Source organism: Polaribacter sp. Hel1_85 (assembly GCF_000766795.1).
Taxonomy (GTDB): Bacteria; Bacteroidota; Bacteroidia; order Flavobacteriales; family Flavobacteriaceae; genus Polaribacter.
Genome location: NZ_JPDS01000001.1, coordinates 1,216,099 through 1,273,769, shown reverse-complemented (window position 1 = coordinate 1,273,769; position 57,671 = coordinate 1,216,099). Strand labels below are relative to the sequence as shown.

38 protein-coding genes and 1 riboswitch (2 of these 39 only partly in view) are annotated in these 57,671 nt (G+C 29.8%); of the genes, 16 read left to right on the top strand and 22 right to left on the bottom strand.

Translation table 11 applies throughout. The features are described from left to right. Both PHEL85_RS05440 and PHEL85_RS05435 read left to right on the top strand, forming a co-directional pair. Positions 1–366: the final stretch of an ABC transporter permease gene (locus tag PHEL85_RS05440; RefSeq protein ID WP_036822084.1), read on the top strand. 2,055 nt of this gene lie to the left of the window's left edge; 366 of the gene's 2,421 nt are visible here — the last part of the coding sequence; the start codon falls outside the window, past its left edge; it ends in the stop codon at positions 364–366. Between the two features lie 2 nt (positions 367–368). Beyond that, positions 369–2,783 carry an ABC transporter permease gene (locus tag PHEL85_RS05435; protein ID WP_036822081.1) on the top strand — a complete coding sequence of 805 codons (2,415 nt, stop codon included), beginning with the start codon at positions 369–371 and terminating at the stop codon, positions 2,781–2,783. Positions 2,784–2,928: 145 nt separating this feature from the next. On the opposite strand, the gene PHEL85_RS05430 is transcribed toward PHEL85_RS05435, so the two are convergent. From PHEL85_RS05430 to PHEL85_RS05400, 7 genes are all read right to left on the bottom strand, one after another. Then, a complete protein-coding gene (locus PHEL85_RS05430; protein WP_036822078.1) occupies positions 2,929–4,158 on the bottom strand; it encodes a threonine/serine exporter ThrE family protein in 1,230 nt (409 codons plus the stop codon). 95 nt (positions 4,159–4,253) lie between these two features. After that, on the bottom strand, positions 4,254–7,958 hold the full coding sequence (purL, locus tag PHEL85_RS05425) for a phosphoribosylformylglycinamidine synthase (protein WP_036822075.1): 3,705 nt from the start codon (positions 7,956–7,958) through the stop codon (positions 4,254–4,256). Positions 7,959–8,123: 165 nt separating this feature from the next. Continuing rightward, the gene (locus PHEL85_RS17270) at positions 8,124–10,190 is read right to left on the bottom strand and encodes an endonuclease (protein WP_052108459.1); all 2,067 of its coding nucleotides are present in this window, start codon (positions 10,188–10,190) and stop codon (positions 8,124–8,126) included. Positions 10,191–10,249: 59 nt separating this feature from the next. Further along, entirely contained in the window at positions 10,250–12,457 is a 2,208-nt protein-coding gene (locus PHEL85_RS17265; RefSeq protein WP_052108458.1) for an endonuclease, read from the bottom strand. A 77-nt stretch (positions 12,458–12,534) separates the two neighbouring features. Further along, positions 12,535–13,746: an RsmB/NOP family class I SAM-dependent RNA methyltransferase gene (locus tag PHEL85_RS05405; protein WP_036822072.1), complete on the bottom strand. Its 1,212-nt coding sequence runs from the start codon at positions 13,744–13,746 to the stop codon at positions 12,535–12,537. A 219-nt stretch (positions 13,747–13,965) separates the two neighbouring features. Next, positions 13,966–14,118 carry a hypothetical protein gene (locus PHEL85_RS17745; protein WP_156109109.1) on the bottom strand — a complete coding sequence of 51 codons (153 nt, stop codon included), beginning with the start codon at positions 14,116–14,118 and terminating at the stop codon, positions 13,966–13,968. A 178-nt stretch (positions 14,119–14,296) separates the two neighbouring features. Next, positions 14,297–24,112, bottom strand: a complete 9,816-nt coding sequence (locus PHEL85_RS05400) for an Ig-like domain-containing protein (RefSeq protein WP_162179429.1) — start codon at positions 24,110–24,112, stop codon at positions 14,297–14,299. A gap of 725 nt (positions 24,113–24,837) precedes the next feature. Between PHEL85_RS05400 and PHEL85_RS05395 the strand changes: the two genes are divergently transcribed. Together PHEL85_RS05395 and PHEL85_RS05390 are read left to right on the top strand one after the other, a co-directional pair. Beyond that, complete coding sequence (locus tag PHEL85_RS05395) at positions 24,838–27,384, top strand: DUF559 domain-containing protein (protein WP_036822067.1); 2,547 nt, start codon at positions 24,838–24,840, stop codon at positions 27,382–27,384. Positions 27,385–27,620: 236 nt separating this feature from the next. Next, on the top strand, positions 27,621–28,508 hold the full coding sequence (locus PHEL85_RS05390; protein WP_036822064.1) for a hypothetical protein: 888 nt from the start codon (positions 27,621–27,623) through the stop codon (positions 28,506–28,508). Positions 28,509–28,560: 52 nt separating this feature from the next. Here the strand turns inward: PHEL85_RS05390 and PHEL85_RS05385 are convergent, their stop codons facing one another. From PHEL85_RS05385 to nrdG, 5 genes are all read right to left on the bottom strand, one after another. Further along, positions 28,561–29,991: a bifunctional metallophosphatase/5'-nucleotidase gene (locus PHEL85_RS05385; RefSeq protein ID WP_052108457.1), complete on the bottom strand. Its 1,431-nt coding sequence runs from the start codon at positions 29,989–29,991 to the stop codon at positions 28,561–28,563. Positions 29,992–29,994: 3 nt separating this feature from the next. Continuing rightward, a complete protein-coding gene (gene meaB / locus PHEL85_RS05380; RefSeq protein ID WP_036822061.1) occupies positions 29,995–31,062 on the bottom strand; it encodes a methylmalonyl Co-A mutase-associated GTPase MeaB in 1,068 nt (355 codons plus the stop codon). 34 nt (positions 31,063–31,096) lie between these two features. Beyond that, positions 31,097–31,711, bottom strand: a complete 615-nt coding sequence (locus PHEL85_RS05375; RefSeq protein ID WP_156109107.1) for a hypothetical protein — start codon at positions 31,709–31,711, stop codon at positions 31,097–31,099. A 106-nt stretch (positions 31,712–31,817) separates the two neighbouring features. Continuing rightward, the gene (nrdD, locus tag PHEL85_RS05370; RefSeq protein WP_036822057.1) at positions 31,818–33,608 is read right to left on the bottom strand and encodes an anaerobic ribonucleoside-triphosphate reductase; all 1,791 of its coding nucleotides are present in this window, start codon (positions 33,606–33,608) and stop codon (positions 31,818–31,820) included. A gap of 3 nt (positions 33,609–33,611) precedes the next feature. Then, complete coding sequence (gene nrdG / locus PHEL85_RS05365) at positions 33,612–34,064, bottom strand: anaerobic ribonucleoside-triphosphate reductase activating protein (RefSeq protein WP_036822054.1); 453 nt, start codon at positions 34,062–34,064, stop codon at positions 33,612–33,614. 118 nt (positions 34,065–34,182) lie between these two features. Beyond that, a riboswitch (cobalamin riboswitch) is annotated at positions 34,183–34,383 on the bottom strand. Positions 34,384–34,585: 202 nt separating this feature from the next. On the opposite strand from nrdG, the gene PHEL85_RS05360 reads away from it, so the two are divergent. From PHEL85_RS05360 to PHEL85_RS05320, 9 genes are all read left to right on the top strand, one after another. Further along, positions 34,586–35,143 carry an RNA polymerase sigma factor gene (locus PHEL85_RS05360; protein WP_036822051.1) on the top strand — a complete coding sequence of 186 codons (558 nt, stop codon included), beginning with the start codon at positions 34,586–34,588 and terminating at the stop codon, positions 35,141–35,143. Continuing rightward, a complete protein-coding gene (locus PHEL85_RS05355) occupies positions 35,127–35,699 on the top strand; it encodes a hypothetical protein (protein ID WP_036822049.1) in 573 nt (190 codons plus the stop codon). The genes PHEL85_RS05360 and PHEL85_RS05355 overlap by 17 nt, the downstream gene beginning before the upstream one ends. Further along, positions 35,680–37,044: a hypothetical protein gene (locus PHEL85_RS05350; protein WP_036822044.1), complete on the top strand. Its 1,365-nt coding sequence runs from the start codon at positions 35,680–35,682 to the stop codon at positions 37,042–37,044. The genes PHEL85_RS05355 and PHEL85_RS05350 overlap by 20 nt, the downstream gene beginning before the upstream one ends. A gap of 4 nt (positions 37,045–37,048) precedes the next feature. Further along, positions 37,049–37,474, top strand: coding sequence for a hypothetical protein (locus PHEL85_RS05345; RefSeq protein ID WP_036822039.1), 426 nt, complete (start codon positions 37,049–37,051; stop codon positions 37,472–37,474). A gap of 86 nt (positions 37,475–37,560) precedes the next feature. Next, positions 37,561–39,039 carry a cysteine--tRNA ligase gene (gene cysS, locus PHEL85_RS05340; protein WP_036822036.1) on the top strand — a complete coding sequence of 493 codons (1,479 nt, stop codon included), beginning with the start codon at positions 37,561–37,563 and terminating at the stop codon, positions 39,037–39,039. Between the two features lies 1 nt (position 39,040). Beyond that, positions 39,041–39,274, top strand: coding sequence for a membrane protein insertion efficiency factor YidD (yidD, locus tag PHEL85_RS05335; protein ID WP_036822031.1), 234 nt, complete (start codon positions 39,041–39,043; stop codon positions 39,272–39,274). 142 nt (positions 39,275–39,416) lie between these two features. Next, entirely contained in the window at positions 39,417–40,259 is an 843-nt protein-coding gene (lgt, locus tag PHEL85_RS05330) for a prolipoprotein diacylglyceryl transferase (RefSeq protein ID WP_036822026.1), read from the top strand. Between the two features lie 95 nt (positions 40,260–40,354). Then, on the top strand, positions 40,355–44,104 hold the full coding sequence (locus PHEL85_RS05325; protein ID WP_081965077.1) for a T9SS type A sorting domain-containing protein: 3,750 nt from the start codon (positions 40,355–40,357) through the stop codon (positions 44,102–44,104). Positions 44,105–44,144: 40 nt separating this feature from the next. Then, the gene (locus PHEL85_RS05320) at positions 44,145–44,456 is read left to right on the top strand and encodes a DUF6787 family protein (RefSeq protein ID WP_036822019.1); all 312 of its coding nucleotides are present in this window, start codon (positions 44,145–44,147) and stop codon (positions 44,454–44,456) included. Here the strand turns inward: PHEL85_RS05320 and PHEL85_RS05315 are convergent. Then, positions 44,453–44,716 (bottom strand): hypothetical protein, encoded by a 264-nt coding sequence (locus PHEL85_RS05315; protein ID WP_036822015.1) that lies wholly within the window; start codon positions 44,714–44,716, stop codon positions 44,453–44,455. The genes PHEL85_RS05320 and PHEL85_RS05315 overlap by 4 nt on opposite strands. Positions 44,717–44,815: 99 nt before the next feature. On the opposite strand from PHEL85_RS05315, the gene PHEL85_RS05310 reads away from it, so the two are divergent. Both PHEL85_RS05310 and PHEL85_RS05305 read left to right on the top strand, forming a co-directional pair. After that, positions 44,816–45,442, top strand: coding sequence for an NUDIX hydrolase (locus tag PHEL85_RS05310; protein WP_036822013.1), 627 nt, complete (start codon positions 44,816–44,818; stop codon positions 45,440–45,442). Between the two features lie 58 nt (positions 45,443–45,500). Continuing rightward, positions 45,501–46,316 (top strand): lysophospholipid acyltransferase family protein, encoded by an 816-nt coding sequence (locus PHEL85_RS05305; protein WP_036822010.1) that lies wholly within the window; start codon positions 45,501–45,503, stop codon positions 46,314–46,316. 3 nt (positions 46,317–46,319) lie between these two features. Here the strand turns inward: PHEL85_RS05305 and PHEL85_RS05300 are convergent, their stop codons facing one another. The 7 genes from PHEL85_RS05300 to PHEL85_RS05270 all read right to left on the bottom strand — a co-directional run bounded on the left by PHEL85_RS05300 (position 46,320) and on the right by PHEL85_RS05270 (position 54,281). Next, positions 46,320–46,748 carry a hypothetical protein gene (locus PHEL85_RS05300; RefSeq protein ID WP_036822007.1) on the bottom strand — a complete coding sequence of 143 codons (429 nt, stop codon included), beginning with the start codon at positions 46,746–46,748 and terminating at the stop codon, positions 46,320–46,322. A gap of 237 nt (positions 46,749–46,985) precedes the next feature. After that, positions 46,986–49,187: a M1 family metallopeptidase gene (locus PHEL85_RS05295; RefSeq protein ID WP_036822004.1), complete on the bottom strand. Its 2,202-nt coding sequence runs from the start codon at positions 49,185–49,187 to the stop codon at positions 46,986–46,988. A 149-nt stretch (positions 49,188–49,336) separates the two neighbouring features. After that, complete coding sequence (locus PHEL85_RS05290) at positions 49,337–51,457, bottom strand: M1 family metallopeptidase (protein WP_036822002.1); 2,121 nt, start codon at positions 51,455–51,457, stop codon at positions 49,337–49,339. Positions 51,458–51,518: 61 nt separating this feature from the next. Next, entirely contained in the window at positions 51,519–52,016 is a 498-nt protein-coding gene (locus PHEL85_RS05285) for a DUF6702 family protein (protein WP_036822000.1), read from the bottom strand. Positions 52,017–52,045: 29 nt separating this feature from the next. Then, positions 52,046–52,840, bottom strand: a complete 795-nt coding sequence (locus tag PHEL85_RS05280) for a hypothetical protein (protein WP_052108456.1) — start codon at positions 52,838–52,840, stop codon at positions 52,046–52,048. A gap of 9 nt (positions 52,841–52,849) precedes the next feature. After that, the gene (locus tag PHEL85_RS05275; protein ID WP_235318242.1) at positions 52,850–53,707 is read right to left on the bottom strand and encodes a hypothetical protein; all 858 of its coding nucleotides are present in this window, start codon (positions 53,705–53,707) and stop codon (positions 52,850–52,852) included. A gap of 40 nt (positions 53,708–53,747) precedes the next feature. Next, positions 53,748–54,281, bottom strand: coding sequence for a hypothetical protein (locus PHEL85_RS05270; RefSeq protein WP_036821998.1), 534 nt, complete (start codon positions 54,279–54,281; stop codon positions 53,748–53,750). Between the two features lie 59 nt (positions 54,282–54,340). Here PHEL85_RS05270 and pepE point away from each other — a divergent pair, with 59 nt between their 5' ends. Then, positions 54,341–55,042 carry a dipeptidase PepE gene (gene pepE / locus PHEL85_RS05265; RefSeq protein WP_036821996.1) on the top strand — a complete coding sequence of 234 codons (702 nt, stop codon included), beginning with the start codon at positions 54,341–54,343 and terminating at the stop codon, positions 55,040–55,042. Positions 55,043–55,150: 108 nt separating this feature from the next. Here pepE and ribB read toward each other — a convergent pair whose 3' ends face one another. Both ribB and PHEL85_RS05255 read right to left on the bottom strand, forming a co-directional pair. Continuing rightward, positions 55,151–56,296, bottom strand: a complete 1,146-nt coding sequence (ribB, locus tag PHEL85_RS05260) for a 3,4-dihydroxy-2-butanone-4-phosphate synthase (RefSeq protein ID WP_036821993.1) — start codon at positions 56,294–56,296, stop codon at positions 55,151–55,153. A gap of 5 nt (positions 56,297–56,301) precedes the next feature. Further along, positions 56,302–57,671, bottom strand: partial view of an LptF/LptG family permease gene (locus tag PHEL85_RS05255; RefSeq protein WP_036821990.1) — the 3' portion only. The gene runs 76 nt beyond the window's last position; only the last 1,370 of its 1,446 coding nucleotides appear in the window; the start codon falls outside the window, past its right edge; it ends in the stop codon at positions 56,302–56,304.

The following is a 57,671-nucleotide window of genomic DNA, read 5'->3' as shown; positions in this document are numbered from 1 at the left end:
ATCTTATCAATATTGGTTATTTTAATATCTCTTTTAGGCTTATTTGCTTTGGCAACATTAACAATTCAGCAAAGATTAAAAGAAGTTGCTATAAGAAAAACTTTAGGTGCATCTGTAAAAGAAATTATGTTTCAATTGCTAAAAAGTTTCTTAAAAACAACAATTATAGCTTCTGTGATTTTAATACCTATAGCTTATTATTTTATGCAAAATTGGTTAGAAAATTTTGTGTATAGAATAGATATGCCAATACTTCCATATATACTAACACCAATTATTTTAATCATATTAGTTTTTGTAGTTGTTGGTTTAAAAGCTTATAACGCCACAAAAATAGATTTAATTAAATATTTAAAATTCGAATAGATATGATACAAACTTGGTTTAAAATATTTTTTAGAAATAGTAAAAAGAACTGGCTTAATATTTTAGTAAATATTTTCGGATTAACGCTTGGTTTTGCAGGGTTGTTAATAGTGTTATTGTATTTAAATGATGAGGAAAGTTATAATACTAGTAATACAAATGTTAATGAGATTTATAGGGTTATCCATAGAATGTCTGATGGAGATATTTGGGCAAATAGTACAAATGTTGAAGGACCAAAATATGTAGCAGACATTCCTGAAATAACGGATTACTATTTAAGTGATGGTTGGTATGCAGACTTTGTTGTGAAAATTGATGGCAAAGAACTTTATACTAGAGATATGTTAAGAGGAAATGCTGAATTTTTCGACTTTTTCCCATACAAAATTGTAGAAGGAAGTGTAAATGCGTTTAAAAAAGTAACAAGCAATGCAGCAATATCTCAAGAACAAGCAAAAATTTATTTTGGTAATAAATCAGCAATAGGTAAAACCATAACTTTTAATGGTAGAACATTTGTTATTACAACAGTTTATAAAATAGAAGGGAAGCATTATTTTATGCCAAAAGTGGTAACCCAATTTAAAAAACAACCAGAAGGACATTGGGGTAATTTTTCTAATAATTTATTTGTAAAAACGACAAAAGGTGCAGATGTAGAAACGCTTCAGAAAAAAGCATTAGATGTTTGGTATCAAAATGAAGTTTTACCATCTTCTAAAAGAGATGGAATTACACCAGAAGAGTTTTTCGAAAAATATGGAACAACTACTATTTTTGAACCTTTAAAAGATATTCGTTTAAAAACAATTACAGATGAGGCTGGACCAGAAGGAAAGGGTAATTATCAGTTAATATTAATTATGTTATCGATTTCTATTTTGTTGATCCTAATTTCTTGTGTAAACTTTATTAACCTTTCAATTGCATCTGCAACACAAAGAGCAAAAGAAGTTGGTGTTAAGAAAACATTAGGATTATCTAAAACATCTTTAACAAGGCAATATGCTTTAGAAATTGTATTGCAAGGCTTTATAGCTTTTATATTAGCATTAGTTTTAGTTGAATTGATTTTACCATCATTTAATGACTTTATGCAAAAAGATATTTCAATCTTAAATTTAAAATTATTAACAAAAGTTGGGTTAATTGCCATTATTATATCAATTATTATAGGATTTATTCCTGCTATTTATCTTTCTAAATTTAAAGCTGTAGAAGTTTTAAAAGGAAATGTTTCTAGAAGTAAGCAAGGTGTTTTTGCAAGAAATATAATGTTAGGATTGCAATTTTTAATTTCAGGATTTTTTCTTGTAGGATCATTAATAATTTATAATCAGGTAGATTATATGATGAGTAAAGATCTAGGTTTTAAAGGAGATCAAGTTGTTCTTATTTCGATGAATGATTATGAAAATAGATATAAAAAGTATGAATTAGCAAAAAAAGAACTAACCAAACACCCTAATATAGATGTTGTTACCAGTAATTCATTTGTAATTGGAGGAGGAAGTTCAAACTCAACAAATGTAGAATATAATGATATATCTGTTCAAACTAATGGAAATGCAATAGATTTTAATTATTTGCAAACAATGGATATTCAACTTCTTAAAGGTAGATTCTTACAAGAAAATAGGGCTTCAGATACAATTAAAAATGTTTTAATAAATGAAACATTAGCAAGAGCTTTCAATATTTATGAAGATCCTATTGGAAAAAAGATAAAAGCAGGTTATGGTGGCTCTGAAACCAAAGATGGTAAGTTTGAAGTCGTAGGAATGATTAAAGATTATCATATTTGGGGTCTAGATTCTAAAATTCCTCCAACAATGCTAATGCATTGGAATACTTTTAATTGGATGAAACGGAATTTTTGGATGATGCAGTTTAAAATTAAACCTAATAATGCTCAAGAAACTTTAAAGCATATAGAAAACTATTGGAAAGAAAATGTAGAACAAGGTTATCCTTTTAATGCACAATTTTTAAACAAACGTTTTGCAAGAACTTTTGTAAAATATCAAAAGCAAAAAACATTGTTCTTAATTTTAACAACAGTAGTCATAATTATTTCTTTACTAGGTTTATTTGCTCTAGCAACACTTACCATTCAACAAAGATTAAAAGAAGTTGCAATTCGTAAAACTTTAGGAGCTTCAGTAAAAGAAATTATGTTTCAGTTAATTAAAAGTTTCCTAAAAATAACGCTAATTGCTTCAGTAATATTAATGCCAATAGCTTATTATTTTATGGAAAACTGGCTAGAAGATTTTGTTTACAGAATAGATATGCCAATACTACCATTTATAATTACGCCAATATTACTTATAATTTTAGTTTTTGTAGTTGTAGGCTTAAAAGCATTTAATGCTACAAAAATAGATCTGATTAAATATTTAAAATTTGAGTAATTATTTGGGCGTTTTAACGGGCTTTTCGCACTCGCTTTTTTACAGAAAAAGTAAAAAGAGCTCAAACAAAGCTTCAATCCCTAACGCAAACAAAACCAGCTTTTAGAAGAGTCTAAAAGCTGGTTTTTTATATAAAATAAGTAGTTTATTTTTTTATTATTCCTCCAATTTTTCTAGGTTTTCTTTCTCTAAATGTACCTGCAAAAAGAAGTCCACCAATTATACCCATCAAAATAAAAGCAACTTGTTCAAATAAATTTGCAGAACCTGTAGTTGTAGATGGATTAAAAAAGGAGTTACTTAAACCCATAAAAGATTTACTTCCTGGTACCAACATTACAACACCTTGAATTAAAAATACTGTTTTTGGCGTTTTAGAAATCAAACCAAATAAACGACTCACTCCAACTACAGTCAAGGTTCCAATAAAAGTACTTACAAGTACTCCATATCCAGAGAATAAAACAGTTGTAAAAAAAGCGATAACACCTGTTATAGCACCATAAATCATATCCTTTTTTCGTACTTGAAATATTGGTAAAAGAGCAATTGAAAATATTGGAACAGCACAAAAGATAGTCCATTTTGGCATAGAAGAAACATGATATGTTAAATCGATATCAACCAAAGATGTCATCAACCCTAAACCAAGTAATACTCCAAAAAACTGCTTAAACAATAAGAGAATAGCATCGAAAAGTTTTGCGCCTCCAGAAACCAGACTTTTAGAAGTTATTTCCTCAAGAGCAGTTGTAATTGCTAATCCTGGAATAAAAACAATGATAGAAGCTAATATGGTTAAACCCAAATTAAAGGTCGGGAAAATTAAGGTTAAAGAACAACAAATAACGGTTACAACTAAAGCACTTAAAGATTCGAATACGTTTTCTATATAATTAGATTTAGATGATAAAAACACCAATAAATATATAAGAGCGCCTAATAATAAAGAGAACCCAAAAGAAAGCCAATTAGTACCAATCATTATACTAAAAGAACCTGCAGAAAAAGCATAAGCTAAAGTTAAATATAAGTGATTTATATTTTTAGTTTCTGCATGAATTATATTTAATTCTTTATTAATAGCGCTATTATCAATTTTAGAATCAATAACCTTATTTGTTAGTTCTGCAATTCTAGAGAAAGCACCTAAATTTAAAGATCCAGGAGGAATTGATTCTATATAATTATATGAGTTTTCATCTTCATAAAACACATAATTAATCCAAGTTGGTAAGTCCATAAAACTACCAGTAATACCTTGCGTTTTAGCAACCTCTGTTAGATAAGATTGAATTTTATAGGAAGGAATACCATAAATATGGAGTGCTTTTCCTAATTCAACTATAAATCTATATTTTTCTGGAATTTTCATTTTTAATAATTAAATACTGCTGTTTTATCTATTTATTAAAGCCAAAAAAAAGGCTTTACAAAAGCCCTTTTTTATATAAATTTTAGGGCGAAATATTATTTCGTTAACCAATTTTTTGCATTTACAAAAGCTTCTAACCAAGGTGTTACTTCATCTTTTCTTCCTTCAGGGTAATTTGCCCAGTTCCATTGGAAAGTAGAACGCTCAATATGAGGCATTGTTACTAAGTGTCTACCTGTTTTATCACACATCATTGCTGTGTTAAAATCTGATCCATTTGGATTGTTTGGATAGCCTTCATAACCGTATTTTGCTACGATATTATAGTTTTCTTCAGCTTCTGGTAAGTTAAATTTTCCTTCTCCATGAGAAATCCAAACACCTAATTCTGTACCTGCTAAAGAAGATAACATTACTGAATTATTTTCTTGCACTTTTACAGAAGTAAAAGAACTTTCGTGTTTTTGAGAATCATTATGACCTAATTTTCCGTGTACTTTATGCTCAGGATTAATTAAATCTAATTCCATCCATAATTGCGCTCCATTACAAATACCAACAGATAAAGTATCTTCTCTTTTAAAGAAGTTCTTTAAAGCTTTCTTCGCTTTTGAATTGTATAAAAATGCTCCAGCCCAACCTTTTGCAGAACCTAAAACATCTGAATTAGAGAAACCACCTACAGCTCCAATAAACTGAATATCTTCTAAAGTTTCACGACCAGAAATTAAATCTGTCATGTGTACGTCTTTTACATCAAAACCAGCTAAATACATTGCATTTGCCATTTCACGTTCCGAGTTAGATCCTTTTTCACGAATAATAGCAGCTTTTGGACGAGATTTCTCGACTGCGCTCGAAATGACAGGTAATTTTCCAGTAAAATTCTCTGGGAATTTATACTTTAATGGCTGATTTTTAAAATTATCAAAACGATCTTGAGCTAAATTATTAGCGGTTTGTTTTTGATCTAATAAGAAAGATGTTTTGTACCAAACATCTCTTAATTCAGCAACATCAAACGTAAAATTATCTTCGTTGTTTTTGATGTTTACAGTTCCTGAATTATTTGCAGTACCAATATTGAAAAATTCAATGTTATTTTCTGATAAAATAGTTTCTACAGAAGCATCTGCTTGAAAAACAATTCCTGAATTTTCTGCAAATAAAACTTTGATAGAATCTTCTTCATTTAAAGAAGAGATATTTAAATCTGCTCCTAAATTAATAGTTGCAAAACACATTTCTAACAACGTTGTAATCAATCCACCAGAAGCAACATCATGCCCTGCAGTAATTTTATCTCCTTTAATTAACTCTTGAATTGTATTAAAAGTATTTTTTACAAAAGCAGAATTTTTTACATCAGGAGCTTGATTTCCAATTGTATTTAAAACTTGGTGAAAAGAACTTCCTCCTAATTTAAATTCATCTTGAGAAATATTAATATAATATATATTCCCTCCATCAACTTTTAAAAGAGGTTCCACAACTTTGCTTATTTCATTACAGTTTCCTGCAGCAGAAATAATAACGGTTCCTGGAGCAATTACTTCATCATCAGCATATTTTTGTTTCATTGATAAAGAATCTTTACCAGTAGGAACATTGATTCCTAAATCTATAGAAAATTCTGAAACCGCTTTTACAGCTTTGTATAAACGAGCATCTTCACCTTCATTTTTACAAGGCCACATCCAGTTTGCTGATAAAGAAATTGAATCTAAATTATCTTTTAAAGGAGCCCAAATAATATTGGTTAAAGATTCTGTAATTGCATTTCTACTTCCTGCAGCAGGATCAATTAATCCAGAAATAGGAGAGTGCCCAATTGAAGTTGCAACTCCTTCTTTTCCTTTATAATCTAATGCCATTACACCAACGTTATTCAACGGGATTTGTAACGGACCAACACATTGCTGTTTGGCAACTTTACCACCAACACATCTGTCTACTTTATTTGTTAACCAATCTTTACAAGCAACAGCTTCTAACTGTAAAACTTGCGTTAAATAGTTTTTAAAATTCTTAACTTTATATCTAGAATTCTTGTAATTTCTTTTTACAGTTTTATCTGTTAAAACAGTTTTAGGAGAAGAACCAAACATGTCTTCTAAAGCTAAATCCATTGGTTTTTTACCTGTTGATTTAGATTCGAAAGTAAAACGATCATTACCTGTAACTTCACCAACATCATAAATAGGAGAACGTTCTCTATCTGCAATTTTATGCAAAGTTTCTAAATGTTCGTCTGCAATAACTAATCCCATTCTTTCTTGAGATTCGTTACCAATTATTTCTTTTGCTGATAAAGTAGGATCTCCAACAGGTAAAGCATCTAAATCGATTTTACCACCAGTATCTTCTACTAATTCAGATAAACAATTTAAATGTCCACCTGCACCATGATCGTGAATAGAAACAATAAAGTTTTCTTCACTTTCTACCATTCCACGTATTGCATTTGCAGCACGTTTTTGCATTTCTGGATTAGAACGTTGAACAGCATTTAATTCTATTCCTGAATCTAAAGCGCCTGTATCTGCAGAAGAAACTGCAGCTCCACCCATTCCAATTCTGTAGTTTTCACCACCAAGAATTACAATTTTATCACCTTCTTTAGGAGTATCTTTTAAAGCTTGTTCTGCTTTTCCATAACCAATTCCACCAGCTTGCATAATCACTTTATCATAACCTAACTTTCTAGCTTTAGATTCACTTGAAGAAGAATTTTCTTCATGCTCAAAAGTTAATACAGAACCTGTAATTAATGGTTGTCCGAATTTGTTTCCAAAATCTGAAGCTCCATTAGATGCTTTAATTAAAATATCCATTGGAGTTTGGTATAACCAATCTCTTGCTTCAAATTTATTTTCCCAATATCTTGTGTTTTTTACTGAATCGATAGAAGCCTCTAAACGAGAATAAGAAGTCATATAAACTGCAGTTCCTGCTAAAGGTAAAGAACCTTTTCCTCCTGCAAGTCTATCTCTAATTTCACCTCCAGAACCAGTTGCAGCACCATTAAAAGGCTCAACTGTTGTTGGGAAATTATGAGTTTCTGCTTTTAAAGAAATTACAGAATTAAAATCTTCTGTTTGATAAAAATCTGGTCTGTCTGCGGTCTTCGGAGCAAATTGTTCCACTTTAGGACCTTTTACAAAAGCAACGTTGTCTTTATATGCTGAAACAATATCGTTAGGAAATTGCTTCGACGTTTCTTTTATCAATTTAAATAATGATGTTGGCATTTCTTCCCCATCAATAACAAAAGTTCCATTAAATATTTTATGTCTACAGTGTTCAGAATTTACTTGACTAAAACCAAATACTTCAGAATCTGTTAATTTTCTTCCAATTTTTGTAGCAACACTTTCTAAGTAAGCAACTTCTTCATCACTTAAAGATAAACCTTCTTGATTGTTATATGCTGCAATGTCTTCAATATCTAAAATTGATTCTGGCTGAATATGAATTTCAAATGACTCTTGATGTAAACCATTAAATTTTTCAGAAATCATTGGGTCAAAATCAGTAAAATCTTTAGTAGAAGTAACAAATTCTTCAATTCTGATTATATCTTTAATACCCATATTCTGAGTAATTTCAACTGCATTTGTACTCCAAGGAGTAATCATTGCTGCTCTTGGCCCAACAAAAAAAGCATCAATTGATGTTTCTTTTATTTTAGGTTGATTGCCAAATAACCAAGTAAGCTTAGAAATTGTTGTTTTAGCTAAATCTTTTGTTGTTTGAACAGCGAATACTTTACTGTTTTTATTTCCAAAGAAATGAATCATTATAGTGTTGTGTTTGCGTGTTGTTGTAAAAATGCAAATTTACTTTTTTTCAATTTAATAGATAAGATTAATTTAATCGAAATTTAATAGTTATTCACTTAATTATAAACTAAAAAAGACGGCTACTTAATGTAGCCGTCTTTTTTTATCTTTAAAAAAAAGTATTTATTTTTTTATCAATTTCTTAGTAATAATTTCATTTTCAGAATTTATTTTTACTAAATAAACTCCTTTAGATAAACTAGAAATATCAATACTATTATTGTTAGTATTTACTTTTTCTGTTTTAATTAATTTACCTAAAACATTGTAGATATTTATATTTACATTCTTAATAAGGTTAAAATATAATTTATTTCCATTTATTGGGTTTGGATACATTTTAAATGAATTTAAAATGGTATTTTCTACACTTGCTGTGCTTACATTGTGTTTACCTAAATCAGAACAATCATCAGTGCCAGAACCTTGTACCCATTCATCTGCATTATAAACAGTATTTGGAGAAACTATAGTTGACTTTCTTTTTAAAGTAACATTTTCTCCAAAAGTATTTGAATTATTTTCTGTACCAATAATATCTATTAAAACATCATTTTTAAACAAACCTAAAACATCATTACCATTGAAATATGTAACATTACTATCAATATCGACTTCTGATGTACAAATAGTAATTTGAGAATTTCCAATGACAAAAACATCTCCATCTGCAATAGTTTCATTAGTAAAAGTTAAAGTTTGTGTTCCAAAGTCACTTCCGTTTGAGCCAAGTTTAATACTATAGTTTGCTAAAGAAACTGTTTGACCAGTAAAGTTTGCAATTTCAAGGGCTTTATTGTTACTAGATCCTTCAAGATATTCTGTGAAAAATAATTCATTAGAAGCTGCTGAACCATCTGTAGTTATTGCATTTACAGTAGGTGATTGGGCAGATTTATTATCTGCTTCATCTTTTGCTAAAACTGTAACACTGTAAGTTGTAGATATTGTTAAACCAGAAATAGTATAAGTTGTATCTGTAGTTGAGCCATTAATTGCACCATCAACAAAAATATCATAACCAACAACAGCTGCATTATCTGTAGAAGCTGTCCAATTAGCTTTAAAACTAGTACCCGTTTGATTTGTTATTACAACATTTGTGGGTACAGTTGGAGCTTCATTATCAATTGCTGTAGTTCCGTTTACAGCAGTAGTTTGATCAGATTTATTATTTGCAATATCTTTTGCTAAAACAGTAACAGCATATGTTGTGTTTGCGTTTAAACCTGAAATTGTATAATTTGTATCTGGTGTATTTCCATTTAAAGTACCATCAACATAAATTTCATATTTAGTTACAGCTACATTATCTGTAGAAGCAGACCAAGTAACATCTATTGATGAAGGTGTGCTATTACTTAAAACAACGTTTGTTGGTACAGTTGGTGCTTCTTTATCTGTAGAAACATACATTCCCCAAGAATCAATTGCAGGAGTTCCTCCCCAAATTCTTGTTGCTAAATATGCATTATCTATAAAAGGGTTTCTATTTCCTTGCGCATATGCATTACTTGTATTTTCATGGTATGTATTTCTTTGTCTTTCAAAATCAGAAACAGGGTCTTCTGCATTCCATTCTAAGAATAAATCTATCATATCATCTGGAGTAGCTGTAGAGTTACCGATACCAACTCCGGTTGGTTTACATTGATCACCATAATGAATATACATGTACATCATAATTCTAGCAACATCACCTTTCCATTCATCACCAGGGTACCAACCACCAGAAACACTACCAGCATTTCCGGATCCATTAACAAACTTAAGGCTACCACGATCACTATTAAAGCCAACATCTGAAGGACGTAAATGATGACCGTCTGCACCAGGACCAGAAGTACCAAGATTTGGTGTTCCTAAAGATTTAGCATAAACGTGCTCTCTATTCCAGTCAGTAGATCCACCTCCATTTTGATTTATACCTCTTGTTCTAGAAGTTTTACCAGAATCAGAATACCCATAAATCAATAAAACTTCAGAACTGTTTTCTGGATTAACATCAGTTGCTTGCAATGCTGGCCAACCATAAGATAAAATTTTGGTATGAGCAGCTATTGTTTTTGTTGCTAAATTTTCTTTTAAAGCTAAACCTTCTGCAGTTAAATCTACATCGTCATAATAAGGTTCTTGGGCAGAAGCTATAAATGTTAATAATAAAGAGGATAAAAGTACTATTTTTTTCATTTTTTTTTAAATTTAAAAACGACTCACAGTGGAGTCGTTTTTGTTAAATTATAATTTAATTAATTTTTAATTAGTTTTTTAGTAATAAACTGTTTACCAGAATTAATTTGCAATAGATAAATTCCTTTTGTGAAATCTGAAATATCAATGCTGTTTTTGCTTTTAGTAACTTCTGAAGTTTGAACCAACTTCCCTAATACATTGTAAATTTTAATAGTTGCATCTTCTGTTACACTAAAATATATTCTATTTCCATTTGTTGGGTTTGGAAACATTTTAAAAGATTCAAAAATAATATTTTGTGTACTTAAAGTAGAAGTATGACTACCAATACCGTCAAAAGTATTTTCTGGAAAAGCAGTCCATTCACCTTGTAAATCAAAAGTTGTGTTTGGTGCGCTGATATCTCCATTTCTTCTTAGCGTTACGTTTTCTGCAAAATTAGCACTACTTCCGAAAACTCCAATAATATCAATTAATACATCATCTTTAAATAAAGCTACAGCATCATCTCCATTAAAGTTAACAGGTTGCCCGTAAGCTGTATCTTGAATGTTTGGTTGTACTAAATCGACTTGACCAGTTGGGTTAGCTGCTGAGTTTGGTTGTAATTCAGGAGCAGAATTATCTCCGTTTCCAACAACAAAAACATCTCCAGGAACAATACTTTGTACAGTTCCGCTATTTAATGCTAATGGAGTTGTCCATACAGAAGCGCCATTTCTTTCTAATTTTAAAACATAACCAGATAGATTTACTGTTCTACCTGTTAAGTTAACAATTTCTATTGCTTTATTTGTTCCTCCATCTCCTTCTACATATTCTGTAATAAATAATTCTGAAGCAGCCCCTCCAGATGCTCCATCTGTTGTAGTTGCATTTACAGCAGTACTTTGTGCTGATTTATTATCATCTGCATCTTTTGCTAAAACAGTTATGCTGTAGGTAGTGGTAGTAGATAAACCAATAATAGCATAAGTTGTTGCAGTAGTACTAGCTTTAAAAGTAGCATCAACAAAAATATCATAACCTACTACTTCATTATTATCTGAAGATGCAGACCAGTGTACATTAAAAGAACTATCTGTTATATCTGTAATTGTAACGTTTGTTGGTACTGATGGCGGCGTAGTATCTGCTAAGGTTTTTCCTGTAACTATATTACTTGCTTCAGATTTATTAATTAAATCTTTTGCAATTACCTTAAAATTATAAGTAGTATTTGTTTCTAAACCTGTAATAGAAGCAGATGTTGCAGTTGTTGTTTGTTTTGTTAAAACATCATTAACATAAACTTGATATTGTGTTACACCAATATTATCAGTAGCTTCATCCCAAGATACATCTATAGATGTTAATGTAATATTACTTAGGGTAACATTTGTAGGAGTAGAAGGAGCTTCTGTGTCGCTACTTGTATAAATTCCCCAAGTATCTTCTGCATTATCTCCTCCCCAAATTCTAGTTGCTAAAAAAGGATTGTCAATAAATGGATTTCTATTTCCTTGTGCATACGTATTTGATGTGTTTTCATGGTATATATTTCTTACTTTCTCAAAATCAGAAACAGGATCTTCTCTGTTCCATTTTAAGAATAAGTCAATCATCTCATCAGGAGTAAATTGTTTGTCTCCAACACCAACATTTGTAGGTAAACATTGGTCTCCATAACGAAGATACATATACATAATAATTCTAGAGACATCTCCTTTCCATTCATCTCCAGGATACCAACCTCTTGTGTTTGCACCATCTGGTCCGTTATAAGTTATTGAAGAACGTCCAGAGTTTCCATTACCAAATGCAAATTTATAGTTATTTCTTTCTGAATTTCTATTTTTATCTGCAGGCCTTAAATTATGTGCATCTGTTCCTGCACCCGGATTATTTGTAACTAAACTAGGGTTTGCTAAAGATTTAGAAAAAACATGTTCTCTATTCCATAACATACTACTTGATGAACTACCATCTTGAAATGTATTATCACGAGTTCTGTCGTTTGTATCATCTTGATCAGTACCATTTTCCCATCCATAAATTAAGACTACTTTAGAGGTATCTGTATCTTTATCTGTAACTTTAGAAGCTTCCCAAACACCAGGAGTATAACTTAGTGGATTACTGTGTGTACCTATGATTTTGGCAGCTAATGCATCTTTTAAATCAATTCCAGTCAACTGCAAGTTAACATCATTATAATATTGCTCTTGAGAAAAAGAGATTGAAAACGAAGAAATAAAAATTATGAAAAGTAGTTTTTTTATCATGTTATTGAATTAAAATTAAATAAAAATTACTTTTCTTTTTCTAGCAATGAAAAATTTTTAATGTAAAAGTATGAATTTTATTTTTTCTCTAAAAGTGCCATATAAAATCCGTCAAAACCAGAAATATGGGCTAGTACTTTTTTATCTGAAACAAAGGTAAAATATTTTCCTGCTTCAGATGTTAAGAAACTATTAACTTGTTCTTGATTTTCTGATGGTAAAATAGAGCAAGTTGCATACACTAATTTACCTCCTGGTTTTACCATTTTAGAATATTGTTGTAAAACATCTTGTTGTACTTTTTTAATATTATCTATAAATTCTGGCTGTAATTTCCATTTAGAATCTGGGTTTCTACGTATAACACCTAATCCAGAACAAGGAGCATCAATTAAAACTCTATCTGCTTTACCGTGTAATTTTTTAATTGGTTTTGTAGAATCAATTACACGCATATCTATGTTGTGAGCTTTGTTTCTTTTAGCTCTAACTTTTAATTTACGCAATTTACTTTCGTAAATATCCATAGCAATAATTTGCCCTTTATTTTGCATTAAAGCTGCAAGATGTAATGTTTTACCTCCAGCACCTGCACAAGTATCTACTACTTTCATGCCTGGTTTTACATCACAATAAGCAGCAACTAGTTGAGAAGATGCGTCTTGTACTTCGAAATAACCATTATGGAAAGCTTCTGTTCTAAAAACATTTGCTCTTTCAGGTAATACTAAAGCATCTGGATGATGAGGTACAATTTCTGTAATAACATTTTCTGCTCTTAATTTCTTTTGAAGAATTTCTCTAGAAATATTAAGTGTATTTGTTCTTAAAATAACTTTTGCTTGTTCATTTAAAGCAGCAATTTCTTTGGTCCAAACTTCTTCACCTAATTCAGATGCACAAATTTTATCCATCCAATCTGGTATAGATTCTCTAAATTTTCTAGTTTTAGACAATTCTGCAAAACGACCTTTAATTCTTCTTTCTGGTACGTCTCCTATTTGGTTCCAATCTGGTAAAGCAATTCCTCTTAAGATACACCATACAGAGAATAATCTCCAGATATTATCTCTATCAAAAGGAGCTTTTACTTCTGCAATTTCTGCGTATAATCGGTTCCAGCGTACAATGTCGTATATGGTTTCTGCAACAAATTTACGATCTCTTGCACCCCAACGTTTATCTCGTTTTAATGCTTTTTCTACTGCTTTATCTGCGTAAACACCTTCATTAAAAATATCTCTAATGCTGTCTATAACTGCAAAAGTTAAGTTTCTGTGTAATCTCATTTTTTTCTTTGGAATGGGGCACAAATGTACGAAATCTGCTTTATGTATACTGAATTTTGGTTTATTTTTAAAAGATATTCAATATTCATTGATTAAGGTACTTATCTATTATTAATTCCCTTAGAAGGTTAAAAGGAAATTATTCTATTTACTTTGAGTTGTAGGTTTTATTATAGATAAAAACTCCATCAATTTAAATTGATAGAGTTTTTAATTATTCTATAGTATTATTTTATTTTTTTGTCTTCTAATAATTGTTAATAATGCTAATAATATTGCAACAATTAAGAGTATCGGTATTCCATTATCAATAGGAAGTCCTGGTGGAGGAGGAGGAGGAACTGGTGGTGGAACTATTTGTATTAATGCCATTGTAAAATCTATTTTTTAAGTTAAAAAATAGAAAAGGATTTCTTAAAAGCGGGGGCATTTGAAAATTATGATAAGAGTAAAATGTTCTTAATAAAATCTCTTATTAACCTTTTTCTATATAATTTTGTTTGTTATTATAAAAGTGTATTTATAAAATTTACAAATACACTTTTATTTATTATTCTATTACTATCTTTTTAGAACTTTCTCCCTTGTCTGTTTTTAATTTAACAATATAAATACCTGTAGGTAATTGCTGTTTTATTTTAAGCTCTAACTTATCTTGTTGTTCTTCAATTTTCCAAGAATTTACTTCTCTTCCTAATATAGAATATAACGCTACTTCATCAATAAGTATATCCTCTTTTTTAGAAATCACTAATTGTTTATTTTTATTATCAGCATAAACATTGGTAAACCCGTTTAGAATATCACTATTTTCTGTAGATAAAGTTGAACTTGGTTTAAAAGCTAATACAAAACGATCTGTATATACACCTGCATCTAGAGTTAATTGTACTTTGTTATTAATCAATTCATAAGAAGTTTCAGTTAATTTATCTGTAATATAGACATCTCTATTTACATTTTTCATTTCATCTATAGTAATTGTTATTTCTCCAGAATATCCCATAGAAATTTCAAGTGGTACTTCTAAATCATCAGACATTGCAGGAACTCCAGAGATAATAAATTTTCTATCATCAGTAGGAAATTTCCAATAAAAGTCAGTACTACCAACATCATATATTTCAGAATCATATCCATTATCGTAATCAAAAGAAGTATATTGACTAAAACCAACAGCAATTTGTCTATGATATATATTACTATCTATAGTGCTATTATATTCCATACCAAGTTTAATTACTGGAATATTTGCAATACTATTTGCATCAGATTTAGTTGCTGAAGATTTTAAGAAAACAGATTCAGTTCCTTCAGTTTTATATTCTCTTTGACTATTATTAAATTCAATGGTTCCTCCATCAGTATCATCACCTTGTACAAAGAATCCTTGACCAATGGCAATATAAGCTTTTGGTTCTGTATACTCATAATCAAAATCATCTCCACCTAAACTTGGTGCACATGCTATTTGACCATCTTCATCATATAAATTAATATAATCGATATATAATGGATTAGTTAAGACTACTTCGTTATTTGAAACTAAAGTATTTGATGTCGTTAGATTACTTTCATCAATAATTATTGAAATATTATCTAAAGCTTCAAAACAATGGTCAATATCATGAATAATAAATGAGCCTTCTGTTTGTGGTAAAGTTATTGGGTAATCTCCTTCAAATTCTCCTTCTACTTTCAAAATAATATCGATATCAGTATTTGACATATATCTTATTTTTAATGTATCTGCACCTCTTGCAATATCTTCAAACTTTATTAAACTACCAATAGTATCTAATTTTACTACATTAATATTAGTAGTAACATCATTATCTGGTAATTCCTCAGATACTGCAGTGATTATATCTGCAGCTTCTGCTTCTAGTTTAAGATCTACACCACTCTCATTAGTTGCAGCTTCTTTAGCAGTAACTCCACCTAAAAGGTTAACAGTAGCATAACCACCAATATATCCTGCAAAATTATGTCCTGCACTTCCTTCATTGACTGTTATTTCACCGGCATGTTCCCAGAAATATAATGTACCAGAAATAGTATTAATATTATCTTCTATAAATTCTTTTACACTTAAGGCAGAACTATATGGGTTTGCTATTAAATATGATTCGTCTTTAGCTACAGATGTAGTTAATAATCCATCTTTAGGAATACCTAAGAAAGTGTAATTTTGAGTTCTTCCAGGACCTTTAAAAATAAATCCATCTGTATTAGGAATTTCACCTCCATTGTATTTATGTGCCCAATTAGACCTACCACCGTCAAAAGCAGCATAAGTATATATCCAGTAATCTGCTAAAGAAATAGGAGAAGCATCGAAATTACCATCATAACCACCAATCCAATTAATATCTTTTGCAATATCTGTATTTATAATACCTGTAAAATTTGTAGGATTTGTTCCATCTTTTAATATATTACCTAAAGTATATGTTGAAGAACCAGAACTACTTTTTACAGGAGATCCCATGTAATTGTATCTATATTTACTAGGAACTGTTGAATTTTGGTCTACTAATAATTGCCCAGTACCTGTTACTAAAGATGCTGTTGTATGTGTTTGGATTAATTGGGATTTACTTTCTCCAGAAGAATCAATTAAACGAATATCTCCATTTAAAACAACATCATATGTAACTACTAATAAATTATCTGTTATTCCTAATTTACGAGAATTATTAACAGTTAATTTTCTTGCACTTAATCTATCTGTTGAATGATTATAATCTTCATCAATAATCACAAAACGAGATCTATCTGGATATCCATTATTCCAAGCATTACCTGTTCTTGTTGTTACATCAATTCTATGCAATCCTAATAATGTATTTGCATCTGTATTTGAACTTTGAATCTCTGAAATTAAAGGATCATGAGGATGTCTTTCTGCACCGCCTGCACCTAATAATCTGTAAGGATCTAAAGCATCATCTATAAACACCACCCATTCACTTTCTGTGTAAGTTGTATTTGGAACCAAAGTTTCATCTATTCTTACATACGAAGTTTTATCTGCAAATTCTGAAACAACATCATATCTGTTTGCCCAAGAAGTAACGTTAGTAGTTGTAGACAAAGTAATGATGTCATCTGCACCATCAAAATCTGTTAAATCATCATTGGTTACACTAACAGCTCCACTATTGATATTTGTTACAACATTTGCTGAATTACCAAATATTACAGACTGACCAGGAGAAAGTTCTGAAGTAACTGTAAAAGTTACATCTGGAGTTACGCCGGTTTGGTCTCCGGTTTTATTTTTATACAATTGTATTTTAATACTATAAGCAGGAATACTATCATCACCATGAATATTGGTGATTTCTATCCATTTTTCTGTACCAAATTGATATACTTGAGTAATCATTGGAATTCCTTGTAAGTTATTATCTACAGTTGTTAAGTACAATGTTGCCGTGTCACACGCTTGTGGTGTTCCATTATCACAAACTTGGTAAGTAACTATTTCTGTACCTACAAAGTCATTTGCAGGAGTATACTTATAGCTACCATCTGTATTTATAACCAATGTTCCTCCACTAGATAATGTATTAGAAGTACTACCATCTACTGTTAATATTCCAGCATCACTTGTTGCGCTAGAAACTACTGGAGTTCCTATTGCATCTGGATTCGTATCATTTTCTAATACACTTCCAGTTTGTGCTACATCTTGTAAACCTGTATTGGCATCATCATTAGCATACACATCATTGTCTGTTGCATTGGCAGGGTCCACAGTGATTGTTAAAGTAGCAGTATCTGTACCACTATTTCCATCACTAACTGTATACTCAATTGGTACTTCACCTGTAAAGCTACTGTTTGCAGTAAATACAACTTCACCATTTACCAAACTAGCTTGTCCTGCTAAAACACCATTTTCATCATAAACATCTTGAGATGTTGTTGTTAATAAAAATGTAGTACCTGTTGAGCTTAAACCTGTTGCTTCGCTTACTGTTAAAGTATCTCCGTCTAAATCTGAATCATTACTTAAGATAGTTGAAGTAACTGTTTCACCAGCTTCTACACTGTTCGTATCATCTTGAGCGATTGGAGGGTTATTACTACCATCAACTGTTAGAGTAGGTATAACAACAATTGTTAATTCAGCAGTTTCACAAGTCTGTGGTGTATCATCATCACAGGCTATATATGTAATTGTTTCTGTACCAGTAAATCCTGTAGTTGGTGTAAAAGTATATTCACCTGTTTCTGGATCTATAGTAATACTACCATTAGGTGTACTAATAGGTGTTCCTGCTGTAGGAGTAGTATCTGGAATACCATCACCATCTGTATCTATTTGAGAAACAGCAATATCACCACCATCAGGATCACTATCATTTGTTAAAACATTACCATCTACTGGCGTGTTTATTGGTGTTTGATTGATGTCGTTTTCTGTATCTATACTATTGCTATCTACAGTTGTTAAGTACAATGTTGCTGTGTCACATGCGTTAGGTGTTCCATTATCACAAACTTGGTAAGTAACTACTTCTGTACCTACAAAACCATTTGCAGGAGTATACGTATAGCTACCATCTGTATTTATAACCAATGTTCCTCCACTAGATAATGTATTAGATGTACTACCATCTACTGTTAATATTCCAGCATGACTTATTGCGCTAGAAACTACTGGAGTTCCTATTGCATCTGGATTCGTATCATTTGTTAATACACTTCCAGTTTGTGCTACATCTTGTAAACCTGTATTGGCATCATCATTAGCATACACATCATTGTCTGTTGCATTGGCAGGGTCTACAGTGATTGTTAAAGTAGCAGTATCTGTACCATTATTTCCATCACTAACTGTATACTCAATTGGTACTTCACCTGTAAAGCTACTGTCTGCAATAAATACCACTTCACCATTCTCCAATTTAGCTTTTCCTGCTAAAACACCATTTTCATCATAAACATCTTGAGATGTTGTTGTTAATAAAAATGTAGTACCTGTTGAGCTTAAACCTGTTGCTTCGCTTACTGTTAAAGTATCTCCGTCTAAATCTGAATCATTACTTAAAATAGTTGAAGTAACTGTTTCTCCAGCTTCTACACTGTTCGTATCATCTTGAGCGATTGGAGGGTTATTACTACCATCAACTGTTAGAGTAGGTATAACAATAATTGTTAATTCTGCAGTTTCACAAGTCTGTGGTGTATCATCATCACAGGCTATATATGTAATTGTTTCTGTACCAGTAAATCCTGTAGTTGGTGTAAAAGTATATTCACCTGTTTCTGGATCTATAGTAATACTACCATTAGGTGTACTAATTGGTGTTCCTGCTGTAGGAGTAGTATCTGGGATTCCATCACCATCAGTATCTATTTGAGAAACAGCAATATCACCACCATCAGGATCAATATCGTTTGTTAAAACATTACCATCTACTGGCGTGTTTAAAGGTGTTTGATTAATATCGTTTTCTGTTTCTATATTAGGAAGATCTCTGTAATCTAAATCACCAGCACCTGGGTTAAAGTCTCCATCCTCATCATTATATGCATCTTCTAAAGAAGTTTCATCCGTTACTTTATCATTTGTTCCTAAACCATCATTTACAGTAGAGCCAGTTGTAGAAGAATCATCATTATCATCAAAATTATCATCTAATCCATCATTATCTGCATCTGTTCCTGCTAAAGTGTTATCAGTATCTCCGTTTTCATTGATATCAGTAATACCATCATTATCTGAATCTGAATCTAAATAATCTGGGTTATCTGTACCATCTGTATTTTCTGGAGTAATACCAATAACAGTTCCCACTTCATAAGCGTCATCTACACCGTTATTGTTATCGTCTGTAATACCTGTACCAACACCACTTGGCGCTTCATAATCTAAAGAAGTTTGTCCTTCAATATTATCTGGAATACCATCATTATCTGCATCAATATCTAAGTGATTTAAATACCCATCTCCATCTGCATCTCCATTAGGGTATGAATTAGGTACACCATCATTATCAGTATCTTCTCCTGTAACAATTAACGCATTGGCTGTGTTTTCTGAAGTTCCATCTTGTCCAACATCACCATCTACTGTGTCGTTAAATCCATCTTCATCTGTATCTGTAAAACCGTCTGCTTTACCATCATTATCGGTATCTGCACCTCCAGTTTCAACTACATCTGTAATTCCATCATTGTCAGAATCTAAATCTTGTGTATCTGGCACTCCATCTCCATCTGTATCTAGATTTGCAATTGCTGTTCCTTCATTATCTGTATCGTAACGATCGTCTAAACCATCATTATCTGTATCATTTACTAATGTACCATCGGTGTTAATATCATCTATTAACCCATTTCCATCTATATCTTCTCCTCCAGCTTCAACTAAATCTGGAATACCATCATTATCAGAATCTAAATCAAAATGGTTTGGAATACCGTCACCGTCATTGTCATATACGTCAGGTATACCATCCCCATTTGTATCTGTATAGTCAGTTCCTGGATTACTACCAACAGTATTATCAGAAGTATCTAAGTAGTTAGGGATTCCATCCCCATCTTCATCTGCATCATGTAAATAAATTCCACTTTCTTCTATATCTAAAATTCCATCATTATCATCATCTAAATCAAAAAGGTCTGGAATTCCATCATTATCATTATCTTGTATATCTCTATAATCTACATCACCAGTTGTTAATACATCAGCATTTTCATCATCAAAATTATCTGTTTGTGTATTATCATATTCTCCATTAACATCTGTATATCCTAAATCTGTATCGCCTGTTTCTACAAGATCATTTAATCCGTTAACTCCAAAAGTTCCTGTAGAAGTTCCATTACCATCATTTGGTAAGTCACTACCAGATTCTTCAACATCAAATAAACCATCTCCATCTGAATCTAAATCTAGATAATCTGGAATTGTGTCTGCACCAATAACTGCATTAGCATCAGTATTTACAGCTGTAAGACCTAATGAATCTGCTCCATCTGCTGTACCATTTGGAGTTGCATCATAAGCATCATCTAAACCATCATTGTCTGTATCATTTCCTGAAGGCTCTATATAGTCTACAGTAGATTGTGCTTCTATACTATCTGGAATTCCGTCATTATCTGCATCTAAATCTAAATGATTAGGGATGCCGTCTAAATCTACATCAGTATTACCAAATACCTGAACTTCAGCTAAACTTAGAGTACCTGTACCTTCTAATCTAACCCTAACATATTGTCCTTCAACATCATTAATACTAAGATTAATATTATCAGTAAGACTTCCAGAATGATTATATGAGTAAACAACATTAAGATTTTCATCTAGAATTTCTACAATAAAATCGTCTAATCTTTGGTAACAACAAGAATCAGTTCTATTATATATTGTAATATTATTTATAGATTCTGTAGAAGATAAATCTAGTAACCAATAAGGGTCTGTTTCTGTACTTGTATGTGTTACAGATCCGTTACTCCAAGATCCGTTAGTATCACCATCAATAGCATTACTAGCTACACCTCCATAACCTGTAGAACTTTGTGTTGCAGTAGCTCCTGATTGCAATGCAAAATTTGTAGATTCTACTGTGTCAAGTATTCCATCATTATCATCATCAATATCAATACTATTTGGTACACCATCATTATCTGTATCTTTAATGTCTCTATAATCTAGATCTCCTCCAGAATTTAAATCATCATCTTCATCTCCTAAATTACTTGCATTTGGGGTGTTAATATCATCATTTACATCATAACCATCATTATTATCTGCTCCTTCAAAATTATCATCTAAACCATCATTATCAGTATCTGTTCCTGACAATGTATTATTAGCATTTCCGTTTTCATAAATATCAGGAATACCGTCATTATCTGAATCTGCATCTATATAATCTGCTGTATCTGTACCATCTGTATTTGTTGGAGTTATTCCAATGATAGCATTATTTTCATATGCATCATCTACACCATTATCATTTGTGTCTAAGAATGTAGTACTAGGAGGAGTGTAACCACTAGTAGTTTGTGCTTCTATATTATCTGGAATACCATCATTATCTGCATCGATGTCTAAAAAATTAGGAATACCATCATTATCTGTATCAGTTGGAGTAGTACCTGTACCTGAAGAGCTAGGAACTCCATTTGTAGTTGTTGTAGTACCTACAGTTCCATCTGCTTTACCATCATTATTAGTATCTGTACCTCCAGCTTCAATTACATCAGTTATACCATCATTATCCGAATCTAAATCTAAATGATTTGGAATTCCATCATTATCTGTATCTAAACTTTGACAAACTGAAAATTCTATATCTCCAAAAATAAATCTTGAAGTACTTGCAGGTGTTGATCCAGTTAAAGATGCCTCAACAATAGGGATTGCAGTAATAATTAGGTGCTTAATTTGTTGAGTACTATTAATTGTTAACCAATGGTCTTCATTTTCATCTACAGAATTAACTGTTACACTAGAGTAGTATACATCATCAGGGTTAATAGTAAGGCTAGATCCTGCAGTTATATTTAATGGGATTTCATTTCCTAAATCATCTTTTGCAGTTACTTTAATGGCATCAAAAAATGTGGTTCTTTTATCGATGTCTTTTACGTTGAAGTTTGTAAGTATTACAGCTTCTGAAAAGGTAAAGGTAAATGTTGCATTTTCTTCAGGATCATCAACAACTAAATCTTCCCAACCTACTCTGTATAATAGACCATCACCATTTTCATATACACCAGAATCTTGATTTCCATTACCTTCATCTGTTGTTTCTACAGCACCACTGTTGTATATACCGGTTAGTGTTACATCAACATTAGATCCACTAAGGTTTGTTTCTGTAAAATTAAAACCATAAGTATCTGTACTATTCCATTGAGTAGTTGCAGCTATTGTAGTATTACAAGCTCCTTCTTCAGTATCTAAAATACCATCATTATCATTGTCTAAATCGGCAGAATCTGGAATTCCATCTCCATCTGTATCTTTGCAAGATGCAGCTCCAGAGATTGTAACAGTTATATCACAATCTGGGTTGTCTACATCTGTTATTGTTACTATTTTATCTAGACCATCTGCTCCATCAGTAATAGTAAAAACGTTATCTGTTTTATAAGTACCGGTACTTATTGTTGTACCAGTTATATTATATGTTGTACTTGCACTATTACTACCTACTAAGTTTAATGTAAACTGTAAATCACCATTATTTACACAAGAACCTGTTATTACTCCAGGATCTTCGAAACAAGGTACACTACCATCTAAGTTTGCACAAATCTCTGTAGTAACTTTAGGATTGTAACAAGTTTCATCTGACTCACAATTAAAGGTAACTCTATCTTGTATATCAGCAGATGGAAAGGGAGAGGAAGAAAAAGCATATTTAATATTAAGATTAGGACCTAGAGGTCCTTTGAAACTAGATTGACTACCAATTTCTATATAACCCGTTTTGTCGTCTGTTGTTGGTGGACCTGTAAGGTTTCCTTCACCTTGAGCTGCTCCTCCTATATCAGTAAAGCCTTCTGTATAAAATTCACCTTGTACATTCATACTTCCAGGAGTTGTAAAAGTTCCATAGTTATAAAACTTGGCATTAGCACCACCCATTGATAATTCACCAGTAGTTATAATAAAATTACCAGTATTTGTAACAGTACCACTATTCATATTAAATGATTGACCAGAGGTAATAGTACTACAATTTACAAGAGTAGAGTATTGGCTAATTGCAAAATTACCACCAATTGTCATTATATTTTGGTTTCTGAAATTACTATATGTTGTAGATGTACCAGAAGAAGAAGCATTAAGTGCATTTGCAACTATCACTGTTCCTAGGTTATCAAACTCATTTATAGAATTACTAGAAAGGTTTAAGGTACCAACATCAATTAGACCTTCATTATAAATACTATTATTACTCCCTCTTATTTCTACGGCAGCGTTAGAATTTGATGATAGTATACCGTCTTCACCAATTTTTATAGTTACATTGGCATCCCAACCAGAGCTTTGAGCAATATTTAATTCACCATTTTCTATGTAAATTTCAACATCTTCACCTGTGGTTGATGATATACTAGAAATTGTTAAAGTATGCCCTAAGGAAATACAAATTATAGCACCGTCGTCAAAAGTAGCACCACTTCCATTAGAAATAGAAACATCTGCAGTTACACTAGTAATACCATTTTGAAAAACGTACCCATTAGTTTGGTTACTGTTTAACGTATAGTCAGACGTAGTACATTGGGCGTTAATATTATAAAGAGAGTTAATTAAAAATAAAATTAAGAATAATATTTTATTACTCTTAATTGAACAGAAATAAGTTTTAATTTTCATTTTTAATTGAGGTATTTTTTTTGATTTTAAATACATTTTTTTGTTAAAAAAAAACGGTTAGTTTTTTCAGTACTTATTAAATTCAAAATTAATATTTTGAATGTATGATAATAAGATTATACGTTGAAACGACATTTAATGTCGATAACTACTATGGTCTTTTCGGTAAAAAAATAATGGGGGAGGTTGCTTACTTTTTAATCTTGGTTTTCCTATTTTAAGGCACTAATTATTTCCTAAATTAAATTTAAGTTATACAATAATATATTTTGGAGGAATTAGCGCGCGAAGGTAGTGCTTTTGTATATATAATTGTCTCTTAAAATTTATAATTATTTATTTTTTTTCCTTGTAAGTTTCTTGATAAAATCGATTATTATACAATGTGATTAATTGTAGATGAATGTGAAAGTTTGTTTCTTTTAAAGGATATTTAAGATTATTAAATGATAGGTGTAATTTTTTTATTATTTTAAACAGATATTATTTTTAACTTTTGTAAAAATATTATGAATTTGCATCATCTTTTATATAAAATTACACACTATCATATATTAAAAGTCACAATTTTTTAAATAAAAATAAAGACACTCTTTTAAACTTGATTATTTAACATTTTTTGAAATAGTAACGTAAAACTAATTTCATTTTTTTAAGATTTATTTCTAATTACAAAAAGTAATCTATTAAATTAATATGTATTTTCGTTATTCATTATTTTTAAATTGAATTTAAGCTACCCAATAACATATATAAATGGAATAAGTGTACAACGAGCAACGCTTTTGTATACAGAATTAGGTATAAAAACATGTAATGATTTACTTCATTTTTTTCCCTTTAGATATATTGATAAAACTGCTTTTTATAGCATAAAAGATTTACAACCCAATTCATCAGAAGTACAAATTGTAGGTAAAATTACACGTGTAAAATCAGTATCTCAAAAAAGAGGAAGTAGGCTAGTAGCAACTTTTCAAGACGCTTCTGGGACTATGGAATTAGTTTGGTTTAAAAGCCAAAAATGGATTAAAGATGCTCTAAAAATTAATGAACCCTATGTGGTTTATGGTAAATTGAATCATTATAATGGGTTTTTTAGCATTCCGCATCCAGAAATGGAATTGGTTAAAGAATATAAAAAGAAGTTGCAAACTAAAATGCAACCTGTATATCCATCTACAGAAAAATTAACAAATTCTGGAGTTTCTAATAAATTGATGAGAACTTATGTTCAGAATTTATTACAACAGTTTTTTGAAGTAATTGAAGAAAGTCTGTCAAAAGAAATTATTGAAAATTATAAATTGATGGGGAAACGTGATGCTTTGTTAAATGCTCATTTTCCTAGAAGTCAAGAAAATTTGGCTAAAGCTCAATACAGATTAAAGTTTGAAGAGTTGTTTTTTATTCAATTACAATTGTTGCGTAAAAAACTCATCAACAAAACAAAAATTAAAGGTTATGTTTTTGAAAATGTTGCTGATAATTTTAATACATTTTATAAGAATCATTTGCCTTTCGATTTAACCAATGCTCAAAAAAGAGTGTTAAAAGAAATTCGGAAAGATGTTGCTTCTGGAGCACATATGAATCGTCTTTTACAAGGAGATGTTGGTTCTGGAAAAACAATTGTAGCTTTATTAACGATGCTTTTGGCTATTGATAATGGTTTTCAGGCAACAATTATGGCGCCAACAGAAATTTTAGCAACACAACATTATCATGCAATTTCTGAACTTATTGCCAACATGGATTTAAAAGTTGATTTATTAACAGGTTCTGTAAGAACAAAAAAGAGAAGAGAAATTCATCAAAATTTAGAAGATGGAACTTTACACATATTAATTGGTACGCATGCTTTGTTAGAAGATAAAGTACAGTTTAAAAACCTTGGAATTGCAATTATTGATGAACAGCACAGATTTGGAGTTGCACAAAGAGCAAAATTGTGGTCTAAAACAAAGAGCCCATCCCAACCTTCCCAAAGGGAAGGAGTTTCTGTGCGGAATCGTTATGAAACAGCTCGTCCATCAGTTTATAAATTGATGAAGGAATTACAGAAAGATAGAAAAAAACAAACTACACCAGCAGAACAAGTTCTTTGGGAGCAATTAAAAACTAAGAAATTAGATTTTAAATTTAGACGACAGCATGTAGTTGATGAAATTATTGTTGATTTTATCTGTATTTCTAAAAAACTAGTTATAGAAGTTGATGGAAAATATCATAATACAACACTACAACAAGAAGCAGATGATTTAAGAACTGAAATTTTAAAGGAATTAGGTTTCAAAGTTATAAGATTTACCAATGAAGAAGTAATTGGAAGTATTGAAACTGTAATCAGAAAGATTTCAGAAGAATTAGAAAAACGTAAGAGTGAGAATTCCCTCCCTTTGGGAGGGCAAGGGTGGGCACCTCCACACATTTTAGTAATGACAGCAACACCAATACCAAGAACTTTGGCAATGTCTGTTTATGGCGATTTAGATATTTCTGTAATTGACGAGTTACCTCCTGGTAGAAAAGAAGTAAAAACGGTTCATCGATTTGATAGTAATCGTTTGTCTGTTTTTAAATTTATGAGAGATGAAATTGAAAAAGGAAGACAAGTTTATATCGTGTATCCTTTAATTCAAGAATCTGAAGCGATGGATTATAAAGATTTAATGGATGGTTATGAAAGTATTTCTCGCGATTTTCCATCACCAAAATATCAAATAAGTATTGTTCATGGAAAAATGAAACCTGCAGATAAAGAACATGAAATGCAGAGTTTTGTAAAAGGTGAAACTCAAATTATGGTGGCTACTACTGTAATAGAAGTTGGTGTAAACGTGCCTAATGCAAGTGTAATGATTATTGAGAGTTCAGAGCGTTTTGGGCTTTCACAATTACATCAATTAAGAGGAAGAGTTGGTAGAGGTGCAGCACAAAGTTATTGTATTTTATTATCTAGTTACAAACTTTCTGAAGAAGGAAAAACACGTTTAAAAACCATGGTAGATACTACTGATGGTTTTAAGATTGCAGAAGTAGATTTAAAACTGCGAGGACCAGGTAATTTAATGGGAACACAACAAAGTGGTGTTTTAAATTTAAAAATTGCTGATGTTGTAAAAGATACTCAAATTTTAGTAGCTGCAAGAAACACAGCAATTGATTTGTTACAAGATGATTCTAACTTATCGAAACCAGAAAATAGAAATATCAAAACAGCATATTTAGAGTTGTCTAAAACTTCTAAAATTTGGAGTAGTATTAGTTAAGTGTTTAGTTTTTAATATATTTAAAATGAGTATTTTATAAGTTTTATTTTTGTTTTTTTATTCATATTTTATAATTCTCTTAATTGTGATTTTTTCTCAGCTAATTCTTAAGATATATCATGACATAAGTCATAAATATACTCATACTAAATCTCTTATTTTGTGTTAAAATAAGTTTGGAATTTTCGCCCTTATTTTTTACCTCAAACTTCAAGAAATATTTAAACAACTGAATCATGAAAAATTTTATTTTAGCTATTATTTCTCTCTTTTTTATTTTTACAAGTGCTTTAGCGCAAGATATTTCTCCTTATATAAAAGTAGGGGAGTCATCTATGAATATGCAGTCTGTATCTGAAAAAGTTATACAAGTTCTAAATGATAATAATTTTACGGTTTTAGGTAGTTATAATGTTTCAGATAAAAATTCATTAAAAGTTATTGCATTTACAAGAAATGATTTAAAAAGTACAGTTATTAAAGTAACTGATAGAGGAGCTTTAGCAGCAACAATGAAGATAGGATTAGTATTAAAAAACAATAAAATTATAATTTCTTATACCAATCCAGACTATTTTTTAAGAGCTTATTTAGCAAGTGATTATAGTAAATATAGTGGAGTTTTTGTGAAATTTGACTCTGATTTAAAGAAGGTTTTATCAGTTTTTGGTAATGAATTTAAACCATTTGGAGGTACTGTTAAAGCTAGTAAATTAGCAAAATATCATTACAAAATAATGATGCCTTATTTTACAGATCCTATTGAATTAAATGAATTTGCATCCTTTGAAGAAGGTTTTAAAATAATTTCTAATAATTTAAAGTCTAAAAAGGGTAATACAAAAGAAGTTTTTAGACTTGTTTATAAAAATGAAAAAGTAGCTGTATTTGGTGTAGGACTTCAAAATAAAGAAGATGGAGAAGCATATTTTTTACCAAAAATAGGAGAAGATCATGTTGCTGCAATGCCTTATGAAATAATTTTACAAGGAAAAGAAGCTACAATGTTGCACGGAAAATATAGAATTGCTTTGCACTGGCCAGAACTTTCTATGGGAACTTTTATGAAAATTATGAGTACCCCCGGAGATATAGAAGATGCTTTAGAAGGCTTATGTGAATAATAAAATTTCTTAAGTTTCTATTTTTGGTTTAGAATAACATTAGTTAGTTTTTTTAATATCTAAAAAAATTATTACTAGCGCTATAATTTATTTCTGAGCTGGTGTGTTTTAAGTAATCAATTACAGTTTCTGCATCTGTTTCTGGGTTAATATTTTTAGGAGTTGGAAAAAACAGATCATAGACAGCAGGTACATAGTCATTAACACCTACAGTTAAGGTGGTATTATCAGGAATTGTATTTCCATTTAAATCTTTTACAATAATTCTGTTGTTATTGTTTTCGAAAATTACACCAGCATAATAAAATCCAGCGCCAGATCCTATTAAAAAGTTTTTAATTTCTGCAACTGTCATTTCGTAAACAATCATTGGGTTATTGAATGGCAGTATTTGATAAATTTCTTTTTTAGTGATATCTCCATCATCTAAAATAGAACGAACTCCTCCGTTATTTTGAAATGCTACATCAACTTTCATTTGTAAACGTAAAGCATCTGCAGCAAAATTACCTACTTGATCTTTATTATGATTTACTTGAGCAGAACCAATTACTTCTTTAAAAAAAGGAGCATCATTATAATCATTTATACGTTTTTTTATGTCTGAATCTTCTTCAGTTACAGTATTCAAATTAATTAATTGATAATTAATATTGATTACTTTTTTATCTTCTATAGTTAGTTCAATTTTACCAATATAATCTAAATTGTTTCCAGCTTGAAAAACAGGGATTTTATTTACAACTGTATCTATTTTTCCATTTGAATGACCTCCAATTATAAGATCGAAATATGGGAATTGCGTTGCGAGTTGAAAATCGCCTAAAGAATATTGTTTAGAATGTCCGATGTGAGTTAGTGCAATGTATAAATCAGCATTTTCTTCAGCTTTTAAGTCTTTGTATTGGTTTACAACATCTTCAGGATTTTGAAAAGTTAAATTTTTCACACGCCAAGGATGCGTTGATGGAATTATATCATTTTCCTTTCCATCTGTTTCTACCAAACCTAAAAAACTAACTTTTATATCATCTATAGTGATGTTAGTAAAAGCTGATGGTTGAGGTATTACAGAAGCGCTAGTTTCTACATTTGCACAAACCCATTTAAAATTAGCTTGTTGCATTCTGTCTTTTAAATTTGTTTCTCCATAATCAAATTCATGATTACCAATAACTGAAATATCATATCCTACACGATTCATTAAATCAATAATTGGAAAACCTTTTTCTGGATAATTATCTACAATTGGATTGCCAGAAAAAATATCTCCAGCATTGGTTAATAAAACATTTGTTTTCTTTTTTTCTTCATCGACTAAGTATTTCACTTTTGCAAAATTGTCTATACTTCCATGAATATCATTTGTTATAAAAATGGTTAGATTTTTTTCTACAGGATCTATTATAATTGAATTAGTTTCTTTAGAACAAGCAGTTAAAAAGAACAAACAAAGTACAAGTATTTTAATAAATGATTTCATTTTTTATAAGTTTAAAAGTTTTTTAGCGGCATTAAAAGGAGTTGTTTTTCCGTTTTCTAAATTATTAATTTCTTCTGAAAGGGCTTTTTTAATTTTTGGATTTTGATAAAAATTATCTTTCAATTGTTGTTCAATAGTAGCAAGTAACCAGTATTTATTTTGCTCATTTCTTTTAATGTTGAAATAATTATTCTCTTTAGTTAAAGAAATATAATCATCAATCATATTGCTAATTTTTGAAATCCCTAAATTTTGTAAAGCACTTGCTGTTAATACTTTTGGTTGCCATTTACTTTCTTTTATTGGATATAAATGTAAGGCTCTATTAAATTCTACTTTAGCAATTTTCGCGTTTTTTTCATTGTCACCATCAGCTTTATTTATAACAATTGCATCAGCCATTTCTATAATTCCACGTTTAATTCCTTGTAACTCATCTCCAGCACCAGCTAATTTTAGTAACAAAAAGAAATCTACCATAGAATGCACTACAGTTTCAGATTGACCAACACCCACAGTTTCAATTAAAATAGTATCAAAACCAGCAGCTTCACACAAAATAATAGATTCTCTTGTTTTTTGAGCAACGCCACCTAATGAAGTTCCAGAAGGAGAAGGTCTTATAAAAGCATTTTTATCTGTAACTAGTTGTTCCATTCTAGTTTTATCACCTAAAATAGAACCTTTATTTACAGAACTACTTGGGTCTACAGCTAACACTGCAACTTTTTTGTTTTGAGATGTTAAGTGTTTACCATAAACCTCAATAAAAGTACTTTTTCCAACACCTGGTACACCTGTAACACCAATTCTTACTGAGTTATTTGCATAAGGTAAACAGCGTTCTAAAATTTCGTTTGCTTTTTGTAGATGTTTTGCATTTGTACTTTCTACCAAAGTAATTGCACGACTTAAAAAAGTTATATTTCCTTCTAGTATTTTAGTTACAAAAGTATCTACAGAGTTTTGTTTGGCTCTATTTAGTTTTATTTTTTCTGCAGAAGATTTACTAGTAGTTTCTGGTTGAGAAACTCCATCTTTTTCATGTAATGCAGATTGTTTTTTGTTCATTTTAAAAGTTAACTTTAAAGTAAAAATAAACTATTTATGAAGCAATAGGAAGAATTATAGGTCCAAAATATTGCATCCATAGATAAAAGCTTCCATAGAAACCTAAAACACCAAAAATTAAGGTTTGTAATCTTTCTTTCAAAGTAAATACCTTTAAAAAAATAAAAATACCTATTGATAAGTAAATAATTATAGTTGGTAGTAATCTTAAAACTCTTGATAAATTATAATCTTCTCCTTGAAGAACTAAAAAATAAGCATCATTTATAGATGAAAGAATGCTAAAACAACATATAATAATTAAAAACCAATCGAATAATTTAAAGGTTTTATCTTTTTTCCATCTTTTAAAAAGAAATATAAAAGCAAATAAAGAAGGCAAGAATTTAATAAAATAAACCCCGTGTTTTTGGAACCAATTCATATTGGGTTTTAATTGTAACATTTGAGTAACTTTTTCGCATCCTACAATTGTTCCTGTATAATTATATGTAAAAACTTCAGTAGTTACTCCGTTCCGAAATGTAATGTCAAAAAGTAATATTATTACATTTTGAAGTTGGGTTTTTAAAGGAAAGAACAATAAAAACAAGAAAAAAATATAAATATTTTCTTTTTGTTTTAAGATGCTTATAATTTTCCTTTTCATTAGTTTAACATTGCTTTTTGTAAATTTAAACATAAATGTGATGCCTTTTTTTAAAAGTTAAGGAATAAGCATCTAGAGATTAAGAAACTTATTCCGTTATTTTATCTTATGATGCTTTTGATTTTTCTAAATGATAAAATCTTAAATCGTGTTCTTTTTGTCGTTCTGAACTAAAGTTAGAAACACGCTTTAAATATCCGATTACTCGAGTTCCATAATCTATGTTTTCAGAATTACATTTACAACATTTTTGAAGCGTTTTCTTTTCAATATGTTCACATTCATTGCAGATGGTAATTTTCACATTAAAGCAAAAGTAATTACAACCAGCTAAAGCTGTAGCATTAATTAGTTTTAAAAAACCGTCTTTGTTAGGAGCTTCTTCTAAATTTAAATGAAGTGCAGATCCTCCATCTAAATATTTAATAATATCAGTACCATGTAGCATTATTTTATCCAAAGAATTTATAGAAGTGTTTTCTACAGGATAAAAATAAGAATTGTAACAATCTCTAGGTACAAATAAACCATCTTCTTTGTCCCATTTAGCATTTTTTACACCTAAATTTTCAGCAGGAACAAATTCTGTGTTAAACATATATCCATGTTTCTTTTTAGCTTCTTTATTAGCGTCATAAATTACTTTTAACTGTTTTGCTACAAAATCTTTATAAGTGTTTGTGTTTTCTGCTTTGATTCCTTGGCTTTCTGCCGCTTCTACCATTCCATTAATTCCGATAGTTAAAAATTGTTTATCAAGCGATATAAAACCAGCATCATATACAGGTAGCATTCCTGCATTTTTATATTCTTCAATTAATTTTCTGTATGCAATTTGATATTTTTGAATTTTATGTATTTCAGTTTTAAGGTCTTTTCCTTGCTGAATTAAGCGATTCATGTTTAACGTAATTACATTAATAGAACCTGTAGAAACACCTCCTGCACCAAGAGAATAACTAAACGTATTGTCGCTAATTTCGTTTCTTAATCTACAACAAGACGCCAAACTATCTGCACTTTCAGATTGATATATAAAGAACGAATTTCCTTCGCTTAATTCTGTCGCACACATATTTGCAAATTCTGTATCTACAGGTCTTCCTTCTTTTACTAACATTGCTGCGGTAACAACAGGGAAGGTTAAAACGGCTTTTTCTCTTTCTTTATTAAACCATTTCATAAAGAATTGTTGTAAGTTTTTAAGGCTTTCCCATTCAGGTTTTGTCATATCTGGGAATACAAATTCTCCAAACAAACTATCAAAATATTTTTCATCGTACAAAGAAATATTCCAAAATACAGATTGATAACCTCTTGCAGCAGCTGGTTGATTTATGGCATAAACAGCGTGTTGTAAGTGATTTGATACCGTTTTTGTATTCGTGTTTAGGTAATCATTGCCAAAATCTTTTCTTGCAAAATAATCGAAGTACAATAAAAATTCTACAGTTGCTAAAGCGCCCGCAAATTGAGAACTTACAGCAAAAACAAGATTTACAAACTCACCACAATAACTCTCTAAATGTTGTGGCGCTTTACTTTCTCCACCAAGTTTGGTTAATCCATCAAATAAAAAAGGATACATGCTTATAGAGGTGCAATATGGTTTTAAAGAGGTTTCATCATGCACATAAATTTCGTGGGCTTCTATTTGTCTTACATACTCGTTGGCTAATTCTTTATCGAATAATTGTTCAATTTTATTTTTTACCAACTGCCTATTTACCTGAACATTGATGTCTTTGTTTAACTCAGCTTCCATAGTTGCAATGTTTTTAGAGGAAACATTGGCATTAGCATCTATTTTAGAACCATCTGCAGCATTATTTGCATTGATGTAATTGCTGATAAAATTAATTTTTTGATTTACCTGTTTTTGTGTTAACCTAATCATAGCTTAATAGTTTTTTAAGAATAAATGATTTAATATATTATTTGTTTGTACTTCTATAAATTGTTGATTTGTTTTAGGGTTTTCTAAGCCTCCTTTTTCTGCAATCCATTTTCCTGTTTTAACCCAAGTTAAATGTTGCAAAAGGTTTTTACTAATCCTTTTTTCGCCAGAATAAAGACAGGTTTTGTAGCCTTCTTTTTGAGCGTATTTAAGATATTCAATTATTTTTTTTTGATGCCATTCACCTCCCATAAATAATATACAAGTTGCAAAACCTTTGTAATTATTTAAGATTTCTGTATATATTTTTTTAGATAATTCTAGACCGTTTTCTTCTTTCCAAAGAAAAGGCGAATGACATCCTTTACACCGAATTTGACAGCCACAAATACTAAAACAAATACTAATTTCACCAGGAACTTCTTGCAAAGCCACTTGAATATTATAATAATTCATTATTAACCCAATTTATATCCAACAAGACTTTGCTTGTTGAAGATTTATAAAGTGTCAAAAAAAGGTACGACAACCTAATAAGGCAGATACATCGTGCCAATAACTTTTATCCCGAAAGTTTGACGAGTTTAAAATTGGCAGGTCTTCTGACTTACTCTAGTTTTTACGTCTTCCCGTTTTTAAATTAAAAACAGTGACAAAGTATGTAAAAACCTTTAGTAGAGCTTACAGCTGCGGGAACAGTACAGGAGTTACACCTATTTCCCTTTTAATTATAACAATTAGAATTGTTATTAAAACCAAATTCTATTCAAATTTAAAAATGATTTTCATTCATCTTTTATGGTTTAAAATAACTTGTTAAGAAACTTATGAACACTATATTTAGTGTTAAATAGATAGGTATTTATTATGGTTGTTTTTATACATTTTAAAAGTTAATATGTAAATTTAAAAGATAAATATTTTTAGATTTTGCAACATAACTAAAAATGTGTCGTCTTTAGTGCAAGAAAGTTTCAATGAAATCAACCAAACAATTACATCAACCTATCATTGATCAATGCAAAAATAACTGTAGCAAAGCGCAAATGCAGTTGTATAATTTGTATTGTAAGGCAATGTTTTTAGTGGCTTTTAGATATGTAAAAGACAGATTTGTTGCAGAAGATGTAATGCAAGATGCGTTTATAAAAGCGTTTAAAAATATTGAAAAATATAAAAATGAAGTTGCTTTTGGAGCTTGGTTAAAAAGAATTGTTATCAACCAAAGTATAGATCAATTAAAGAAAAATAAGCTAGAATTAGTTTCTATAAATGAGGAAGTAATTGCAAAACAAGAAGAAGATGATTGGAAGGTTGAATCAAGTATTTCTGTAGATGGAATTGTCGAAGTAATTAACAATTTAAAAGATAAATACAGACTGGTTTTAACCTTGTATTTGTTAGAAGGATTTGATCATCAGGAAATTGCAGAGGTTTTACAAATTACAGAAAACACTTCTAGAACACATTTATTAAGAGGGAAAAAATTATTGAAAGAACAGTTAATAAACACGAGTTATGCAGCAAGATATTAGAGATTTATTAAAAGATTTTAAGGAAGAAAATGTAGAGATGTCTGCAAATCATTCAACAAAATTTGAAGATTTATTGCAACAAGAAATACATCAGCAAAAACCAAAAAAGAGAAATTTTAAATGGTTGTCTATGGCAGCTTCAGTTGTGCTATTAATTAGTTTGGCAATTCAATTTTATCCTTCAAAAAATATAGAGAATCCTATTGAAATAGAAAGTAATCCAACATTAAAGGAAATAAGTTTAGGAAGTATTTCGCCAGAATTTCAAACCATAGAAAATTATTATAAAAATAGTATTAATATGGAAATCAGTCAATTAGAAATGACTGATGACAATAAGGAAATCGTAGATGGTTATTTAATTAAAATAGCAGAACTCACAAAAGAATACAAATCATTAACGCTAGAGCTCAATACAAAAGGAGTTAATGATTCAACAATAGATGCATTGATTAGTAATTTACAATTACGCTTACAACTGTTAAAACGCTTGAAAAAGCAATTAAAACAACTTAAAAATTTAAACACAAAACAAAATGAAACACAAATTATATAAACCAATAGTAACTTTAATTGCAATCTGTTTTTTAGGAACAGTATTTGCGCAAAAGTTTGATGAGAAATTTACCGAAAATTTTAAGGTGAATAAAGATGTAGAAGTCGCTATTAATGCTTCTAATACAGAAATTAATGTAACAACTTGGAATAAAAATGAAGTGCAAGTTGAGGCATTTATAGAAATAGAAGGATTGTCTAAAAAAGAAGCAGAAAAGTACTTTAAAAACTGGAATTTTGAAGCTTTGGGTAATAAGAGTAAAGTAAAAATTAATTCTCAAGGAAATAGTTTTTTAGGTTCTAGAAATAATTTTATCATTCATGATAATATCGATTTTAATTTTCCAGATATTCAAATGCCAGATTTTGATTCTATTATTATTCCTGAAATGAATTTTGATTTTGATATGGATTTTGACTTTGATTTTGACTTCGATTTTAATTTAGACAATATTGAAGAAGAGATGAAAAAAGATGGAGACTATTCTTTTGAATGGAATGATGGTGAGGACAAAATTAGAATTAAATCTAAAAAAGAGTGGGACGCTTTTAAGAAAACTAAAAAGTACAGAGAATTAAAAGAAAAATTGTCTTTTGATAAGCAAAAAATGAAAGAGAAACTTGTAAAATCTAAATTAAAAATGAAAGAAGGTTTAGAAAAAGCAAGAATTCAATATAAAAAAATAGATAAAGAAAAAATAAGAAAAGAATTGGCTAAGGCAAAAGAAAAAATTATGGAAATGAAGTTAAATTTTCATTCAGATTCTGATGATATTACCATAAATGGAAAGAAAATTAAGATTAAAAAAAGATTAGAAATTAAAGTACCTAAAAAAGCTACTTTTAATTTAAATACACGTCATTGTAAAGTAAAATTACCCAATACAGTTGCTTCTGGTAATGTAAAATATGGTGGTTTTAATGCAGGTTTTTTAAACGGAGGAAAACTAACAATAGATTATTCTAAAGTTTCTATTGCAGATTTAAATGGATGTACTTTATTTTTAAATAATGTAACTGATGCAAAAATTGCATCAGTTACAAATACAAAAATGTCGAATAATTCTTCTGGAGTAAAAATTGCATTGATAAATGAAAATGTAAATTTGTCTAATAAATTTGGAGAATTAACAGTCGAAAAATTTAACCCAAGATTTGGAGAGTTTATTTTAAATCTTAGTCATTCTGATGCTAAATTAATTTTAGGAAACACAAATAGTGCATTTAAATACAAAGTAAACAGTGTAAAACTAGACAATAAACGCGCTGCTTTTTTGAACAAAAATAATAGTGAAAACAACATTATTAAAGTTAATGGAGATTATAGTCAGATTATAATTCAATAAATAAATGCATCGTTTTATAACTTTATTTTTACTGATTTTCTTTCTAAATTCTTATGCTCAAGAGAAAGTTACTTTAGATAAAGCTATTGGTAATTCTTGCTTCTTTTCAGGTAGACCAACACCAATTGTTAAAGAGTTTTTTAATTTAATAGATTCTTTAAGTTATCGTAAAATTAAAAAAGAATTATTTTCTAAAAACCCAGAAAACAAGCTGTTATCATTATTAATTTTGGTAGAGTTAGAAAGATTAGAAACTTTTAAACTAACCCAAAAACAAAAAGAACAAATCCAAATTATTAAAAATTCTAATGAAAAAGTTTTAGTATGTTCTGGTTGTACTTTTTTAAAAGAAATACCTCTAAAAGATTACTTTAAATCTTATAATCAAACATTATTTTTATCCATAAAAAGCCGTTTAGCAAAGAGCTAATTATTTTACCAAACTTCTAACAAATTCCATTTCGCTATTCTTTTTAAAGTGACTATATTTATCGCCAGTAAATAGTCAATTTTTTAATGGAACGCTACAAAGAAAATCAACTTAAAGTATACAACTCTTTATCTAAGAAAAAAGAGGATTTTAAACCCATAACAGACGGATACGTAGGTATGTATGTTTGTGGTCCAACAGTTTATAGCAACGCACATTTAGGTAATGTTAGAACTTTTATGTTCTTTGATGTTGTATATAGATATTTGTTGCATTTAGGGTATAAAGTGCGTTATGTTCGTAATATTACAGATGCAGGTCACTTAGAAAACGATGCTGAAGAAGGTGAAGATAAAATTGCTAGAAAAGCACGTTTAGAACAAATTGAACCGATGGAAGTAGTACAACGTTACACGGTAGATTTTCACGATGTTTTAAAAAATTACAACTTTTTACCACCAAGTATAGAACCAACTGCAACAGGTCATATTGTGGAGCAGATAGAAATGATTAAAGAAATTATAGAAAAAGGTTTTGCTTACGAAGTAAATGGTTCTGTGTATTTTGATGTTCATGAATACAATAAAAAAGAAAATTACGGAATTCTATCTGGGAGAAAAGTAGAAGACTTAATTCATAATACAAGAACTTTAGACGGACAATCGGATAAGAAAAACCCACAAGATTTTGCACTTTGGAAAAAAGCAGATGAACGCCATATTATGCGTTGGCCTTCTCCTTGGAGTGATGGTTTTCCTGGTTGGCATTTAGAATGCTCTGTGATGAGTACTAAGTATTTAGGAGAAAGTTTTGATATTCATGGAGGAGGAATGGATTTAAAATTCCCTCATCACGAATGTGAAATAGCACAATCTAAAACATGTAGTGGCGTAACACCTGTAAATTATTGGATGCATACAAATATGCTTTCTTTAAATGGCCAGAGAATGGCAAAATCTACAGGAAATTTTATTTTACCGAATGAAATTTTAACAGGAGAAAATGATATTTTGCCAAAAGCATTTTCTGCATCTGTTGTGCGTTTCTTTAACATGCAAGCTAATTATAGAAGCATTTTAGATTTTTCTGGCGAAGCTTTAGAAGCATCAGAAAAAGGACATTCTAAATTAATGGAAGCAGTTAATTTTTTAGATAAGATTGAAGCTGCAAAAACATCTACTTTTGATGTTCAAAAATGGAAAAAAGCTTGTTATGCAGCAATGAATGACGATTTTAATACACCAATTTTAATTTCACATTTATTTGAAGCAGTAAAAGTTATCAATTTGATAAAAGAGCAAAAAGCAAGTTTGACTGCAGATGATTTAACAGAATTGAAACAAACAATTAACGCTTTTGTTTTTGATGTTTTAGGGTTGATGAATGAAAATTCTCAAGACAATTCAGAAAAAATAAATGGTGTTGTAGAGTTATTAATCAAATTAAGAAAAGAAGCAAGAGAAAATAAAGATTGGGCATTGTCAGATCAAATTAGAGATGAGTTAATTGCATTAGGCATTCAGTTGAAAGACGGTAAAGAAGGCACAACTTTTTTAATAAATTAAATTGAAGAAAATACTTTCATATCCATTTATTTTGTTAGTTAGATTCTATCAAGTTGCAATTTCACCATTTACACCATCAACTTGTAGATACAGTCCAACGTGCTCACATTACACAATTGAAGCTTTGCAAAAACATGGTTTATTTTCTGGTGGATGGTTGGCATTAAAAAGAATTTTTAGTTGTCATCCTTGGGGAGGAAGTGGTTATGATCCTGTACCAGATAAGAAAGAATAAATAATTGTTACCTCGAGCATTACTGAAATCAAAATATATTTTGATTGAAAGTAGAAAACGCAGTTTTTCGAGAGGTTTTTTAGAATTACGTTTTAATAATTAGGTCTCGACTGCGCTCGACCAGACATAGAATTTAAAATATATGAGTTTTTTAGCAATAGAGTGGAATCCTTCAATAGGAATAGATTTAGGTTTTTTTGTTATTCGTTGGTACAGTTTAATGTTTGTAGCAGCATTTTTATTGGGGTTAAGACTGATGAAAAAAATCTATATTGAAGATAAAATCCCCGCAGAAAAACTAGATGTATTATTTATGTACGTTTTTATTTCGATGCTTGTAGGAATGCGTTTAGGAGACGTTCTCTTTTATAGTTGGGATTATTATCAAAACCATTTATTAGAAATATTTTTACCAATAAAAGAAAGTGCAAACGATTCTTTATTTGGAATTATTAAAGGATGGAAGTTTACTGGTTTTACAGGTTTTGCAAGTCATGGAGCAGCAATAGGGATTCCTTTAGCATTATATTTTTATGCAAAGAAACATTTACAAAAACCTTGGTTATTTATTTTAGATAGATTAGCAATTATGGTTGCTTTAGCAGGATTTTTTATCCGTTTCGGAAACTTTTTCAATTCAGAAATTTATGGAAAAGAAACAGGATCTAATTTTGGAGTAATTTTTAAAGCAGCAGGAGAAACAGTGCCAAGGCATCCAACACAATTGTACGAAGCATTTAGTTATTTAGCATTATTCTTTGTAATGTGGCATTTATATTGGAAAACAGATAAAAAGCAGCAAACAGGTTTTCTTTTTGGTTTGTTTATGGTAGTTCTTTGGTCATTACGTTTCTTTATAGAATTCTTAAAAGAAGCGCAAGTAGACGGTAGAGAAGATTGGGTTTTCAATTCTTTAAACACAGGTCAAGTTTTAAGCATTCCTTTGGTATTAATAGGTTTTTGGTTAATGTTTAGGAAGAAGTAGAGACTATAGATTTTTCTAATTTCTAGTGACTAAGTAGATTTTTACTATATTTATAATCTAATTACTTTAATCCCCCGTATTTTAATTAGTTAAAAATGGCACGAAAAAACATTCCCCTAATTCTATTTTTTGCATTATTGCAATTGTCTTTTTATGGGCAAAGTTTATCTTATTCAGGAACTGATTTATTTAATATTTCTACTGCTACTTTTGCAAAATCGGTAACAATTTTTTCGGAAGAGAGTTCTCCCACTGGGTTAGCTTTTGGAGATAGCGGTACTAAATTTTATACTGTTGGTTCTGCAGGAGATCATGTAATCCAGCATAATTTATCAGTTGCGTATGATTTGTCTACTATTAATGAAATAGATAGTTATTTTAATGTAGAAGCACAAGAAACAGCTCCACAAGATATAACGTTTAATAATACAGGATCAAAAATGTATATAACTGGTGATTCTGGTAATGATATTACTGAATATAGCTTGTCAACAAATTGGGATGTATCCTCTGCAACTTTTAACAGTACTTTTGATTTTGAAGCTGCAGTATTTGCATTTGACGCTCTACCTGATCCAAATAATGCTCAAAGACCAAATGGTATGACTTTTAATGATGATGGGTTTAAAATGTACATTACAGATAGAAATAAGGATAATGTTTATGAATTTGATTTAAGTAGTGCATATGATATTTCCACAACAAGTGCTGTAGAAAATGTGTTAGATATAAGTGGTCAAGAACTAAATGCGAGGTCTGTTGTTTTTAATAATGATGGAAGTGAGATGTATATTACTGGTAATTCAGGTGATGATATAAATATTTACACTTTTTCTTCTGGAAATGAATATGATTTATCTGATGCAACATTTTCTTCAAATCATTCTATCTCTGCTCAAGAAACAGCACCTCAAGGAATGGTGTTTAATAATGATGGATCAAAATATTATATTATTGGCTCAAACGGAGATGATGTAGATGAATATGATTTGTCTACAAATTACGATTTCTCTTCAGAAAGTTATATAGGTAGTTATATAATTCAATCTTTTGAAACACTTCCTCAAGATATATTATTTAACAATAATGGAACTAAAATGTATGTAGTTGGAGATTCACAAAATAAAATAAACCAACATTCTTTATCATCACCTTATGATATTAGTACAGCTGTAATTGATATTTCTTATAATATTACAAGTCAAGAGTCTCAACCTAGAGGTATGGTATTTAATAATGATGGATCAAAATTTTATATAACAGGTACTAATGGAGATGAAGTAAATGAATACTTATTATCTGAACCTTATAAATTAGAATCTATGGTTACTCATTTAGGAGCTTTTGATATCTCTTTAGATGAAAATAATTCTTCAAGTATTGCTTTTAATAATGATGGTACACTATTGTTTATTTTAGGAAATACAGGTAATGATGTTACAGTCTATACATTAAGTTCGGGTTATGATTTAACAGGTATAGCTTCTGGACCAACAGGTACTTTTTCTGTTTCTGCACAGGATACAGCACCACTAGGAATGACTTTCAATAACGATGGTACTTCACTTTATGTAATAGGTAATTCTGGAAACGATATTAATGAATACTCTTTAAATTCTGCTTATGATTTATTGTCAGTAGCTCCTACTTTTGTACAAAATATTTCGGTTAGTTCAGAAGATGATTTACCTACGGGTATTATTTTTAATGATACTGGATCTAAATTTTTTATCTCAGGAAATAGAGGAAACGATATTAATGAATATTATACATTAAAGTATAATGAAATATCAGCTTCAAATAACGGAACTATTGACAATACAAACTCATTAATAATTACTTTAACGGATGATACTTTTTTTGCAAGTTCGGGTACATTTTCAGATACAGAAGTAACTATTAGTAATGTACCCGAAGGATTAACAGCAGTTTTAACTCTTAATTCTAATACGGAGGCAGAATTAACATTTACTGGAAAAGCTAATAGTCATATTGATAGTGATGAAGTAGTTGCAAACTTATCTTTTACTTTTACAGATGCAGCTTTTACAACTTCTAATGCTGTAGATGTAAAAGGAGCAGTAGGTTACAATGATATTTTGGGTTTCGATTATATAGAGTGTTCAGAAACTGAAATTGTTTATAATGGAGGTTGGACTGGAGGTAGTAATGCTGGAGTGCCAGATAATACAGATTCAAGTTTAGGAATTAGAGTACAAGGAGATATTACAATTACAGCAAATACAAATTGCGATTGTTTAAATGTAGAAAGCGGTCAAACATTAACAATAGCAGATGGGGTTGAGTTAACTGTTGTAAATGCTTTAGAATTAGATGGAGATTTACGCTTATTAGGAAGTGCACAATTAATGCAAACACATACCAATACAAAAAATGCTTCTGGTAGTGGAAATTTATATAAAGATGTAACAGGTACTTTATCAAATGTTTTCCAAACAGGATATTGGACTTCACCAGTTACAACAGATGGTTTAACATACAATATTGCAGGAGTTTTAAAAGATGGTACCACTCCGTTAGCTGCAACAGGCACTCCTTCAGATATTATTTTTTCGGCAGATTTAGATGGAGATGATGGCACTTCACCAATAACCTTAAGTACACGATGGTTGTCAAAATTTATTAATAGTGGTGCATGGACAACTCAAATAGATGAATCATCAGAATTATTTAGTCCAGGTGAAGGTTTTAGTAAGAAAAGTACTGGTGCAGTAAGTGGGCAAAACTATACTTTTGTTGGTAGACCAAATGATGGAGATTATGAACATACAATAGATGCTTTTGGTAGTGGAACTTGGAGTCTTTTAGGGAATCCTTATCCATCTCCAATAGATATAGATATATTTACCACAGAAAATTCGACTGCAATAACAGGAACAATCTATTTTTATGAAGCTGGTAATGATACAGATCATTATAATTCAAATTATCTTGGAGGTTATGCATCTAGAGTTGCTGGTGTAGGTAATTCTGCATCTTCTTTAGGTGATGGAACTGGGTTAAAAGTTCCTGGACAATATGTTGGTGTTGGACAAGGCTTTTTTGTAGAAGCTTCTGGTACAGGAGGAACAATTAATTTCAATAATAATACACAAAGAGCTTTTAATACGCCAAATGTGTTTTTCAGTAAAAATCAATCAAAAGAAAATACTTCAAATATTCCAATTTTAAGAATTGGGTTCGAATTTTTATATAATGAAGAAATCTATCATAGACCAGTTTCTGTTGCTTTTAGAGGGTTAACAAATAATTTTGATAAAGGTTTTGAAGCAGAAATGTGGGATTATAAATCTACAGATATGGCTTTAGCTATTAAAGAAAGTGATTTGCCTTTTTCTATTACAGGAATAGAAGATTTCAATGATTCTATAATGATTCCTTTAAAAGTGCAAACGGATGCAACAAGAGAAGTAACTTTTAAAATAGATGAGATTTTAAACTTAAGTACAAATGTTTTCTTATATGATACGCTAACTCAAGTTTATTATAATATAACAACAGAAAAGGTAGTTGTAAATTTAGATTTAGGTGTATATAATAATAGGTTTTTTATCACTTTTAAGGAAACAGTGTTAAATACAGAAGATAATAAATTAAATGAGGTCTCTATTGTCAATAAAAATAAACAACTACTAATTTTTTCTAATGACTTGCTAGATGAGGTGTTGATTTATAATATTCTAGGACAGAAAGTAACCGATGTTAAAAACCCGAAATCACTTTCTGAAATAAAAATTAATACAGCTAGTTTTCAAAAAGGAATATACATTGTAAAAGTCAAAAACTTGATAGGTAGTTTTACAAAAAAAATAATTATCAACTAAATTTTCTTAATTGGTTTCCTAGTTGTAGTTTTGCCAGAATATGGAGAAATTAAAACAACGTTGGGGAATTGAAAATAATTGGTCTGTAATTGCAATTTTTATTGTTTTTGCAATCAATGGCTCTTTTGCAGCTTGGGTAGCAAAACCAGTGACTAGTTTTATTGGTTTAACACCAGAAACAACAGTTGCATGGTTGTATTGGCCATTAAGAATTTTGTTGATTTTTCCAATTTATCAGGCAACATTGCCAATTGTAGGTTGGTTATTTGGTCAGTTTAAATTCTTTTGGGCTTTTGAAAAAAAGTTTTTAAGTAGACTAGGTTTAGGTTTTTTATTCAAAAAAGAAGCTTAAAATTCTATGATCTCTTCCACTTTTTCTTTGTTAATAACATAGCTATAAATCCACATTATTGTAAATGTTGGTATTACATCAGAAAAAGGAATCGCTTCTTCAATAAAACTAATTACTGCTGCAATTTTTCCTTGTTTTCCTTTATACATTTTGGTCATTAAATAGGCAGATAAAGGCGCCCAAACTATATCTATAAAAGGGATAAAACCAACAGCATCTAAAATGATGCTTAAAACTAATTTTTTATATTTCTTATTCATGTAGTATTTTAATTACACTAAATTAATCAAAATTCCTGCCAAATAATATTTATTTAAATGTGAAATTGATAAGTTTGTGTAAAGTAAATTTTTTTTTTGATGAATTTTATTGATTTTAAAAATAAACTGGTTCAATTACAAACATCAGAATTAGGTGGATTAGAGGCTCAATTTAAATTAGCGCCTAAAATGCGTTTAAACTATAATGCTGATAAAATTAAAGCTAAAAACCCAAGAAAAGCAGCAGTACTAGCATTGTTTTATCCTAATATAAGAAATGAAACGTGTTTTTTACTTACACAAAGGGCTAGTTATAAAGGTACACATTCTGCACAAATAAGTTTTCCAGGTGGTAAGATTGATGAGATTGATAAAAACTTAGAGGGAACTGCATTAAGAGAGACTTTTGAAGAAGTAGGTATAGCACAATCATCTATTAAAATTATTAGAGAATTAACAGATGTTTACATACCGCCAAGTAATTTTTTGGCAACACCTTTTCTAGGTTTTATTGATGAAAAACCTAGTTTTAATTTAAATTATGAAGTAAATAATATCATAGAAGTTTTATTAAATGATTTTTTAAGTGATGATAGTATAACTTCAGTAAATATGAATACTTCTTATATGAATAATATAGAGGTACCATGCTTTAAGTTAAATGGTTACATCGTTTGGGGAGCTACAGCAATGATGCTCTCTGAAATTAAAGAACTATTAAAATAGTTTCTTTCTTATTTGTTTTTGTAAATTTGCTTCTCACGTAATAAAAAAATAAATTAGAATGCCTTTATTTAAAAGGAATCCATTTGGTCATATTTTGTTTTTAAAAAAGATGATCATTCGAATTTTTGGACTTGTTTCTCATGGAAGATATCGCAAGTTTAATAATCTACAGATTGAAGGTTCAGAAATTTTAAGAAATTTACCAGATTCTGGTGTTTTGTTTATTTCTAATCACCAAACATATTTTGCAGATGTTGCTGCAATGTTTCATGTTTTTAATGCTGCTTTAAAGGGTAGAGATGACACCATTAAAAATGTAGGTTATATTTGGAACCCAAAATTAAATATTTATTTTGTTGCAGCTGGTGAGACAATGAAAGCTGGTTTGTTGCCAAAAATATTTGCTTATGCAGGGTCTGTTTCTATTGATAGAACTTGGAGAAGTGCAGGTAAAGATGTCAAAAGACAAGTGAAAAATTCTGATATTTCTAATATAGGGAAAGCAATAAATGATGGTTGGGTAATTACTTTTCCTCAAGGAACAACTACACCTTTTAGACCTATTAGAAGAGGTACAGCTCATATTATAAAAACATTTAAGCCTATAGTTGTGCCAATTGTAATTGATGGTTTTAGACGTTCATTCGATAAAAAAGGATTGAACATTAAAAAACGAAATGTTTTGCAATCTATGGTTATTAAAGAGCCTTTAGAAATTGATTACGAGAATGAAGAAATTGCAGATATTGTAACAAAGATAGAGTTTGCTATTGAGCAACATCCTTCATTTTTAAAAGTATTATCTGTAAAGGAATTAGAAGAATTAACAAAAGAAGAAGAAGCTTTAAATAAGAAAAGAGAATTCTGGAGTTAGTTTTCAATTAAATTTATAAAGATTAATTTCTAATCCAATAAAAAAACTATACCTGTTTACATTTTTAGAATGCATTCTTCCTAAATCTGTTCTTTCTGTAAGTTGATTTAATGCACTTATTTTTAAATGCTTGTTAATACTATAATTAAACTCTAGCGATCCTGACCAACTATAAGTGTTATGCTTTTTCCTACTAATATTACCTAATCCTAATAAAGTTGTTACTTGAAAATTAGGGTTATTTGTAATTCTATTGAATGTGAAACCAAATATTGCTCCATATCTTGTAAATCCATGCGCAATATTGGCTCTTTCAAATTCTACTCCGTAATTAAAATAACCTAAATTTAGTTGGTCATTTTCATATTTTAATCTAGTAATTATATTTAATGTTCCGGCTCCATTTCCTAATTTATCACCAGTTACAAGCAATTTTAAATCTTGATGTACTGAAAATTTTACCGAATTTTGGCCATATATAAAGTTGCTACAAGTAAATAGTAGCAAGAAAAAGAGGAAGAAATTTTTCTTATTTGGATTCAAACTTTTTATAATATTAAGTTTTTTAATATAATGAATTATATTTAAGTTTTTATGAAGCTCTCTTAGACACAAAAAAAAGCCTCACACTAATGTGAGACTTTTAAAAACAAATTAACTAAAAATTGTCTATCCTTTTACTTTATTTTTAAAGTTGTCAAACTTTTTAGTTTCTTTCTTAGGCCAACTATTGTTAGAAGTATCTACATCGGCAGTTTCCATATCTGGATCTACTTTTATGCTCGTAATTTCTTTTGTTGAAGCAAAGACTCTTTTTACCTTGTTATCATTTTTCATCCAAATTTGAGCAGGAAAAGTTTGCTTTTCAGTAGAACCATCAGCATAAGTTAGTTCAACAATAAGAGGCATTATTAAACCTCCTGGTTTTTCAAACTCAACAGAATAAATAAAAGAAGGAATTTCTTTACCTTCTGCATAAGCATCCATAGCTTTTGGGTTCGCATCTTCTTTTTTATCAGTTATGAAAACCAAGTCTCCTAAACCATCAAAATATTGTTTGTATTGCTCTTTTAATTTAGCAACTCTTTCACTTGGTTTGTCTGTTAAATATAAAGGTTTAACTTCTTTAATACCTATATCATTTACATCAGTTGTATAAAACCAACCTCTCCAAAACCAATCTAAATCCATACCAGAAGCATCTTCCATAGATCTAAAGAAATCTGCAGGAGTTGGGTGTTTAAACATCCAACGTTTAGAGTATGTTCTAAAAGCGTGGTCAAATAATTCTGGTCCCATAATAGTTTGTCTTAAAATGTATAAACCCGCAGCTGGTTTAGTATATGCATTTGGCCCAAATTGTTTTACATAATCTCCTTGAGACATAATAGGAGATAAGTTACTTTGGTCTCCACTCATATATCTTGTAATGTTTTTAGCAGGATTTTTATCAAACAATGGTTTGTCATAAGTAAATTCTGCTAAAATTTCAACAAAAGAATTTAAACCTTCATCCATCCAAGTCCATTGTCTTTCATCAGAATTTACAATCATTGGAAAGAAGTTGTGTCCAACTTCATGAATAATTACACCTAACATTCCTTTTTTAGTTCTGTCAGAATAGGTTCCATCAGGATTTGGACGACCAAAGTTGAAACAAATCATTGGGTATTCCATTCCTTGTCTTTCTGAATGAACAGAAATAGCTTTTGGATAAGGATAATCAAACGTAAGTTTTGAGTATTCTATTAATGTATGAGCTACAGCTCTTGTAGAATGCTCTTCCCATAAAGGATTTCCTTCTTTAGGATATAATGAAACAGCCATTACAGTTTTTCCATTTACATTGGTTGCCATTGCATCCCAAATATATTTTCTTGAAGAAGCAAAAGCAAAATCTCTAACTCTTTTTGCTTTAAATGTCCAAGTTTTTGTTTTTGTAGCACGTCCTTTTTCAGCTTTTTCAGCTTCTGCTTGTGTTACAATCATTACTGGGTTATCGTATGTGTTTCTAGCTTTTTCCCAACGTTTGCGTTGTGTTTTAGTTAACACATTTTTTTCGTTTTGTAAAACACCAGTTGCGTCTACAATATGATCTGCAGGTACCGTTAAGTTTACTTCATAATCTCCAAATTCTAAAGCAAATTCAGAACGTCCCCAGAATTGCATATTTTGCCATCCTTCAACATTATTATAAACTGCTAATCTTGGAAAAAATTGAGCAATTGTATAGTTGTTGTTTCCATCAGGAAAAGACTCTAATCCAGATCGACCACCATCTTTATTAATGTCGTTTATTTTGTAGTTCCATTTAATCCTAAATTTAAAAGTATCTCCAGATGCTAAAGGTTGAGGTAAATTAATACGCATCATTGTTCTGTTGATAAAGTGAGATAAAGGTTTACCATTACTTTCTACTTTCTCTATATTAAAACCAAACCCTTTACTTTCTTTCATGTAAGTACTTTGAAAGTTAGCAGGTGTAATAAATGCTGAAGCTCCAGTAGATTTTGCTAAAGGAGTTTTAGAGTCATCTGCTCTCATATTTTGGTCTAACTGAACCCATAAATACTCTAATTGGTCTTTAGAATTATTATGATAAGTAATAGACTCATTACCATAAATTTTGTTTGTGCTTTCTTCTAAACGAATGTCCATTACATAATCAACTTTTTGTTGACTATATTGGCTGCCAGGTGCACCAGAAGCTGTATGTTGATCGTTTGGAGTAGCCAAAACATCTTTTAGTTGCCTAAATTTGTTTTGATCAATGTGTCCTTTTTCTAATTTCTTTTCTTCTTCTTTTTCTTGTGCAAAACTAGCAGCAACAACAAAGAATAAAGAAAAAATTATTAAAGAGATTTTTTTCATTTGTTATAATTTGAATTAAATGTGGATAAAATTAGTAATAAGTATATAAAAGGATGTTAATATGTTTCAATTTTAACAAACCTTTATCAAAATATTAAGGAATTGAAAATAAAAAAGCGAGACCCTATAAGTATCGCTTTTAACGTGTATTATCCTTTAATTTTGTTTTTAAATTTTTCGAATTTATTTTTCTTCTCTTTTGGCCAGCTATTATTTGAGGTATCCACATCTGCTGTTTCTAAATCTGGGTCAATTGTAATATTTGATATTTCTTTTGAAGAAGAAAAGACTTTAGATATTTCATTATCATTATATCTCCAAATTTGAGCAGGATAAGTTTTTCTTTCTTTTGTACCATCTTTGTATGTAAACTCAACAATAATTGGCATTACTAAACCTCCAGGTTTGTTATAAGTAATTTCATAAAGATATTTATTATGTTTTTTAGAGAACCCTAAACCTTTAGAAGTATCTTCTATGAATTCTACTTCATCATCACTTTCTTTTTCAGAGAATTTTTTTACACCTGTAATTCCAATATCTGTTACATCTGTTGTGTAAAACCAACCTCTCCAAAACCAGTCTAAATCTATCCCAGAAGCATCTTCCATGGTTCTAAAGAAATCTGCAGGAGTTGGGTGTTTAAACATCCATCTTTGAGAATAGGTTCTAAATGCATGATCAAATAATTCATGTCCCATAATCGTTTCTCTTAGAATCCATAATGCAGTTGCAGGTTTACCATAAGCGTTGTTTCCAAATTCATATACATGATCTCCTTTAGACATTATTGGTGCAATTTTAGATTGATCTCCTGTCATATATTTTACTATGTTTTTTGGATATCCTCTTGTGATAGGGAAATCTTTGTCATAATCTAATTCTGCTTGCATTTCTACATAAGAGTTTAAACCTTCATCCATCCAAGTCCATTGTCTTTCATCAGAATTTACAATCATCGGAAAAAAGTTATGCCCAACTTCATGAATCGTTACTTTTATCATTCTGTATTTTGTTCTATCAGAATACGTTCCATCTGCATTTGGTCTTCCAGGGTTAAAACAAATCTGTGGATATTCCATTCCCATTTGCCCATCTACAGAAATTGCTTTGTGATAAGGATAATCAAAAGTATATTTAGAATACGTTTTTAAAGTTTGAGCAACTGCTCTTGTAGAATGGTCTCCATATAAAGGGTTTGCTTCTTTAGAATATAATGAATAAGCCATTACAGATTTTCCATTAATATCTACTGCCATTGCGTCCCAGATAAATTTTCTAGAAGTTGCAAAAGCATAATCTCTTACATTTTTTGCAACAAATTTCCATGTTTTTGTTTTTGAGGATTTAGATTTTTCAATTTTTGTAGCTTCTTTTTGAGTTCTAATAACTACAGGATTGTCGTACGTTTTTCTAGCTTTGGCTAATCTTTTTAATTCTGTATTTGAAAAAACTTCTCTTTCGTTTTGTAAAACACCAGTTGCTCCTAACATATGATCTTCAGGAGTTGTAATGTTTACAGTATAATCTCCAAATTCAAGAGCAAATTCACTTCTTCCCCAAAACTGGTCGTTTTGCCAACCTTCAACATTATCATACACACACAATCTTGGAAAAAATTGAGCAATTACATAATTATTATTTCCGTTTTCTGTAAAATGTTCATAACCAGATCTTCCTCCTTGTGTTCTGTGATTGTTGATGTTATACCACCAGTTAATTTTAAAAGAAAAAGTTTCGCCAGACGCTAAAGGTTTTGCTAGATTAATTCTCATCATTGTTTGATTAATGGTATGAGATAAATTACTGCCATCTGTATTTGTTACACTTGTAATTTTGAATCCACCATCAAAAGAGTTGTCTGGAAAAACTCGTTTAAACCATCTTTTGCTAATCTTTTTAGGAACTTTATTAGTGCTAATATCTGGAGTTTTAGAATCTTTTGCTCTCATATTTTGGTCTAATTGAACCCATAAATATGCTAATTCGTCTGTAGAGTTATTATGATAAACAATGGTTTCTTTACCAGTTATTGTCTGCTTTTCGTCATCTAAAACAATATCCATTACATAATCTACCTTTTGCTGTGTGTAATTTACACCAGGAGCTCCTGAAGCAGTTCTTTGACTATTTGGAGTTGCTAATTGGTCTTTAAGTTGTTTAAACTTATTTTGATTTGTATGCCCTTGTTGTGTAATTCTTTTTTCTTGAGCAAAAGCAGATGCTCCAATAAAACAAAGTGATAATAAGAGTAGCGTAATTTTTTTCATTTGTACACGATTTGAATTAGCGGACAAATTAAGGATTAGCAAGTAAAAAAGTTAAAATTAGTTAAAATTTTAACAAACCTTTATCATTTTTGGCATCTAACAAAATACTTTTATGATTTTTACCGACTTTAAATTTGATTAAATTTTGTTGTTTAGGAAAGTGAGTTGTTAAAATTTTATTTTCAATTTCTATAGCATTTAATTTTTCTATCTTTTCAATTTCTAAATAAAAATAGACTAAATCACCTTCATATTCTTTTCCAATATAATTGAATTCTTTAGCCACATCATCAATCTTAAAATGCAATTTTTCTTTTAAATATTGTATAAAATAAACATCGTTATTTGGCAATTCTTTTTTTGTATGTAATTGTAAATCAATGTTGTTGTCTTTATTTAATGCTTCTTCTATATCATCCATAAAAACATTTATTGTTATCTGTACAGATTGTAATTCGCTTCTATATTCAATTTGTGTTAAACTCAAATAATACTTGTGAGCAGAGAAGGAAAGTAGTGGAATTATAAATAAAAGTAAAATAGTTTTTTTAAATTTCATATAAAGTTTAAAACAATTATTGCGCCAAATTACTCTTTTTTTATGATTTTTAAATAAGGCACACTTTCTTTCTGAAAGATTTTTATGAGTTCTAAAATTTTATTTTCTTGATGAAGTTTTTCGATGCCTAAAGGATTGCAATAATCTAAAAAATGAAAATAGTTGTCTTTAGGAATCTTTAATTCATCAAAGAAAAATTTTTTTCCAAGAGTTGATAATATTTTATAAGGAACTGCTTTTTTGCGATTTAATTCTTTACGTAATATACTTTCTTTATCTTTAAAAGGTATACTTACACTTGCTCCTGCACCAGAAAAAGAGTTTGGTACCGTATTTACAATTGGTGGCTTTGCTTTCATGTTTTCATCAATTCTAAAATCTTTCTTTTTAAAATCTACATTAGAAAAATCCATTACATTTCTTAACAAAGAATCTTTTTTGTCTGTGGGTATATTTTTAATATCGATACCTAATCTACCTGTTAAGTTGTGTCTTTTTAATTCGAATGCATCTAAAACATAAGTATTCGACTTTAGTCTAATTATTAATGAGTTTTTTGCTGTGGTTTCTTTGCGAATCTTCATTTTTTTGGTGATGTGTTGTACAGACGAAATTTGTAGAGAATCTCCAATATGAACAAAAATGCTAAAGCTTCCGTCATCAAAAGAAAATGTACCTTGATTTGTTTTTAAGTTGATGATATTTGCATTCTTAACAATACCTATAGAGTCTAAAATTTTTCCAGAGATTAGTATTTGCTTCTCTTGAGAAAGAGAAATTATCGTAAAGAATAATAAAAAGAGTTCAAGTAGTTTTTTTATCATTCAGTACATTTAATGGTTAGATAAATATAAATCTTCATCAACTATTTTTTTAGGATACAATTTGCTTTCATCCATTAATAATTTAGTTAATGTTATTTTATCATCTCGTTTATAAATATTGATAATATTCTTGTCGATACAATCATTTAAAAACTGATTGATATATTCTTTTTTAATTTTTAAATCAGTTATAAAAAAGTCATCAGTAAAATGCTTTCTAATTTTTTCTAGCTGTACATCTTCAGCAGACATCTTTTTTAGTTGTTTTTCTCTTTTATTATTTCCATTAAGACTATTAATTAAATTGTCTAAACTAACAACGCCTCCAGAACGAAATTTTATTACAGATTCATCTTTTTCAACTGTTGTATTTGCATAAGGTAAATTCAGGGTTTTTGCTGTAACTTTAGGACCTTTGTATGTAGTTATTTCTGGATCTTGATAAAAAATACTTCGTTGTTTTTCTAAAACCATTTCATTTAAAACGACTGTTTTTTCATCTAAATGAATAGTGAAATTTTTATCTAATAGTATTTTTTCTGTTATTAAAATAAGTTTATCTTGTAAGTTTAAGTGTGATAAAAATAAGCTATCTCCTAATTTAACAGGAATTTCAAAAACACCATTATCATTGGTTATTGTACCAATTTTAGTGTTTTTATTAATAATATGTACATCTAGAATAGAATTTCCATTTACAACAGTTTTACCTGTTATATAAAACCTTTTTTCTTGAGCCTTTAAGCTAAGAAAACAGCATAAAAAAGTAACTAATACGAACGCATTTTTCATCAATACAAAGAAAGCAGCAATGCTTCTTAAAAATGTATTAACAGAATTATAAACTTGTGTTAAATAAAAAAACATCACTTGTTAGTGATGCTTTTAAGAGATTGTTTTGTGCTAGTTATTTTTCTAAAATTATAGTAATTGTTGCCTTTATTTGTACAGATTCACCATCAATAGATTCAGTTTCATCAATTTCACCTTTTAATTTTAAATAACCTTCAGAAAATTCTTCCACATTTAAAATTGTTGGAAAATCTTCATTCTCGATAATAGTTAATGTGTTACCATTTAAAGACCATTCTACTGCATCTATTGGATATAAACTAGTATCAACTTCTTCTTTTTCAGTATTGTTTTGTCCTAAAAAGTTTGCTGTAGCAACTAAATTATAAGATCCTGCTAAATTTAATTTGTTTGGGTTTTCAGTAAAAGAATATGTAAAATCAATGTCTTCAGCATATGCAGAATATGTAGCATTCAAAGTAGCTTCTTGAGTAGTTAAAATCATACTTCCATTATCAATTGATTGTTGGGTTAAATTCCAAGTTCCAATTAAATCTGCACTTGTAATACTAATATTAGCATTGTCGTTTGTTTCACAGGCTGTTAAGAAAGTAACTACAGTTAGTAGTAATAAAATTTTCGTTTTCATAGTTTTTGTTTTATTCAAATGTACAAAAAAGCTACTTATAAAATCACTATTTTTGATTTATGAAAAAAATGATTATTGCAAGTACATCAACAGTGCATGGAAGTAAATATTTAGCCTATTTAATGCCCACATTAAAATTTCATTTTAATAAAGTTAAAGAACTACTTTTTATTCCTTATGCAAGACCAAGTGGAATTTCTTATGATGAATATACTGTTATAGCAAAAGAAGCTTTTTCTACTATTAATATTGATGTAAAAGGGATTCATGAACTTAAAAACCCTATTGAAGCAATTAAAAATGCTGAAGCTATTTTTACCGGTGGAGGAAATACTTTTGAGTTGGTAAATCAATTGTATAAAAATAATGTTTTAAATGTTTTAAAAGAAGTAATTGATGCAGGAATTCCTTATTTAGGTACAAGTGCAGGAAGTAACATCTGTGGTGTAAGTATGATGAATACTAATGATATGCCAATTGTGTATCCACCAAGTTTTGTAACTTTAGGTTGTATTTCTTTTAATATTAATGCGCATTATTTAGATCCAATTGAAGGTTCTAAACATATGGGAGAAACTAGAGAAACTCGTATTAAAGAATTTCATGTTTTTAATGAAACTCCTGTTTTAGGTTTGCGTGAAGGAAGTTGGTTAGAAGTTTCTAATGATAAAATTATGTTGCGAGGAAAGTATTCTGCTAGACTATTTCAACAAAATCAAAAGCCAATTGAATTAGAAAGTGGAGTAGAAGTTGGTTTATAGTTTTAAAGTCTCAAAGTTACTAGGTTGATAAGTTTTAATGAATGTAAGACTTAGTATATCGAAGTCTTTTCATTTTCATTTTTACTAAAAACTAAAAACTAAAAACTATTAATACTGTACATAATCTACAATCTCTAAGCCATAACCAATCATACCTACACGTTTTGTTTGTTGAGTATTTGTAATTAGTTTTAATTTACTGATGTTTAAATCGTGTAAAATCTGAGCTCCAATACCAAAATCTTTGTTGTCCATTTTAATATCTGGCGCTTTCATTTCTCCTTTAACTTGACGTTCTTTTAAGATAGATAATCTACTCAATAATTTTTGAGATTGATTCTGCTGATTTACAAAAATAATAGCACCTTTTCCTTCATTATTAATCACTTGAAACATTTGATCTAATTTTTTATCAGCATCATTTGTTAAGGTTCCTAGAATATCATTATTTACCAAAGTAGAATTTACTCTTGTTAAAATAGGTTCATCTTTAGACCAACTACCTTTAGATAAAGCAATATGAACTTGATTATTTGTTGTTTGTTGATAAGCTCTTAGTCTAAAATCACCAAATCTAGTTTTTATATCAAAGTCTTCTTTTATTTCAATTAAAGAATCATGTTCCATTCTATAAGCAACTAAATCTTCAATAGAAACAATTTTAATATCAAACTTTTTAGCAACCTCTAAAAGTTGAGGTAAACGTGCCATAGTTCCATCTTTATTCATGATTTCTACAATAACACCTGCAGGTTGTAAGCCAGCTAAACGTGCAAAATCTATGGCAGCTTCTGTGTGACCAGTTCTTCTTAAAACGCCACCTTCTTTTGCTATAAGAGGAAAAATATGACCAGGTCTTGCCAAATCAAACGGTTTGGTATTTTCTTCTACTAATGCTTTTATAGTTAAAGCTCTATCACTAGCAGAAATACCTGTTGTAACTCCTTTACCACGTAAATCTACAGAAACTGTAAAAGCAGTTTCCATAGGATCTGTGTTATTGTTTACCATAACATGTAAGTCTAGCTCTTTACATCGAGTTTCTGTTAATGGTGCACAAATTAAACCTCTACCATGAGTTGCCATGAAATTAATCATTTCTGGAGTTACTTTATCAGCAGCAGCTAAAAAATCGCCTTCATTCTCTCTGTTTTCATCATCTACAACAATAATAACTTTACCATTTCTTATATCTTCAATAGCATCAGAAATTGAGTTTAATTGTGTATTGGTTTTAGTATTTTGAGTTGTCATATTAGTTATGCTTCTTTTTTTGAAAATATTTTTTTAAAGAAATTGATAATTGGTAGCGTAATTGCATCCACATTAAAAATCCCTTTGTCTCTTGTGGCTCTTCTTGTTAGTAAAATACCCATCGGAATCATTATAAATGCTGCTATCCAAGAACCTAAAAAGGATGAAATAGAACTTTCTTCTGCTAAGTTTTTACCAAAAGTGTTACTAAAAAAATAGGTTACGTAAATTGCAATTGCAAGTATCATTGGTAATCCAAAACCTCCTTTTCTAATAATTGAACCTAATGGAGCGCCAATAAAAAAGAGAATTAAACAGGATAGTGAAAATGCAATTCTATTATAATATTCGGTGTCAAAAAAGTTAAGAGTTTTTCTTTTCCACTTAATAGATGCCATATTATTTTTAATGGAACTTAAGGCTCTTCCTGCTTTTGTTGATGCAGAGTTTAGAATATTAATCTTACTTTTTAAGTCAAAATTTTCTAAAACATCTGGATTGATATTTTTTGTTTTAATAGAATCTGGGTATTTATATAAATCTCTAGCTATGGCTGTAGCATATATGTTTTTAGATTTTAAAAGTAAAACTTCATCATAACTAGTTTTTAAACTCGGAATTGTATCTCCTAATTGATTTAAACTTAGCATCATAAAATTTTTGGTATGTCTAGTTTCATCTAAACCTTTATCACCAGAAACATCAGAAATATCTATATTAAATTCATATTCTTTAAAAGTGGCATTTGAGGCTGCCATTTTCTTTCTTTTTAAGTTTGTTTTTGCAGATTTTACATGCTCTTCATAATAATATCCATCGTATAAAACAAATGTCATATAACGGCTTCCTTCTTCAGAAATAATTTTTCCTCTTTCTGCAGTAATTACTTTTTGATTTCCTTTACCAGTTGTTAAATCGTAGATTAAAACTTTTCTTAATAAGTTTTCTTCTTCACCGTATTTTTCATCAAATTTAATTTGAAACCCAGGAATATCACTATTAAAACTACCAGGAACTAAAGCCATTGCTGGTTTTTTCTTTTTAATATTTAGATATAAATTCTTTTGCTTTAAAACAGCATAAGGGTAAATATTATTTAAAAATAAAAAGTTGATTCCGCTTAGAATAAATGTTAAGAAAACCAATGGTCTAACCAAGCGTTGTAGAGAGATTCCTGCAGATTTTGCTGCAGCAAACTCGTAATTTTCACCTAAATTACCTAATGCCATAATGGAAGATAAAAGGACTCCAATTGGCAAGGCTTGAGGTGTAATAATTAAAGTTGTATAATATAGAAATTTTAAGATAAAAGGTACACTAATACCTTTACCAGCAATGTTTTCGAAGGTTTGCCATAAAACTTGCATCACCAAAA

What these genes read in the sequence shown, in the direction of transcription:
- PHEL85_RS05435 (WP_036822081.1), top strand. Translation starts at nt 369, where the DNA reads ATGATACAAACTTGGTTTAAAATATTTTTTAGAAATAGTAAAAAGAAC.
- PHEL85_RS05430 (WP_036822078.1), bottom strand. Translation starts at nt 4,158, where the DNA reads ATGAAAATTCCAGAAAAATATAGATTTATAGTTGAATTAGGAAAAGCA.
- purL (WP_036822075.1), bottom strand. Translation starts at nt 7,958, where the DNA reads ATGATTCATTTCTTTGGAAATAAAAACAGTAAAGTATTCGCTGTTCAA.
- PHEL85_RS17270 (WP_052108459.1), bottom strand. Translation starts at nt 10,190, where the DNA reads ATGAAAAAAATAGTACTTTTATCCTCTTTATTATTAACATTTATAGCT.
- PHEL85_RS17265 (WP_052108458.1), bottom strand. Translation starts at nt 12,457, where the DNA reads ATGATAAAAAAACTACTTTTCATAATTTTTATTTCTTCGTTTTCAATC.
- PHEL85_RS05405 (WP_036822072.1), bottom strand. Translation starts at nt 13,746, where the DNA reads ATGAGATTACACAGAAACTTAACTTTTGCAGTTATAGACAGCATTAGA.
- PHEL85_RS17745 (WP_156109109.1), bottom strand. Translation starts at nt 14,118, where the DNA reads ATGGCATTAATACAAATAGTTCCACCACCAGTTCCTCCTCCTCCTCCA.
- PHEL85_RS05400 (WP_162179429.1), bottom strand. Translation starts at nt 24,112, where the DNA reads ATGAAAATTAAAACTTATTTCTGTTCAATTAAGAGTAATAAAATATTA.
- PHEL85_RS05390 (WP_036822064.1), top strand. Translation starts at nt 27,621, where the DNA reads ATGAAAAATTTTATTTTAGCTATTATTTCTCTCTTTTTTATTTTTACA.
- PHEL85_RS05385 (WP_052108457.1), bottom strand. Translation starts at nt 29,991, where the DNA reads ATGAAATCATTTATTAAAATACTTGTACTTTGTTTGTTCTTTTTAACT.
- meaB (WP_036822061.1), bottom strand. Translation starts at nt 31,062, where the DNA reads ATGAACAAAAAACAATCTGCATTACATGAAAAAGATGGAGTTTCTCAA.
- PHEL85_RS05375 (WP_156109107.1), bottom strand. Translation starts at nt 31,711, where the DNA reads ATGAAAAGGAAAATTATAAGCATCTTAAAACAAAAAGAAAATATTTAT.
- nrdD (WP_036822057.1), bottom strand. Translation starts at nt 33,608, where the DNA reads ATGATTAGGTTAACACAAAAACAGGTAAATCAAAAAATTAATTTTATC.
- nrdG (WP_036822054.1), bottom strand. Translation starts at nt 34,064, where the DNA reads ATGAATTATTATAATATTCAAGTGGCTTTGCAAGAAGTTCCTGGTGAA.
- PHEL85_RS05360 (WP_036822051.1), top strand. Translation starts at nt 34,586, where the DNA reads ATGAAATCAACCAAACAATTACATCAACCTATCATTGATCAATGCAAA.
- PHEL85_RS05355 (WP_036822049.1), top strand. Translation starts at nt 35,127, where the DNA reads ATGCAGCAAGATATTAGAGATTTATTAAAAGATTTTAAGGAAGAAAAT.
- PHEL85_RS05350 (WP_036822044.1), top strand. Translation starts at nt 35,680, where the DNA reads ATGAAACACAAATTATATAAACCAATAGTAACTTTAATTGCAATCTGT.
- PHEL85_RS05345 (WP_036822039.1), top strand. Translation starts at nt 37,049, where the DNA reads ATGCATCGTTTTATAACTTTATTTTTACTGATTTTCTTTCTAAATTCT.
- cysS (WP_036822036.1), top strand. Translation starts at nt 37,561, where the DNA reads ATGGAACGCTACAAAGAAAATCAACTTAAAGTATACAACTCTTTATCT.
- lgt (WP_036822026.1), top strand. Translation starts at nt 39,417, where the DNA reads ATGAGTTTTTTAGCAATAGAGTGGAATCCTTCAATAGGAATAGATTTA.
- PHEL85_RS05325 (WP_081965077.1), top strand. Translation starts at nt 40,355, where the DNA reads ATGGCACGAAAAAACATTCCCCTAATTCTATTTTTTGCATTATTGCAA.
- PHEL85_RS05320 (WP_036822019.1), top strand. Translation starts at nt 44,145, where the DNA reads ATGGAGAAATTAAAACAACGTTGGGGAATTGAAAATAATTGGTCTGTA.
- PHEL85_RS05315 (WP_036822015.1), bottom strand. Translation starts at nt 44,716, where the DNA reads ATGAATAAGAAATATAAAAAATTAGTTTTAAGCATCATTTTAGATGCT.
- PHEL85_RS05310 (WP_036822013.1), top strand. Translation starts at nt 44,816, where the DNA reads ATGAATTTTATTGATTTTAAAAATAAACTGGTTCAATTACAAACATCA.
- PHEL85_RS05305 (WP_036822010.1), top strand. Translation starts at nt 45,501, where the DNA reads ATGCCTTTATTTAAAAGGAATCCATTTGGTCATATTTTGTTTTTAAAA.
- PHEL85_RS05295 (WP_036822004.1), bottom strand. Translation starts at nt 49,187, where the DNA reads ATGAAAAAAATCTCTTTAATAATTTTTTCTTTATTCTTTGTTGTTGCT.
- PHEL85_RS05290 (WP_036822002.1), bottom strand. Translation starts at nt 51,457, where the DNA reads ATGAAAAAAATTACGCTACTCTTATTATCACTTTGTTTTATTGGAGCA.
- PHEL85_RS05285 (WP_036822000.1), bottom strand. Translation starts at nt 52,016, where the DNA reads ATGAAATTTAAAAAAACTATTTTACTTTTATTTATAATTCCACTACTT.
- PHEL85_RS05280 (WP_052108456.1), bottom strand. Translation starts at nt 52,840, where the DNA reads ATGATAAAAAAACTACTTGAACTCTTTTTATTATTCTTTACGATAATT.
- PHEL85_RS05275 (WP_235318242.1), bottom strand. Translation starts at nt 53,707, where the DNA reads ATGTTTTTTTATTTAACACAAGTTTATAATTCTGTTAATACATTTTTA.
- PHEL85_RS05270 (WP_036821998.1), bottom strand. Translation starts at nt 54,281, where the DNA reads ATGAAAACGAAAATTTTATTACTACTAACTGTAGTTACTTTCTTAACA.
- pepE (WP_036821996.1), top strand. Translation starts at nt 54,341, where the DNA reads ATGAAAAAAATGATTATTGCAAGTACATCAACAGTGCATGGAAGTAAA.
- ribB (WP_036821993.1), bottom strand. Translation starts at nt 56,296, where the DNA reads ATGACAACTCAAAATACTAAAACCAATACACAATTAAACTCAATTTCT.